Below are 56,846 nucleotides of genomic sequence, written 5' to 3'. Positions count from 1 at the left end.
AGGAATTTTTCGGTTTGCTTTGTATGAGTATTTAATATAAAAGGTGAGTAGGATGAGTACAAATATTTTAGTGGTGGATGATGAAAAGGAAATTGCAGACTTAGTAAAGTTATATCTTTCGAACGAAGGATACACAGTTACGGTAATACACTCAGGAAAAGAAGCACTGGAAAGTATAACGGTTAATCAATATGATCTCGCTATACTGGATATAATGCTTCCGGATGTTAATGGGTTTTCGATATGCCAAAAAATACGGGAGAATTATAATTATCCAGTTATCATGTTAACAGCTAAGGTGGAAGACATGGACAAGATTAATGGTCTTACGCTTGGTGCTGATGATTATATTACGAAGCCATTCAATCCGCTTGAAATGGTGGCACGGGCTAAGGCACAGTTGAGACGTTATAAGCGTTACAATGTCAATGATTCTATGGATGAAGTACATTTAGATCATATAAAAGAATATGATTTCGCTGGACTAACGATTAATAGTGACACGCGTAAATGTACGCTGTATGGAAAACAGATATCTTTGACTCCTATTGAGTTTTCGATTTTATGGTATTTGTGTGAAAATAGAGGGAAGGTCGTTTCCTCAGAAGATCTTTTTGAAGCTGTATGGGGCGAAAAATATATAGATAACAATAACACAGTGATGGCTCATATTAGAAGGCTACGAGAAAAAATGAACGAACCATCTAGGAATCCGAAGTTTATTAAAACGGTGTGGGGGGTTGGATACACGATTGAGTAAGGAAAAGAATAGTCCCTCAGGGCGAGAGTTAACAAAGGTAATTTTTACACGCATGTTTATCTCATTAGTCCTGTTTACGGTAATATTAGGCATTGTTTTTTTAACAGCTACTTACATCATAACTAGGTTTACATGGTATGAAGGTGACTTCCTATATGGAATACTTCATCAAATAGATATCAATAAAGTCCCCATTCTATTAACATGCTGGGTAATCGGGTTCATTCTCATTTTCCTTTTACACTGGAAAAAGACGCTTCGATATATCGATACCGTTGTTGAAGCGAGTAATGAGCTGGTGGAAACAAACGATAATCTGATTCATCTACCAGTAGAATTAAAACAGGTAGAAGATCAGATGAATCAGGTGAAACAAGAAGCTATTCGTAACGCCCGATTTGCAAAAGAAGCGGAACAGCGAAAAAGTGATTTGATTGTTTATCTTGCTCATGATCTAAAGACACCACTTACCTCAGTCATCGGTTATTTAACCTTGTTAAGGGATGAGAAGGAAATATCCGAGAAACTTCGCGAGAAATATTTGTCCATTTCTTTAGAAAAAGCGGAGCGTTTAGAGGATTTAATTAATGAATTTTTTGAGATTACTCGCTTTAACCTTAGTCAATTATCACTTGATCAATCTCGAGTGAATTTAACGAGGATGCTAGAACAAATCACATATGAATTTCAGCCAATGCTAGCTACCAAAAATCTTGAGTGCTCCTTGCAAATGGAGCCAAATATTGAAATTAAATGTGATGTAAATAAAATGGAACGGGTCTTCGATAATTTGATCCGCAATGCTATTAATTACAGCTTTGAAAATTGTACAGTTAAAATTGTTGCGGAGAAAAAGGATGACGGAGTAGTGGTTCATTTTGAAAATCGAGGGAACACCATTTCACAGGAAAAGCAAAGCCGCATTTTTGAACAGTTCTATCGACTTGATGTCTCCCGTGGTACGAATACTGGGGGTGCGGGCTTAGGGCTTGCTATTGCAAAGGAAATTGTTGAAAAACATCAAGGCTCTATAACGGTTTTTAGTGAAAACGAAACCATTAGATTTACGGTTTTTTTACCGGAAGCTTCGTAAGAATTTTGTAGGAATTTTTATAGAAAAAAGTATGATTTTTATCTAAATAAACGAAAGAACTACACTTACTGAATTGGTACGATTTAAGTACTAAGTCAGTAAGTGTTTTTTGTTTTTATATGGAATTACTTAAAAAGGGGTGTAAGTGGTAGAGCAAATCTATTAGTAGGATAACGTAGAAAAATATAAAACAAAAAACTTGAACGCTAATTAAAATTGAGAAAGCGAGAAGGTTAAAATATGGGAAATAAAATATATAATGTTACAGTAATCATTCTTTTCATACTGCTTTGTTCAGCTTGTAATAGCGAGGATAATAATCAAACGAACGATAAGATAACCAAAGACAACAACAGTTTAGATTCAACCTATAAAGTTGTGATTGACCCTGGGCATGGAGGTAAAGACGTTGGAGCTACAGGTGCAAGTGGTCAATATGAAAAAAGCTTTACATTAAGCTTATCTATGAAGGTAAAGGAACTATTGGAGCAAGAAACAGATATGGAAGTTTATATGACAAGATCAGATGATAGTTATATATCTCAAGAAAGTCGGTATAGGCCAACGTTTGCTAATGATTTAAATGCAGATGTATTTATATCTATTCACGGGAACACGTTTACGGATAGTAATGTTTCTGGTACAGAGACATTTTATTATCACAAGAACTCCCTTTCGTTTGCTAAGATCGTGCATGAGCATGTGGTTGCAGCTACTGGTTTTAAAAATCGTGGGGTCAAAAAGGAAGAATTCTTTGTTGTTAAGGATACGGAGATGCCAGCTGTTTTGCTAGAGATAGGATATTTAACGAATCCAAATGATGAGAGTGAAATGTTGAATGATACATTTCAAAATCGCGTTGCTTCTGCAATTGTAGAAGGAATTAAAGAATATCAGTTGGAATCTTAAGTGGATTGGAGCAAATTTTACAGGCACTAAAGCGGGGCAGAGATACGCTAGGATTTGGGCTATATTTAATTAGAAACTTCATTTAGAGGCAGATCAGGGGGGCTGGTATTAAGAATTTCTCATTTCACAATTTCCATTTCCCCCATAATGCCATATTAATGATCATCCTCTAGCTCCACAATTTTATTTGTTATCAAGTCCTGCTCTTTTTCCGCAACTTCACTGGAAATGATCTCTTCTCTTAACAAATGGTCAATTGCTTCGTGTTGCGCATATAATGAATGTTTCAATAGTGCCACTTTCTGTTTTTCTTTTAGTTCAGGATGGTTATGGAAAAGCTCCTTTATATCATTGTGCAATGTCGTACGCTGTTTTTCGTATTCATCGATAATCTCTTTTGATACCACTTCTGATACAAATAATTTCTTTCTAACATTTATGATTTCCTGAATACCTGTTTCAAATCGATGGGCACGTGCAATAAATACTTCATACGCTTGATTGCCATTTTCTATTTTATTCACGCCTAACCAAGAAATAAGTGGTTTGATGGATAAGCCTTGTACAACAAGGGAGAACAATACCACACTAAAAGCCAGGAGCAAGATTTCTTCCCGCCCTTCAAAATCTCTCGGAAGACTAAGTACTAGAGCGATGGATAATGATCCCTTCAGACCGCCCCAATTGAGTATATGCTTCCAGGAAAGTGGGATATTCTTGATGAAAAAAAGGCTACAATATACCGTAATGCTTCTGGCAATAAGTACGATTAAAATGGCGATAAAAATCAGTCCCCAGTTTTCTGCGACGTTGATTCTTGTAATTTCCAACCCCACCATTAAGAAGACGAGGGAATTTGCAAGCAGTGTTGCTACATCCCAAAAATTATTAATATTTAATTTGGTTGCAGGGCTCATTCCGATTTTTGAACCATAGTTTCCAAATATAAGTGCGGCAACAACAACGGCAATTACACCGGATGCTTCAACACTTTCAGCAAGTAAGAAGGAGCCGTAAAAGAGAATGATACTAAATATGATCTCCAATGGGTAATCATCAAAAAATCTTGTTAGATGTGAGAACCCATAGCCTAGTAAAGCACCGATTATCAGACCTAATGCTACTACTTTAATAAATTCCCATATGCCATAACCTGCTCCTAAAAGCCCAAGATCGATATAGGAGATTAAGGAAAAAGCCGATATGTTAAATAAGACAACTGCTAGTCCATCATTAAACAAGCTTTCTCCTTCAATGACAGTAGCAAGCCTTTTTTTAACACCTACGCTTTTAAAGATAGACAAAACACTAACCGGATCAGTTGCACTCATTATCGCTGCAAATACAAAGGCGGCAGGGAGTGAAAACTGTAAAAGCCAAGTAGAAGAAAAACCGATGATGATAAAAGATAAAAAAGTTCCGCCAAATGCCAGTGTAAGAATAGGTTTTTTATTATCATTTAAGTGTGAAAAGGGCAGCTTCAATGCTGCTTCTCCCAATAGAGCAGGCAAGAACAACGTAATAATGACAAAATTGAAAACTTCCCCTTCTGTAATAAAGTCCTTTAATGGTTCCAATACCGGAATGTTGACAAGACCAATGATTGCCCCAACAATGACTAAAGCAATGGGATAAGGCTGTTTGAACTTTTTTGCAATCGCCGTAATGCCAGCTGCAATCATAACTAAAATAAGTCCGAGTTCAAATATATGATGTAAATCTAAATCATGCACGATTCGTTCCTCCCTTATTGCTTTACGGTACTTTTCATCCTTGCTACATAAGAAATACATTATGATTCATGTGAATAAGGGAACTAAAAGAGACAGGCATTCCCAAATCATTCCTAGCAACTCTACCGCCTACTACAATGCTCGCCAATCCAAAACTATTCAACAAATATTCAGCTGAGTAAATTTCATCTGGATTAACTGCTCCAATTATTATGTCCGTTATCCGTGGTTTCCATAGATAAATAACTTAAAAAGTCCGATGTATAAATCGATTGCGCACTGCCTGTTAACCAGTGGGCAAATCCCACGTGAGATAGTTTGCGAAAGCGTGATTGAATCAAATTTCTTATCAATTATTGTTTCCAATCCATCATATATAATGAAGTGGTCTACTAAAAATTTCATTTTTTTAATCTTGTTAGCAACTATTATAGGGTCATGATGAAAATGATAATGATGAAGTCTATCAATACATTAGCTTATTCCAGCCTATCCAAGACAAATAAGTTCAGATAGGCTTTTCTTTATAAGAATTTCTTATTTATGCTTAAATGGAAATATATTTGTGGAATAGTATTTAAAGCACAACAACTATCAAAATAATAAAGTCGATGTCATCTATAATTTTATTCAGGAGTGAGGCAAATGAATGAATATATACAGTTAATGATTGATTGGATTGAGGGGAAATTTAAAGAAGAATTTTCGTTAGAGGATTTAGCTAGTTATATGGGGTACTCCCCTTATTATTGTTCTTTTAAATTCCATCAGGTAACAGGTGTTAGCATTAGACGCTATATTCTTCTAAGAAGGCTGTATTTATCTACGGAAGATTTAGCAAATAATCGGAAGATAATCGATATTGCATTTGATTATCATTATTCATCCCAAGAATCCTATAGCAGGGCTTTTAAAACAATTTTTGGTGTTAGTCCAAAAGAATTTCAACTCAATCAAATGCCTGTTCAATCATATGCTAAGCTCACTATTAATCAGGGTGAGGATGGTTGTAGAGTGAATATGTCTAGAGAAACTGAGGTTGAACAATTAAAAAATAGGAGGAGAGAATTATTTGACCAAAATGTACTGAACATATTGAACGGTCAAGTAATATATGAGGAATTTAAAAATAAAAAGCTAATGGGAGACTCTGATTACTCACCGTTCAATGAAGCAATGTGTGTAAATGCGACGACAACATCTGTTTTCGATCATGCGTTTATTCAAACAAGAGCAGCAGGACATGGTGATTCTGAAAAAAAATACAGAAACAAGGTAATAAAGCCCTTAAATAATCTGTTCGAGAAAAGCTATGACTATATTGTTTTATGGTTTGGGGAAGATATGTTTTGTCAAATGAATCTTCTAACGATCCTTGCCTATCTTGAACAGTCTCAGTATAGAGGTAAAATATTCTTAAATAGCTTTAGAGAGGATGAATTTAAAGTAAGCCAAACGGAGCTTACTTTAGGTAACTATTATTCCGTCTATGAAGAAGTATTGGTCAATCATTTAAAACCAACTAATGAAGTACCGCCAGTGATGTATCAAGCTATAGAGTTATTTTTAGAAATGCAGACAGAAAATAACAAGGTCAGAAGATATATTTTAAAAAATAAACATTTACCTTCGTCCGAATTGCTTAAGCGATTATTCGAGGTTTTTCCAACATTAGGATATGGGGATTCACAATATATGAGGTTGATTGATCAAATAAAGTGAATGAATAAATCAAAAGATATAATCTCAAGTTTGACAGTGAAAACCACAAGAGTCCTGATGATAAGGGTACTTGTGGTTTTTGGGGCGAAAAAATGCGTAACATTTTTATTTTTTCGTTTGTTTAATTATTTTTTTCATATACTTTTGTTCTACGATTCAGTATCTGTTCTAAAACCAAAAACGTAGTGCGGCTGATCGGTTAAAAATGTTCTTGTATACGTTCATTTGGATGTTCTGGGATAGAAACTTTTGTAAATAGATATGTTATCTATTTCCCCTTGTACACCTGCTTCATAGCAAAGATTCCGATATTATATCTTGATTAGGCAAGATACTCGTCCTTAAGAGCAACATTTGAGGTAAGGTTAAAGAAGGATCGCTTAAAGCCCCTGTAGTACCATAATCTTCAATTTGTCTATAAGTATTGATAGTCCTTTATTTTACCGACAAGAAAAACAAAAACCAGACAGCGTGATTTTGTTCATCTGATGCTGCACGACGAAACCTATCCTTGATTGTCCTATCCTGTGCTTTATCTGCGATATCTAAATAAAAATCGACAGCTTCTTGTTCATCTTTAAAGGCAAAGTCAATGCCTGCACTATAATTGTCTGGACATTCCTCAATGATTTGATAAGTTGGCTGCCTGTCGGCTAAATTCATAAAAATTCTAATAAATTCTTCAAAATGTCTTTTTTCATCTTTTTGTATTTCAATTATTTTGTCCCTAGTATCTTGTGTAGGCGCCATGCTAGCTAATTTCTCATAACAAGAAATTGCACTGTACTCAGCATTAATTGCTTTTTGGATATCATTTAGAAGTTGAGTATCAGGTGCCGACCGATAAAAATCATTATAATATGGAAAATAATATGGTTGATTTGAATACATAATTGTCCTCCTTTTTATAACTTATGACTTATTCTATGCATTGTATATAGGTCGGTGTGTATATTGAGGGGTTTTTGCTAAATGTATTGTTAATCTTTAGTGTTAGGATAAAAGAATTTATCGGACATAAGGAAAACTATATGTACCCTGCTTTACCATAAATAAGGTGATGAACCGTACCACAAGTAATTGAGGTTTCTCCTAAAATACGTGAAAAAATCTACCAAAATAGGAGAGGCTAATCCAAAGCAGATAAACCTGTTTTATTTTATTGTGGAAAAAAACAAAAATATACTTATACCGAAAGAATTAAAGCCTGAACAGCTGAAAAGATTGAGTCAGCTAAACGAACTTCTAGATAATGACCTAAATTGAAGGTTTAGCTTTCATTCTAACTTCCAGTCTCCGATATACTAACGCAAGCACCATACCCGGAATAGTACAAACAATCATTCCAATAAAAGCAAATCTTGGTTCGATTTCGTATAAATAACCACCAAAGATGGTGAATACAGCAGTACTCCAGCTTAGTGCCAATGCAGAATAAATACCTTGTGCTTTCGGTATCTGTGCATGTGGAATATTTTTGATTAAGTATTTCATAAAGGCATAATGTGCCATTGCGAACGAGAATGCATGTAAGGTTTGCGCGATACAGAAAATGATCACACTTGGAAAGGCAAACACTAATATCCAACGTACAGTTGAACCAATTGCTGCAAGTGTCAGTAAAGAGCCTACGGAAAATTTATTAAATCTTTTATCTGCAATGGAGAAGAAGATGATTTCTGCAATCACCGCAATGTTGATAATGAGACCAATCAAGTACATTGGTGCGTTGATTTCTTGTAGAAATATATAGCCGTAATTGTAATAAGTAGCATGTGCCGCTTGCAGTAAAATGACAATAAGGATTACCAGGCTAAAGTGTTTAATACGGAATAAATGTAACATGCCTCCCTTTTGTGTTTGGTCTACTTGTGGCTTTTCCGATAAAATAACAGGTGCACGCATAAAACCAAGACACACAAATCCAGCTATACCAAGTAACAGTGCCCATAAAATCACTTCATCACCAAGCATCCCAGTAAAAATGGTTAAAATCATACCGACGGAGACAAACCCAATGGATCCCCACTGACGACTTCTTCCATAATGTCTTAATTGTTTGCTTTGCACGAGGACACCGGCAGCACTATCTAACGCAGGCATCAGCGTTGGATAAAATATATGTAATACGATCGTTACTATTAGTAAACTAGCAAAAGAACTCGCCGGAATATAACAGATAATAGCAACCAGTGTACCAATTCCCGCTATATGTAATATCAGTTTACTGCTGAGCTTCCCTGATAAATAAGGAAATGCAAATAATGTAGAAAGTCCTCTTGCAATCAATCCAAAGCTCATTATCAAACTAGCTTCTGAAACTGAAATCCCTTTTGTATTAATCATCCAACCTGCCCAATAGGGTAGAAAAATGCCCCATGTCAAAAAGAAACTAAAAAACTTTATACTCATCCACCGTTGTGTGTTCATTCTATATCCCCCTCATTGATTGCATGGTATCATGGAAGTAGATGCGAATAATATGAGATATCTCATATTTTGAGGTGAATGATGGAAATTTATAAAGGTGAGAAGAAGCGACTATATTTGGAAAAGAACTCTATAGCACATTTATTTTCCTTCCCAGTCGAAGAGTTTATGGAAGTACATGAATATCAACGAGATGATTGGATTATACAGGAAGGAATGAGACCTGATTTTCTATTTTATGTTATGGAGGGGAAAGCGAAGATATATATAACACATCAAAATGGGAAAGTATCTTTAATTAATTTTATCAATGCCAATGACTATATTGGGGAAATGGAATTATTACATGATGTGTACTATACAAAAGGAATCCAAGCCTCAACGAAGACTATTTGTTTTGCGCTTCCTATCCATTACTATCGCAAACAATTGTTGGAAGATGCGAAATTTCTAAGAGAATTAACTAAGTTTTTAAGTGTGAAGGCAACACTTATGGCAGCGAAGTATACACAAAGTCTAGCATTCCCACTTGAAAACCGGCTAGCGGATTTTATTCTGCAAACTGGAGATAAAGGGATATATAAGGAGAAACACGTGACGGTTTGTGATTATTTAGGTGTATCCTATCGGCACTTATTGCATGTGCTTACACAATTTTGCGATAAAGGATACTTGCAAAAGGAAGGACGGAACTATCAAATTAACCAGTATGATTCCTTGTATGAACTTGCCGGGGTGTTGAGGAATTAGCAACCATTTAGATGAAAATTTGTTGTTCCGTAAGAATAAAGAGAGGATCCTGATTCACCACTTAAAAAGGTAGACCTCAACTTTCGCATAGCAAATGCGAACCAGTTGAGGTCAGGTAAAATCTTATTTTTTTCTAAGGCTTACATTTTAATCGTAACGTTTTTAGTTAGCGAGCGGATCAACCAAATCAACAGGATAACGAGTAAAAATATAACGGGCACTGCAATGTTTACTGGTAACTCGATGAATGAATAGTTTTCAAGTACTGGTAAATTCAGTGTGTTTCTCACTAGTACGTTCTCAAACGTTAAGATAACTATTGCAAGTAGAATAAATCCTAACCCGATAATAGTATGAAACCGGTAAAATGCTGCACCGATCAACCAACCAGCTAAATAATACATTAAAATATTTAAACTAAATATGCCAAGCGCTAAAATCACATTATTTTCAGGGTTAACGTAAGGAGTTAAAATAAGAAACTGAATAATGTCTCCTATTAGATTACTATCGCTTCCAAATGAGTCAAAGTTTGGTTCTTTAAAGGTCATACTTGCTACATTCTGTAAAATAAATTGTGTTAATACAGATATGACCAAGGCTATTATTGGAAGAATAATAGCTAAACCAATGGATGCCAAAGACGCTCCTTTAAAGTAATCCTTCCTTGTTACACCATTTCCTACATAATGCGGGAGAAAGGAAATGGATATGATCCCAATAATGAATGTAAAAAAGTTGGCTACGATAAAGAATGAACTATAGAAATTATCTGGGGCGTCTCCTTGATTGGCGCCGAGTATTAGCTTACCAATCTGTATGATCAACATGACACCGAAAACACCAAATGCCCAGACCATTTGAACCCAAAACATATCCTTCGTAACTTTAAGATAGATTGCATTATTCTTCATTTGTTTTCCTCCTCGGTTAAATGGATAAATAAATCATGAAGGGGGATGGGTGTTACTTCAAGACCCTTATCCAATGCAGCTTGTTTCTTATCGTCACGAAGTTCTCCGTAAATCATTACCGATTTCGTACCGCCTAACTGTTTGAAGTTAATTTGGTTCATGGACTGCACAAAATCATCTACGATTTCTGTATTTCCAGTAATAGTTGCTCCTTTTGACATAAGGGAATGGAATTCCTCTTGAAGAAGGATTTTGCCTTTGTTTAATAAAATGACCTCATCAAATAAATAATCCATTTCAGATACGAGATGGGTCGAGAGGATCATAATTCTCGGATGATCATGTTGATCTTGTAATAATTCTTTATAAAATATATCTCTCGACGGAGCATCCATACCTAGGTATACCTCATCAAATATCGTGACCGGTGTTCTACTCGCTAACCCGATGATGACATTAAGTGCAGATTGCATTCCTTTTGAAAAATGTTTGATCGGTTTCTTTTTGTTGAGTTTAAATTTCTCTATAAGATCTTCCGCATAGCTCATATCAAAATTGGGTCGATATCTCTGAACGTCTTTCAGTAAATTTATTACATGACTCGACTCTTCTTTATAGCTTTTATCATATAAAAAGGCTACTTGCTGCATGATGTTTGCATTCTCAAATGGATCTTCTCCATCGATGGTAACTGACCCCTTGGAGGGTTTATTAAATGAGGCAAGAATGGATAAAAGGGTTGTTTTACCAGCACCATTTCTACCTAGTAGTCCATATATTTTCTTTTCGTTTAGCTCACATGTTACATCTTCCAGAGCTGTATGGTTGCTATAGCTTAAACTAAGGTTTTCCACTTTAATGTTCATTGGTATCACCTCTTTTTACTTTTTTTATTAAACGAATAATGTCATTTTCCTCAATTTCTAGCTTGTCAGCTTCATGAACCAATTTGACAATATAATCCTCCATAAAGGATGCCTTTCGCTTCTCAATCAATTTTTCTCTCGCCCCAACAGCAACAAACATTCCAATTCCCCTCTTCTTGTAAAGAATACCTTCATCCACCAATGGGTTAATTCCTTTTGATACAGTGGCATGGTTAATTTTATAAAAATCAACCAACTGATTAGTAGATGGCGCCTGTTCCTCTTCTTTTAGCTGATGATTAATAATCTGATCTTCGATTATTTCGCGAACCTGGACATATATTGGTTTATCTTGGACAAACGGACCTCTCATTTTTATCTCCCACTATCCTTCGTTTTGTTATACACTCATACGGTTATATACTTATGTGTATAACCATAACAGCATATGTGTAATCAGTCAATATGGAAATGATGAAAATAATAAAAATAGGCCAATCCACCTTGCAGGAATGGGATTGATCCATATGGGTTGTCTTACGTTTCAAATTTTTTACTTCTATATGTAACGGCAATGGAAGTGTTGGATATTGGCAAAATTAGATGTCTTTACTGAAGAAACTCTCGAGGCGTGGTACAACTACTTCAAAACGGGTGACGCAAAATATTTCTACAATTTAATGGAGACACTAGAAAAACTTTAGTGATATGAAAAAGTGTTCAATCATCAGGCGCAATTCTTTTCTAAGAATTGTGTCCTTTTCAACATGATCAAATAATGAACGAAGCAGGGAATGTGTAAAGTGTTGTCGAAGTAGTTACTCAAGAAAAAATAAAAGCTTTATTATGGAAGGGTAGTACAAATGAAGGGAGAAAGGGTAATGAATAAAAATCCATTCAGCAACTTTAGCTCCAACTGGAAAAGCGACAATAACGCATATAAGGATCAAGGTGTTGAATAAAAAGAATACTACCTATTAAGCAATCGAGAAGAAATCTTTAGGAGACATTTGAAATAAACTTAGGAACATAGGAGGTGTGGGATATGAAGATACATCGAATAGATCATGTGGGTATAATCGTCAATGATCTTCCTGCGGCGAAAGCGTTTTTTCTTGAACTTGGGCTTGAAATGCTGGGGGAAGGAGAAGTGGAAGGAGAGTGGGTAGAGCGGATAATAGGGCTGCAAGACGTGAAAGAGGAAGTTGTAATGTTGCGAACGCCAGATGGTGAAGCGGATATAGAACTAGTAAAATTTCACAAGCCATCAGATGAGAATGGCATACAGCATCCTTTGGCAAATACTTTGGGTATCCGGCATATTGCATTCGCTGTTGAAGATATTGAAGCCCTTGTTTCCAAATTGAAAAATAAAGGCGCAGAGCTTATTGGTGAAATACAAAACTATGAAAACGCTTATAAGTTATGCTATATACGTGGCCCAGAGGGAATTATTTTAGAGTTGGCAGAGCAAATTAAATAAACATAGTAGGGTAACTTGTAATCAAAGTAGTTTAACAATACCAGTTAATACTAGTTAATAGATGTTCCAGAAATGGGTGCTATCCTTGGATAAGGGTAGTGCTTTTTCCTTTTAAGAGTCATTATGTGGAATAAATATTTTCACATGAAAAAAATATTTTAATTATGTTATTAAAGAATTTAACCGCAAAAAACAGGAAGAAATCTCACCTCTTCCTTGGTACGCTAAATATAGAAAAAGGGGTGAGAGGAGTATGGACAATAAATCTATTGGATTATTTCAAGGAATTGCGTTATATATTGCAGCTGTTCTGGGATCAGGCGTGCTGTTTGTGTCAGGGGTTACGGCATCAATTGCTGGTCCTGCTTCCATCATATCGTGGCTAATAGTGATTCTAATAAGTTTTCCACTTGCTTACACGTTTGCGAGTTTAGCTCGAAAATATCCTGATGCGGGTGGAACTGCAACCTTTGTTAGAATTTCTTTTGGATATCATCTTGGTAATATTGTCGGCTGGTTTTATTTTGTAACAGCAGCAGTCGGACAAACGATTGTATCCTTGACTGGTGCTTTTTATGTTAGTAAAGCATTTGGATTTTCACATGTTGAAACTACTCTAATTGCCATCCTCATTTTGGTGATCGCAGGAGTTTCAAATTTTTATGGTGTAACTGTCAGTGGTAACGTCGCGTTGATTTTAAGTACTTGTTTACTGGTTCTTTTATTGTTAACTATATTTGTATCGTTACCAAATATACAATGGAATAATTTCATCCCATTTGCTCCGAATGGATGGTTTTCTGTTGGAAGTGCTATAACTATTATATTTTGGTCTTTTTTCGGTTGGGAGGCGATTTGTAGTCTGGCGAATAACTTTAAAAGGCCGGAAAAAGATATTGTAAAAGGTACAATTGTTAGTGCAATTGTAATTGGCATATTATTCTTGGCGCTAAGCCTTGTCACTATTGGAACAGCAACCTATGGAAGTATAGAAAGTAACCTATCTCCTATTGGTGTTATAATGGAAGATACAATGGGAATAGGTGCTAAAGTTGTTACGGCTGTATTAGCGTTAATCATATGTACAGGAACAGTGAATGCATTTGTAGCTAGTCTCATTCAACTAGGGTATTCGTTAAGTAGAGATGGTGCTTTTCCAAAAGCTTTTTCAATAATGGATAAAACGACGCAAATTCCTAGACGGATGGTTTTATTTGTTATCTTTTTTGCGATAGCAGGTATTCTAGTAACTGTGGCCCTATCACTGACATTTAACGATATTTTGTTTATACCGACTTCCCTCGGAATATTAGTCTACATTTTTTCGATGGCGGCAGGTGTTAAATTGTTTAAGAAGAATAAGCTGGATTGGTGGGCATCGTTAGTATCTTTAATTTTATGTTTATTTGTGATTCCATTTTTTCAATTGTACATTTTAACCCCGTTAATTGTCGTGGCTATATATGTGATTTATATGTTTTTTGTTAAGAGGATTTTTTCCTATAAGGAAGTGGTGAAATCTAATGTTGGATCAAAATAAGATCTCGAAGGACACCATGTGGGAAGCAACAGTTACATGTAACCCTGAATATGATGGGAAGTTTTTTTATGCGATAAAGACAACAGGGATTTTTTGTCGGCCATCTTGTAAGTCAAAAACCCCAAAGTATAAAAATGTATCCTATTTTTTTGATGCTGCCAATGCCCAAAAAGCAGGATATCGCCCCTGTAAAAGATGCCGCCCCGATCTAAAAATAAAAAAATATGACCCTCTCGAATCGATAATAGAGGATACGAAGAGAATTATAGAAAATAATTACAGGAAAAACATTCATCTAATTGATATAGCATCAGATGTAGGTGTCAGCCCTTTTTATTTGAATCGACTCTTTAAGGACAGGACTGGGTATACGCCACGTATGTTTTTGGAAAAGGCTAGAATCGAGCAGGCGAAAGAGCTTCTTCTCACAACTACCTTGAATAGTACTGAAGTTGGTTATCAAGTAGGCTATATAAGCATTTCCAGCTTTTATAATGCGTTTAAACGCAGCACTGGACTTACACCGAGTCAATTTCAAGCTAATTATGTAGAAACAACAACTGAATAAGAAAATTGAATTCTTATTCCTTCCACAGGTGGGCGCTTTTGTTGAATAAGAAAATTATTAAAATACCCCAAAACATACAATTTTTTATTCTAATCGTATGTGTTGGGGTTATTTGTATGCATGATGTGTGGTTACATTATGGCCTAAACTGATGTCAGTCGTTTTCTTGCCGATCTCCGCTTTGGATTGATCGGAATATGTTTCATGGCATTTGCCAGTCCGTACTGTGGCATGTTTCCGTAGATGGATTCATAACGCCCTTTCTGAACCTCGTAGGTTTCATGGTAGATACCAACCGCATCGCTATTGCCGATCTTTTGGTTGAAGTTCTTCCAGGCCTTTAAATGCTTTTCACCCTTGGCATAGGCAAGTAAATCCTCGGTAGAGCGCCAGTATTGAATCATGACCGTTGTCCGGAGTCCGATAAAGCTCTCCATCGACAAAAATCCAAGTTCTTCTTTCTTGGTATAAAGCTCTTTTATCATGGGCGGCATGGCGTTAAATACGGGCAGCCATTTGTGAATGGCTCGCCGCTTGTTGATTCGCATCCCAATGATAAATACTACCAGGTCTTCCTCATTTTCCGTTGTAAACCTTCCGTTAAAGATCGCTTTGCTCATTTTAGCTTCCTCCTTTTAGATGGCTTCCATCGTTGCCTGGCACCAGTCAATCGCAGCCAATGTGGTTCGTTTTCCATAATCTAGTGTAAATAACCAGTATCGCGCGTCGGGATCATTATCATGATGTGTCCTAATTGATTGTTCGATGGCAGTGTATGTTTGCAGGCGTTCCTCCAGCTTTTGTTTGTAGTCTTCAAGCTGAAGGTAGGTTTGTTCCTCCGATTGATATCTGCCAAAAAATAGCTTCAGTAGCACTTCATTTCGTTCCACCGGAATCTGTTCAATAGGTTGGTTAAGCCAGCTTTTCAAGGTTTCGGCTCCCTTATCGGTGAGTTCATATTCCTTTCTGTCCGGCTTTCCATCCTGCGAGGTAGTCTTAACAGTGGCCAGTTCATTTTCGACGAGCAGTTTCAACGTAGGATAGATCTGACCATAACTGATTTTCCAAAAGTGGTTAAGGCTTCGATCCATCAGCTGCTTAATGGTATAACCTGATTTGCAGCCGGTCGTTAGAATTCCAAGTATCGCGTAGGTTGTATTATTGTACTTTGTCATGTGGACCACCCTATCTTTATGCTATATATCATTTAGATATATAATACAGGAAAGAATTGCAGAATGGAAGAGGGAATGTTGAAAAAATCTGAAAAATTATTGTAAAATATTTTCGGAAATGAGAGGAAGGGTTAAGGCAGTGCCTAAAATTGCAAAATCAGTGTACAGTCCTTAGGATGACGGTAGGAGGGATAATATGAAGATAGAGGCGATACGTTTCACTTTCTTAACTACTCAGACGTGTAAATATCTTTGGACTATCTCGGCATGGCGTTAGTATGAAGGATACAGCGAAGGTTACTTGACGATTCAAAGAATTGTAGTTTTCGCTGAAGGATATGGACAATCTAGGGTTAGGGGACGACAGAATTGTCCCCTAGAATGACACAAGAAAGTGGTTTCTAACTATAGTCCGGGAGAGTCAGAAGTGTTTAATGATTATATAATTAGGTATAAAGTTTAATTCCAATTGTAGGGGGGATGAATGATGTACACCATCGGTCAAGTAGCAAGTTTTTTAGGTGTTTCCAGAGATACATTAAAGTATTATGAGGAGAAGGAATTGGTCAAACCAAAGTATGATGATCAAAATGGTTATAGAAAATATAATCAATTTGATATTCATGATGTTGTAACAATAAATTTTTATAGAGAACTAGATATTGAGATTAAGAAAATCCAGGAGATCAGAAAAAGTAAGAATATAGATGATTTGGAATATGTATTAGAGGAGAAAGAAGAGAAAATACTTGAGGAACTTGAATACAAAAAACTGCTTTTGAAGCAGATAAGATCGGTGAAAGAGGACTGTTCCAAAATTAAAGAACACTTAGGGAAGTTTACGGTTAAAGAGATGAAGCCATTAGAAGTAAAAGGCGAAATAACTGATTATACGGCGTACAATGAATATGAAATTTTAAGAAATAGCACAGAAAATTTAAAGAAGGCTGTTACTCTAACGAGTGCAAGACGTGTCATACGTTTTGATAGAGAAGGGATTAAAGATGATAAATTTATAATTGTTACAAAAGTAGAAGATACTGACAAAAATCTTAAAGGTGAGGTCCATGCTTACCCAAAGTGTATTTATACAGTTGTAGAAAATGGTAGAGCGGTAGATGGCGGGAAGAGTATTGATCATGAAGTAGGAGAAAGGCTGTTAAAAATAGCACAAGAAAAAGGATATGAATTAGTAGGTATAGCTTACATAAACATATTATTGACAATGTATGAAGATGGTCTTGAGCGTGTTTTTTTAGAAATGTATTCCCCCATAAAATAAATTGAAAAAGTATTGAGCTGGGGGTAAGCCACAGGTTTAAAATAAACTCATTAGTAAATGAAACTTTTTCCATTACGAATGATTTATTTTAGAGGAGTGGTAAATTATGAAAGAGAATAAAACATTAAAGAGATCGTTGTTATACTTTGTTACTGTAAGTTATGTAATATTTTTTGTGTTTTTTATGGTGATCGGTTTAGGTATGCTGTTAGGTGTTCCAGAGAGTATAACGAACATTTTACAAATTATCTCTGCATGGTCATCAACCTTTGCTTTTGTAATTTTATATAAAAAGATCTATCCGGGGTTAAAGCTAAAGGATTTTGTAATAAAGCAATTTGCTCCGAGACTTAGGTATTCTGTTCTTAGCACCGTAGTAATCATTCAAATTATAATCATCGCTGTGACTATATTTCTGCTCTCAATGACAAACGATGCTCCAAAATTAGCATTATCATTTACAGGTCTGGGGCTATTGATCATTGCTTTTATAGATAATTTAGTAAGGGGACCTTTAGGTGAAGAGTTAGGTTGGAGAGGATTTGCATTGAATCAACTTCAAAAGCAGTTCTCTCCATTAAGATCAGCTCTAATCGTAGGTGTCTTATGGGGGTTTTGGCACACTCCACTATGGTTTGCCTCGGGTTATACTGGTGTGAATTTAATCAAGTATATTGTGTTTTTTATGGTTGGAATTTTATCTTATTCAATTATTGTGACCATGTTCTACAATCTAAATAAGAACCTAGTGATACCGATTGTAAGTCACCAAGTATTTAATTTTTCTCTTGTGATGATTAAAGGAGATTTGTTAGACATAGTTGTCTATGTTATGTTTTCTTATTTTGTTGTCGCAATGATATTAGTTGTTATAAACCCTAAGAAAATTCTATACCAAAAAAGCATATGGAATTCAAGTGGTATTAAGAAATAATTAATTGTATAGGGGTTTAGCGGAATTTTATATCAATCAGAAAATTTTTCACCTCATGAAATTAAAATGCTTTTCCCCTTTGTAATATTCTCAGAGCTGTCTTTATACATCATTGAACTTCATCGATTGAAAGTTAATTGTTATGTAAAACTAAAATCGATGCTTAAGGATGAAATAATTTTTTCTGAAGAGTATCGAATGCTCGGTTAATATCCTCTAAATCTTCGTTAGAAGCAGTTTGTATTCGATCTAGAAAACGGGTTTCGATTGTAGCAAATGCTTCGTTCATTACAGCTTTCCCTTCCTCCGATAGATAAATATATTGTTTTCGACGGTCTTTACGATCACTTATCTTTTCAATTAATTTTTTCTCACTTAGCTTGCTAAGCTCGCGACTAGTATTTGACATAGACATATTTTGACAATCGTTAATTTCACTAGGAGTCACGGGTTGACTAACAGTAATAAATTCAAGAATGTTATATTGAACTTGCGATATTGAATTAGGCTTTGCGTTTTTCGTTAATTCATTTTTCACACGATGAACAGAAGTTGTAAATGATACGAGTTTGTAAAAAAGTTCTTTTTTGTCCATATTCTCACCTCTTAAAGAAAAGATATCAAAGTATTTATCAAAATACAATTATCATTTGATAATTAATTATCGAGGTGGTACAATTTAGTTATCAAATGATAATTAAGGGGTGCTTGATTTATGAAAATGTTAATCATTTATACTTATCCCAATCATAATAGTTTAAATTATGCATTTTTACAAAACGTTATCAAAGGCAGTAAACAAAATTCCAATATTAAAGAGTTACAGATTTTAGATTTATATGATGAGGGATTTAACCCACTTCTAGTGTTTAACGAGCAAAAACGAAGACGTGATATGCATACTGATCCTGATATTGAAAAGTATAGACAACAAATTACATGGGCAGATAAAATAGTATTTATCTACCCCATTTGGTGGGGAAGACCTCCCGCGATGCTTTTGGGATATATCGATCAATTATTTGCTTCCAATTTCGCCTATAAGGATAAGAAGGGACTCTTTCCGGATGGGCTATTGAAAGGAAAGTCTGTTGTATGTGTATCTACTATGAAGGGTCCTACTCACTATCCACTTATTTGGTTAAATAATGCACATAAAACTCTTATGAAAAGAGCCTTATTTAATTTTGTGGGAATTAAGAAAGTGAAATTCTTTGAATTTGGGAATATGGAAAGTCCAAGGGGAAAACAAATGAAAAAACTAGATAAGATTTATAATTATTTTAAAAGATTAGTCCTCTAAGATAACGCGATACCTCCATTTAGATATGTCACAGTGAATCGTTCCAAAATACGCATATAGTCTTTATGTTTTACAGTAGAAACGAAAGCTCTATGGCGAGGGTTGGTGATAGAAGATTTCCCGGATTTTGAGAGTCGCATCCCCAAATATCACCTTGCCTCCTTCCTAGGACTTAGCCCAGTATCATTAAGTAGGGTTAAAATTCACCTAAACTGGTAACAGAATAAGAATCGATAAAAAATATCATTAGAACTTTTTGAACAAGGGTGATCGTATCAATTATAAAATATGATCAACTCTTTTTTTGTCGTGCTAAATATTTTTTAAATTTTCTATTGAACCACACGTTACGTGTTGTTTTATACTTAAGGAAATACAAAAGGGGTGAAGAAATGTACACGATAGGGAAATTATCTAAAAACACTGGGGTAACAGTGAGGACGTTAGATTATTATGATGAAATTGATTTGATCAAACCCTCATCAAAAACAAGTGGTGGTCACCGTTTATACAATGAAGACGATTTAATGCGGTTAGAACGTGTTTTAGCATTAAAATATATGGGATTCACACTGGAACAAATTAAAGATATATTGAAAAATTCAACTTCGACCTGGCAGCAATCGATCCAACAACAGTTAGAAATGGTAAAGCGGGAACAGGAACGATTAAAGATGTTAGAACAAGCTCTTCTAGGTGTATCGTATTCCATTGAATTTGAAGGAGAAATTAATTGGCCAATCATTTTTAGCATTATCCAATTGTATCAACAAGATCCTGGGGATGTCTTACAACAATATGAAGATTACCTAAACAGCGAAGAAATGGAAAAAATTATGGACATGAATCCACAACAAATGAGTGAGGAAGACATCAAGGGATGGATGAGGGTTATTAGTGATATCAAGAATAACCTCGAAATTGATCCAAGTTCAGTAAAGGCGCAACAATTAGTTGAAAGGTGGTTAAGCCAAGTGAAAAATATGTTTGGAGATGATGAAGAATTACTTGGAGATATGTGGGAAGCGCTACAAAATTTAAAGGATGGTATTGCTTTTTACCCTATGGATAAAGATGTCATCCATTTCATTGAACGTGTATTTATGGCAAAGGAGGAGTTGAAATAATGGTTCTCCATGTAAAAGACGTTACGAAGGTTTTCTCTGGTAGAGGTAAGTCTAAGAAAATTGCCAATGACAATGTTACATTTACGATAGATGAAGGAGAAATATTTGGGCTACTTGGACAGAACGGTGCTGGGAAAACGACTTTAGTCAATCAGATATTAGGACTATTAACACCTGATCGTGGTGACATCCACTTACTAGGCGAATCGGTAATTCAGTCACCTACTCGTGCGCGATCTATTTGTTCCGTACAGCCACAATCCCAAGTACCTTTGGGTTTTCTTACACCTAAGCAAGCCGTTACCCTTATTGGTAAAATGCGTGCGGGGAAAAATTATAATCCGAAGCGGCTAGAAATGCTTTTTGAGGCGTTGGATATGGGCGAGTGGGCAAATACGGAAGGTGAGAAGCTTTCAGGAGGTGCGAAACGATTGACAGCTTTTTGTATGGCGGTGATTGCTCCGGGTAAATTAGTTATTCTTGATGAACCTACAAATGATGTTGATCCAGTTCGTAGGCGCTATCTATGGCAGGTGATCCGTGATTTAACAAATGACGGTACGTCCGTTATTTTAGTAACGCATAATGTGGTAGAAGCTGAAAAGGCGGTTGATCGTGTAGCTATCATAAATCGAGGGCAATTTATAGCCCAAGGGACCCCTTCAGAAATAAAAAGCTCAGTAAGTGATCAGATGCGTATGGAGCTTAGTTTGGCAAAAGAGTTAGTAGATATAGAGATTCCTAACTGGGCACTTTCCTCTCATCAGAACGGATCCCGTTTCGTTTTCTCCATGGATCCTTCGAAGGTACCATCTACAATAGAGTGGGCAAAAGATCAAATGGATAGAGGTCTTATTATAGACTATTCCTTGTCTCCAACTACCATTGAGGATGCTTATATTGAATTAACGTCTAAAAGGGTGGTGGCATCGTAATGAGTATATTAAGCCATTACAAGTATGTTTTTCAATTGCAATTTCTTAGAAACTCAGGCTTTTTAATATTTATGGCGTTGATTCAAATATTGATATCAGTAGGAATTGTTATCGGATTTACCTATTTGATTCCCAATCCAGATACGAATACGATTCTTTTTTTAGCAACAGGAGCGCCTACTATTATTTTGATTTTTACAGGATTGGTTATCTTGCCTCAACAAATCGGTACTGCAAAATCAGATGGATATATGGAATTCATGCGAACATGGCCAGTTAAGCGTTCCGTTATTCTTGGAGCCGATACAACCCTATGGTTATTAATTACCGTCCCAGGTATTGTCGTTTCCTCTATTGTTGCACATCTTATGTTTAGTCCCGGATACGATATCTCTTGGACTGTAGTACCAGCTCTATTCATGATTGCATTAACATCTATAGGTGTTGGATACGGATTTTCCTATCTATTATCACCAACAGCATCACTTGGCATTTCTCAAGTAATTGTATTTGGAGCACTTATGTTTTCACCAATAAACTTCCCAATGGATCGACTTCCAGAATGGCTTCAAGCACTTCATGAAGTATTGCCCATTTATTCGATGGCTGAGGTTATGCGTGCCTCCTTAGCAGCGTCTACTTTCGATGCTAGTCTAGATAATTATATTAATCTATTAATATGGTGCATATTGGGCTATGGTGGTGCTATTTTTATCTTGAATAAGAAGTGAAATGTATTGTAAAACACGAATTCACATGGTGTTGTAAACCGCATCATGAATAGTGGTAGAACAGAAGGTTTAATAAGTTAAAAGGAGATTAGGACTTTCTAATCTCCTTTTAAACTTCCACCATCTTTACTGTAATTAGTTTAAAATCTTCTTCACTTATTTCTAAATGTCCGTATCGAAAAGGATAACCCCAACTCTTCTTATTTTTAATGAAAGAGAGGTGTGGGATGAGTGGATGAATGGGTGTTTGAGTACAACTTATAAAATCTATATTTCTTCTGAAAGGTAAGAAACCATTTCCCATATCAAACTGAAAAATATTATCATCGAGAACTTTCCCTAAAGCAGTAAACTTTCGAAGCGGAGTAGTTTCCGAATAACCTTCCTTTGAAGAATAATAAATGATCCAATCACCAGTATTCATCTTTTTTAACGGCCCCTCTTTTCCATGACAAAGTTGAGCAAATCCACCATGGACTCCCTTCATTACATGGTCACGAGAAGCAACACCAATCCAATATCTTGTACATTTTTGCATTGAATCAACACCCACAATTATTAGTTACATTATCATTATAGGTTGATTTTGAAACAGGAAAGTTCATTTCTTTCCATGCCGTAATACCCCCGGTTAACTCTTTTACATTATAACCATTCTCCAATAAAAATTTTGCTACTTTGGCAGCAGTATTGCACCAGACATCCCAGCAATAAACAATAATTTCTTTATCTTTTGGTATCTCATCTAAATGATTTTTTAATTCTTGTTCTGGTATAACATTAGCATCCTTAATTATAATATTTCTTAAATTTTTAGGACCGTTTCTTACATCCAATAAGAAATATTTCTCAGGATTCATTTTCATAGATCTTAAATAATCCATGGGACTTATTGTTGCATTTAGACGTGCATTAAAATATTCAAGTGCATTCATATCATTACCTCCTGGTATCTAAAGTGAACTCCAAATTTTTATAAGTATGTCCTTCAGTATATGCTTTTCTTGTTTGTTTAAAGGGGATAAAACTTCTGATTCTGTATTTGTTAATAACCCCCAGCAAGTTTCCAATACATTATTACCTTTTTCGGTGATCATAAGGCTGTAGGCTCTTCGGTCGTTTGGATTTTTAGTTCTCTCAACAAAGCCTAATGTTTCTAAATGATCGACATGACTCACCATAGTTGTCCGATCTATTTGCAGCCTTTCAGAGATGTCTTTTTGTGATGAGTAAGGATTTTCCATAATAAATAAAAGTACTCCATATTGTCTAGCATCGATATTAAATGGGGTTAGTGTTTCTGCAAACTTATTTTCCATTTGTTGTAGAACTTTTCCAAACAAGAATCCATAAGATTGACTTAATTTGTTCAATAAAACTCACCTCCTCAATTATCAGCTTAATATATAATCAGTTTAACTGATTAATATCCGGAAGGCAAGTATCTAAGTACTAAAAAGGTGTCAGTTCCCAATTAATAAAAGTTTTAATGATGTGGAAGTCGGCTAATAGAAGTTCGTTATGTAATAAAATAAAGCTATTCATCAATTACTACTCATGAAATTTCTTCATTTTTAGGAGGCGTAACATTGAAAATAAAAACATCATCTTATCACGATAAAGAAGTAAAGAAACTAGTGAAAGAACATCAACAAAATCAAAAGTTAAATTCATCAGAATTAGGTAACTTATATGCTAATTATTTGGTTTGTTTTATTGTATCTTTGAACATCACCTTCAAGTATGAAAGATGACAAAATAAAAGAGTATCTCGAATTTGCATTAAAAACCTCAAAAAAACATTTAAACATGTTGAAGAGATTTACACAAAAGACAATATCCCTATTCTTCACGGATTTACAGGGATGATGTCGATTTGATAGCTCCCGACTGTTTTCCGACAGACTTATGATGTATTACAAATCACCTTTTAGTTCAACTACGATTGGTTATATGGTCAAATGAAATACTTTTTTTATTGATTCCAAACCCTATACTGTCCATAAAACACTCCTTCTAACTTAGTATTTCTTGTGCATCTAACCTTCCCATTGGACTGTTGCCCTCTTTATTTTATTATTGCTCTATTTAAAAAGAGCCTAAATAGTAACCCCCAAGAAAAACTGTCACAATTAATATAAAGTGAATAATTGCCCAACCTAGTTTACCAAACTTTAAAAACTCAATATTAATAGGTTTTCTAAAATTATTAGGTATTATACTTCCTCCAATCCATTCAAAGAGCAAGAAAAATATCCACCACCAAGTATAAGAATCCCAAAAATCCCATTTAAAATTATATTCGATTATCCTTGTATTTGTTAATGCCCACGTTTCCCAAAACATACCTACATGAACGATTGTAGAATAAAAGGGGATTTTCCATCCCCAGTGGTCAGGGCTATAACGTACTGCTAACAGAACCATTATTGGAAAAGTTAATGTAATTGTAGTTAAGGGCATAACTAGTATTTTCGGGAATAACACATATGGAAATGAATAGAAATTCAACTTAACAAAGATGTAGCAAAGTATGTTACCAACTAAAGCAGATAAGATAAATAAGATACCATATTTTTTCCAATTTAATCTCAAAAAGTAAATGAGAAAAATCAAACCAATCAAAAATCCGAAAATGTAAATAATTGACTCAACATTAAAACCAATATTTATATAGTTCTTGAACATTCTATCACCTTTTCTTTATGTATAATTAATACTGATATTATCTGTAATATTATTTACTTTTATTATAGAGTCAGGATACCCCGAAAAATGGGATAGATACATAGAACTAGAGGTATTCTGATGCATTAGGAGGTCATGTTATAAATCAAATTAAGGTACCTTAGAAAGTGGCGAAACCTTCTTTCGTGAGTCTTTAGAAGACAGTCGTGAAATTATAAAATGTCCATTATTTTAATTTTTAAATAAGTAAATTGCTTGACTTTTGCTTTGAAACTTTATACAACGCTAGTGCAAAAGAATAATATTTGTGGATAATGCACTTAAAGTAAAGGATGCAATCTTCAAATTACGTATGGATAATATTACATCTAATATTTATGATGTATCGTCACAAATTAACCTGAAGACTTATAACTATAAGGAGGAAGTATCTCGTATGTTTTATCACGTTAAAGAACTTCAATATGATGCAAAGCCAAGTCAACCAGATCCTGTATATGCAAAAAAGTTACAAGAAATATTAGGCGGGCAATATGGCGAAATGTCTGTCATGATGCAATATCTTTTTCAAGGATGGAATTGTCGTGCAGAAGGAAAGTATCGTGATATGATACTTGACATTGCAACAGAAGAAATTGCTCATGTGGAAATGATTGCAACCATGATTGCTCAATTGTTGGATGGTGCACCTGTCCATGACCAGGAACAAGGAGCTAAAGACCCAGCGGTTGAAGCTGTTCTAGGTGGAATGAATCCTCAGCATGCAATTGTAAATGGACTAGGAGCACAACCTAACGACAGTGTAGGATACCCTTGGACTGCACGCTATACTATTGCTAGTGGAAATTTACTTGCAGATTTCAGAGCAAATCTCAATGCCGAGTCTCAAGGGAGACTTCAAGTATGCAGGCTATATGAAATGACAACAGACCCTGGAGTAAGAGACATGCTTTCTTTCTTAATTGCTCGAGATACCATGCATCAAAATCAGTGGATGGCAGCTATAGAAGAGTTAGAGCAAACTCAAGGAGCAATTGTACCAAGTACGTTTAACCAAGAATTTGAAAAACAAGAAGTTTCTTATTCTTTCATGAATTTTTCTGAGGGAGAGGAAAGCAAAACAGGAAGATGGGCAAATGGACCAACTCTAGATGGCCAGGCTAACTTTGAATATATTCAAAATCCAAAAGCAATGGGACAAAAGCCACAATTGCAGCCAGGACCTAAATTTATTCATGGAACCCCGCCATTAGATTTGAGAATAGAACGCGGATCAGGAAAGATGGATCCTGCTCACAACAACAATCAACCACTTCAATAAAAATCATAAGTTGAATTAAAAAGAAAAGTTTATTTAGTGCGACTTAAAAAATGTTAAACCGTTTTACCCCTTTAGAAATAACTTGTCTAAAGGGGAGTTTTGATATTTAACATATTAGCTTCTTCTTCATGAAAACCAGATAAAAATCTAGAACCTTAAAGCACCGGTTACATTGGAAATAGAAACTAAAGAAGGTGATAGGAAGCCAATAAGATAAAGCTATGTTTAATGTAGAGGCTATCACTAAAACCTATATGATCTAGTACTCTATTATTGTAGTTTATTTTGCTGTTTTATATCATACTTTATCATTTAATGAATACATAAAATGTTATAATTATAGTAAGTAGTTTTATAAGAAGATAGATACGATGTAAATTAAAATCGACATTTTATATATTCAATCAGAGGACAGAAAAACAAAAACAGATGTTAGATTGTTAATGAAAGTTAGGATGTATGAAGTTTGTTTAGCTAATAAACAAAAAAATTAATGAAAATTATTTCATTGTGCTGAATAGGATTAAGAGAGTGATAATGCAAATAAGGTTAAACAATAATTGAGGTGAATAAAGAAATGAAAAGTGTCTTGATGAAGTATATGACTAAATACACATCACTTAATGAAGAGGAACAACGTAGGATTATAGACGAATTAACGATTAAGGAATATAAAAAAGGAACAATCCTCCATAGACAAGGAGATGTCCCTAAGAAATGTTATTTTGTATTGAAGGGATGCATAAGGCAGTATGCTATTGACGAAATGGGAAAAGAGGTTACTTCTAACTTCTATACAGAAGAGCAGGCCATAACAATTTTTAATCATGATAAGCTAGATAAATTATCATCGTACACCTACACATGTCTTGAAGACTCGATTTTGGTTGTAGGTGACCTTGATACGGAAGAAAAAATGTACAATCAATATAATCAGTTGGAAGCAATGACACGCAAAATGATGGAGGAAATCTTTGGTCAAGTACAAGACGACTTCGCAGCATTTATCGGGTCTACACCAGAAGAACGTTATAAATCACTAAAAATGAAAAGACCTCATTTAATCAATCGGGTTCCTCAGCATCAACTCGCAAGTTATCTTGGGATGACTCCAGAGTCTTTAAGCAGAATTAAAAAGCGAGTACACAAAGAAATTAATTAAGCAGATATTTCGTCACTTAGTGATTTTCCTCCTTTGAATAATAACCATATCCCAAAGCCTAATTCTCCAACAATCATAGGCAAAGTAAATACATTCTCTAATATTGTAATGATTCTTTCATATTGTGGTAGAAATGTAATACATAGATGAATGACAATATATCCAAAAGAAGCAACTAATAACAAGATACTTATAATTTTAGGCAAATTGGAAGATGTGAAAGCTATATAACCTACAATCAGTAAATGCCCACCAAAAATAATCAAGCCCATATTCCAAATTGCGTTAAAAGCGTTTAATAATAGCATCACAATTAGTGCAAGTTGCTCATTACTCAATAACGATATATAGTCTGTGCTTTTCGTAAGTAACAACACAACGATTAAATTTAGTATGGCAATTGCTAAAATACTTGTATAGATAAGACGGAACCAAGCACCGAGCAACGAAAGATATTTGTTAAAAGGCTTTAGAAAAATATAGAACCCCCAAGCAACCACTATATCTGTTAGTAAGATAATGAGCCATCCAAAGATTCCGACTTTGAAAAGAGTTTGTGATGTCATCATGTTGTTAAGTGTAGCGTTTGCATCACCCTCCACCAAGATACTTTCATGGACAAAACCAGCAGAGAAAGACGCAGCAATTGCCATGATGAGTAGTGATATACCTGTGATCACTGCGATTTTTCTCTGATCCGTTAATTTATTATTAGGAACTAACATATTTATAATCCTCCCTTAATTATTTGAATTTATTTGATTATACAAGGAGCGATGTATCCGTTCATTGACTTAAATCAATGAGCTAGGAAAAAAACAGTGATATAACAAATACATAAGGTCTAGTTTTGTACACTGGTTGTTGTAAATGGTTTCTGAAAACGTTGGAATTCTGTTGGAACCAATTTTTTTGTTAAACCTGAATTACTCGGGTGTACTAGAGAATGAGTTCTACAAATAAATGTTAGTTATTTGAGGAGGAATTTGTGTGCGAGCAATAACGTATGGAAGATACGGAACACCAGATGTTTTTGAATTGAAAGAGGTGGATAAACCGATACCTAAGGATAATCAAGTACTAGTAAAAGTACATGCTTCATCTATCAATTATGGCAACTTAGTACTATTGAAAGGAAAACCTTTCTTAGCCCGGTTTGCTTTTGGTCTATTAAAGCCTAAACATTCCATACCAGGTGGTGATGTTGCAGGAAAAGTGGAAGCTGTCGGTCGGAATGTGACGCAATTTCAACCAGGTGATGAGGTATATGGTGATCTAGCCAGTAGTGGTTGGGGAGCTTTTGCGGAGTATGTTTCTGTTCCTGAAACCGCATTGGCGCAAAAGCCGACTAATATTTCGTACGAAGAAGCTGCTAGTGTACCGATGGCAGGGGTCACTGCCTTACAGGGTATACGAGATAAAGGAGAAATTCAATCGGGACAACAGGTCTTGATTCATGGAGCATCTGGAGGAGTGGGGACTTTTGCAGTACAAATTGCCAAATCCTTTGGTGCTGAGGTGACTGGTGTTTGTAGTACTAGAAATATAGACATTCTACGTTCCATTGGAGCAGATTATATTATTGATTATACGAATGAGAAATTTACTGAAAACCCCAAAAAATATGATCTTATACTAGCTATAAATGGATATCAACCAATTTTAGCGTATAAGCGTGCCCTGAAGCCCAAAGGAAAGTATGTCATGATTGGGGGCTCCGGCAGTCAAATGACGGAGGCTATGATATTTGGGCCTTTGCTCTCCATGACTGGCAACAAGAAAATAGTTAATCTATTACAACGGCCCAACCAAGAAGATTTAGTATTCATGAAAGAACTTATTGAAGCAGGAAAAGTGAAGCCTGTTATTGATAGAAGATATAAGTTGGATGAAGTTCCTGAGAGTTTCAACTATTTTGGAGAAGGTCACTCTCAAGGGAAAATAGTAATTACTGTTTAGATAGGTTTATTTGAATTTTATAATAAGATATATTTCCCTGGACTATTAAATATATTATCCGATACTTCTATTATTTAATACTATGGGAAACTGTATCAATTTGATTTAGGTAGGGATAGTCGATTATTTAATGAAATGTTAAAATAAGGTAGAAGGGATACTGTTTACTAATGGTATCCATATTTTTTTGTCTTTATTACAGAGTTGATTAATTCTTAGGGAATATTATGGAGAACAGTAAATTCTGTTTTTTTGGAAAGAGGGTGTCTTATGGAGGTATTACAATTTATTATAATTATCTTAGTTGCTTCCATACTTCAAACAAGTACAGGGTTTGGTTTTTCCATTTTGGCTACTCCTTTTCTTCTTTTACTTTTTGAACCAACTGAGGCAATTCAAATAAATTTAGTTTTATCTCTTGTTATATCTATTGCATTAATAATGAAAATTAGAAATGATATTGATTTTGGAATCCTTAAAAGACTTGTAATAGGAAGTGCGACGGGTTTACCAATAGGTATTGCTGTCTTCTTGTTAATGGATATAAATAGATTAAAGTTTGGAGTAAGTCTTATTGTATTAATCTTAACAATCATGCTTATTCTTAAGTTTCGAATTAGCCAAAATCAGAAGAGAGACTTGTTTGTAGGTGGACTGTCAGGTTCACTCACAACAAGTATAGGTATGCCCGGTCCACCATTATTATTATACTTTTCTGGAACAGATACTCAAAAAGCAAAATTAAGAGGTACTACACTTGCTTTTTATTTGTGGATTTACTTTATTAGTTTAATTGTCCAGGTGATTTTTGCAGGAACGAATCAGACTATATGGATTTCAAGTGGATTGGCTTTACCGATAGTATTGTTAGGTTTATTTTTGGGACAGTTGTTATTTAAGTGGATTAACCAAAATGTTTTTCGTATTTTTACATATGTGATTTTATTATTTACAGGATTCCTTTTGCTAGTAGAGAGTTTGAGATGATGCATTAATGTGACGGAATTACAGGTCAATTATCGCTGTGTAACTGCCTAAAATGTTAAGAAGTGCAACACTAATGCAACGCTCTTTTAAAAAGATGCTCAACATACTAATCCTTTGATGGGGGTAGGGAAATCCTATCCCCTATTTAATTTTCCACAAAATAATGTAATGAAAGACCTGAGGGACAGGTTCACCGGTCCAATCAGTGATCTATAAACATTTGGACCGTGGTGCCTGTCCCTGTAGTTCGTTAGAAACAGAAACTAAAGAAGGTATAAGTAAGACTGAATATACACTTACTGAACATGATGAAGGTACTGTGTTTACAGTAGAGGTATCACTAATACCTTCTAATTGGTATTATAAGTTGATGAATAATATGTTTAAATGGTCATTTAAGTATGTTTATGATGATCAGTTTAACAATTTTATAGAATATGTATATAACCATGAATACAAAATTGATGAAGATCAAAGTAAGACATCTCATTGAGGTGTTTTTTTTATATACAAGGCTGGGATATAACTAGTCAAGAATAACCGAAAAATAGTTCCGGTTAACGTGCTTTGATAATCGGATGATGTGCTTTTCTCAAGTCCCTATCCTTATTCATTTCACGCAAATTAGCCTTCAGATGGTACCACATCAATTTTACGCTTTCCGTAGAAGGGTTATATTTGGAAAGGATGGAAAACCTGGCTTTTGAAGCGTTAGTGGAACGATTTTAATCCAATAAACTTATAAATCACCTGGTAATTTAATCTCAAGTATTAGTAGCGAAGATTGAATAAAGGTTATCAATTACATATACACACATGTGTATATTAAGGTTATGTTGATAATTTTTAATAATTAGAAAATTAAATTGAAGAGAGATAGCTAAAATGATATTATGAAAGAATATAAAAGAAGGAGTTTAGTAATGAAAAAAGTATATGCATTAATTGGTGGCTTTTTGATATTCATTGTCGCAGTTTATTTATTTTCGGGCAATCAAGGAAACGGAAACCGAGAAGTATACGCTGAAAAAGAAAAGCCAAAGGAAAGTGAAGACATTATTGACGAGATTATAACAGAAAAAGAGAAAGATACAGAGAAATTGACTGGCGAATATATAAAAATTATTAGACAAATTCAAGATTATAAATTTCCAACAAATGGAGTTGTAAAAGAGGATAAGACTACAGTTTACTATGATAATGGGTACGACTTGTTCAAAAACGGAATGGGATTTGCTGTAGCATATGATCCTAACATTGGTCCTGCTGAGCCAACCAAAGAACAATATATACCGGTAATCGTTGGATTAATTCACTCGACATATAACGAAGAAATTCATGATTGGGAAGATGTTAATGCTATAAGCCGATATATAGAAGAAGCACTCGAACAACTGGATCAAGCAAAAGTCTATGCTGAGGAATACCCGCCTTTTTCAGATTGGTTAGATGAAACAATCGGTTACTTGAATAAAGCTAAAGGGATAGTACCTAATATCGAAGCAAAAGTACCGTTTAGGAAAGCATTAACTAATATAGAAAATTTTGTTGAGGCGAAAGAAATAGCTGAAGAATAAAAAACTTCAAAGAATTTTTATCAGTCACAGAGAAAACCACCAGCTCACACTGGTGGTTTTGATTCTAAAGTTCAATAATAAGCACTCTGGATGCTCGTAAAAGGATATAATAGGAAGGAGGTTCGTTTTCAGTTGCTAAGTTATCTATGAATAATACCTCAATTGCGGCTTTGTTATATAAACTGCATACTTATTAGCATTAATAATTTTTGTTTTACCATTAACCCTTTAGAAGCATCCCTTCATGAACAACTTCAATTTTTATACCCTCCATATCTTTCATAATATCCCTCCTAGTTAACTATAATAATATGCACTTAATATTTATCAATTGTTACACCTATTACAGAAGCCCTTATAATATCTAATTCCTGAAACCTCTCTAATTCTTTTGGTGTTCCGCTAATTATCGCACCAATAATTTTTGAATCTATAAATGAATTTTCAAAGTAAGGACTCCGTTCCGAAACCGGGAATCCTTTAGCATTTTGTGCATTAATAACTTTATTTGTATCTTTTTCTAGGTTTGGAGATTGATCCTGTTTTTGTAATGGTGAATGTTCCCATAACCAATCTACATTTTCATATCCTAATACCTCGCCTAGTTGACCCAATTCCATTGGTTCATAAAAAGAAAGCGCAACCTCTATTAATTTATTTTCACTCTCTAATCCAGTTGCTATATCTAGCTCCTGAGGTAGATAACTATATTCAGTACTTGGATCATAGAAATCAATGAATCGTTCATTATTCAGTTGATTATATCGGATTACTCTATTTGCTTCTTCATTAAAATGATTTAACTCAACCCTTCCGCTTCCGAGATCCGTAGTTTCTACGTTTCCAAATATCGGATACTTTTTAGTTACAATGTCCCAAACGATTTTTCTATCGCCAATTTTTTTGTAAAAGGTTGTTTTACTTGTTGAACTAAATAAGTCATGTTCATACATAGTGCTGTATTCAAGAATACCTGCCCCTATATTTGATTCGATGTATAACTCGGTTAACTTTCTATCTTCCTTTTGGATTTTTTTATCGATAAGATACCTACTTCCACTAAAAATTACTATCATACTAACAGTTATAGTAATGAGAGAAATAAGTATGTATAAAATAAATTGTTTTCTTCTTGTTTTATTGATCGATTTTTGGAATGCAGAACTGCTTACGAAGTCTTTGTCTGAGTTTTGTTCAGGACCGTTTTTATCAGTCATAATTAGCCTCCTCATACAACTTTATATATTTTTTTCTAGCCCGGAATAAATTCATCTTAACGGAGCTCTGGCTTATTCCCAATAGTTTAGATATTTCAATATATGATAAATCTGACTCGTACTTTAAAAGAAGGAGTTCCGAAAAAAGTGGCTTCATCTTAGATAGCAACTTGTAAAATTCCTCTGTGCGCTCTTGTGCTAGTATAATAAGTTCTGGCAAATCCATAGATTTATCCTCAATCATCTTTTCCTCGTAATTAAAAATGTATCTTTTATTTTTTCGACATTGATCATAGTAATAATTTAGGGCTACTCGAATTAACCAACTACGAACTTTAGAAGATTGTATAGAATCGGTAAAACTTAGATATTTGTATGCTGTTTCTTGAACTACATCTTCAGCGTCTCTGTACGGTACACCTTTCTTAATTAAGAATCGGAAGACTATATTAAGTTCCCTGTTCAGTTCCTCGTTTTTTATTTTCTCTTTCATTGTCCCTCCCCCTGTGTTAAAAAGACGTTTAAATCCAAAAAAAGTTTACAAATATAGAATGAATCATTTAATATTTCTTCCATACTGAATTTAAAACAATCATTTTTTAACTAAATCTTAAGAACTCATCAATTATATTGCAGAAACCATTATCTATTAAATTACTTATAAAAGAAACCGTTAAATAAATCTTTTTCCAAGGTTCTTATTCCCACATGTATAGATTAACAATGAATTGCTATATCATTAAACTTTCTGCCGATCTACCATCTTTTAGTTCATCATCAAATACATGCGTATACATCATAGTAGTTTCTATTGACTCATGGCCAAGTTTTTTCCTTTAGATCACAAGTGATAAGTTTTGGTATTCAACGAAACCAGGATAAAATAACTTGAAGGGTAGGAACTATAAATTTCCACAAAATAATGTAACATTTTATTTAATTTAGACACTTACATAATGAAGGCCTACGAAAGGAGTTAAATAATTGGATGAGTTTAAACAGTTATACATCAAATACGAAAAACAGATTTATAAATATTTATTCTATTTATCTGGAGACAAATTCATTGCTGAGGAATTGACACAAGAAACATTTTTTCAAGCCTTTAAAACCATTCATCGTTTTAAGGGACGTAGTAAAATTTCTACTTGGCTATTTCAAATTGCCAAATTTACTTATTATAGTTATTTGAAGAAAAATAAGAAAGTTGAATGGGTAACTGATACAGATACATTTGAAAATGAAATTTTAAATAAGGAAACTCCAGAGGTTATTTACGAAAAAAAAGAAGAATCGATTTATGTGTTACATGCTTTAAAAAAGCTAAAACAACCACAACAAGAAATAATTATTTTGCGTTTCTATAACGAATTGAGTTTTAAAGAAATTGGAGAAATATTTAATCAGTCTGATACATGGGCCAGGGTTAATTTTTATAGAGCGAAAAATAAACTGTCTTCAATTATTTATGGAGGTGAAGAGGCATGAGGAAAAATTGTGATATGATAAGAGACTTAATCCCTATGTATGTAGAAAATCTTACTAGTGAAGATAGTAATCAATATATTAAGGAGCATCTTAATTCTTGTGAAGACTGCATGAATTATCTTAATAATGTTGAAAGAGATTTACCTAATAATGATCTACTAGATGTTGATACGGATATAAATGACCAGAAGCTAATGAAAGGGATCAAACGCAGAATAAATAAAATGAAGTTCATGGCTATTTTAATTGGTGTTCTTGTTGGGGTCGGTGTATCCTTGATGTTCTTTAATATTGCTTTAGTGTCAGTGGTCTTATTGATTGGTTTGCTGGTTTTCTTAGTAAAAACTAGGAAAGAAGTAAATTTTGAAAAAAGAGGACTTAACATAGTAATCTTTGTTTTGAGTTTCATTTCTTTAGTCATCTCTTTAAAGGTGTTTTGGAACATCGCGATATATGTTGATGATTTTGGTGCCTCTCCAGTGGCTGTATATGGTGGTGACTTCTGGCTTTATATGGCATGGTTGCGTTTAGCACTACTTGCAATTATTACTTTCATCTCTGGAATGAAGCTATTTAGTAAATAAGATAAAGGAACGTTGGACTTCATCGTGAAACGGGTACAACGTTTTCTAACGGAAGCTCTATGACAGACAATACATTTTTTTGATCATATTTTCTCAGCTTTCGTGGATAACGATTTCCAAAATAGCAGGTTAAATTGCCATATGAACTATCCACATACTAAACAATGCAAATAGCAAAAAAGCTTGAGGAAATTTTCAATCCTCAAGTTTTTTGATTTTATTGTAGCATGTTAGTTATTTAATTTAACCCCCGTTAATGGAATCGCTAATTAAATAAGCTCCAATAAATTTTCGATTTCTCGTTACAATAAAAACCTTCTAATTGACACGAATTAACCAATTGGTCTACTGTAAGCTTGTCTGTGCACAACAATATAATAAATTCTACAAAAATAACGTTATCCTTTCTTGAATTGACGCCCCTAGCGCAATAAGTAAACTATGCCATTAGATAATCAAAAATAATGCCAAAAAGTATTATCCCAACACCTATTGTAAAATGAACCTTTTTTTCATTCACATCTGTTTTCTCTAAAATAGTAAAAATGATGCCAATTAAACCAATAAAAACAGCACTCCTAATAAAGGAAGAAGTATTCACGAGAAAGAGGTTTGGAATCTTTTGGATAATCCCCGATATAACTCCTATAATCCCTAGTATCAAAGGTATTCTTAATTTCCAATACATTTAGGTCAAGCCGCCTTTCTTTACCGCATTAAGTTAACTACGAAAGTCCAATTCTCTTGTTTCACATTACTGCCCTTTAGCTGAAAATCATAACTAAATTTTAACATTAACTTCCATTGGGTCCACACGAATTGTTATAAAAATTATTTTATTCAGCTATTTGGAAATGATGTTGATAAAATAATTTAGGAGTGAACGAATTGTTTTTATCCGAAGCAGCAAAATCTTATAAGGCAGATAGAAAGATTTAAGGATATTCTGCTCAAACATTAAATGCCTATAACCTACAATCAAAGTTGCTAATTAATCACTTTGGATACATAAAAATAAAAGAAATTACGCCCCAACAATTAAAGAATTTAATAGCAGAATAGAGTAATAACTTAAAGCCCTTCAGTTTATCTCATCGTATTAGATTTATTCACTCCCTATTTAGGTGGGTAAATGAAGAATATGCGTTGCTCCTCTTAACCTATTGCCCTCGTTAGTGGAAGAACGGTTATTATTTTATTCCTACTACCTTCCCACCAATTTCATCAGTATCGATAGGTCCAAAAATTGTGCTATCGATACTTCGTGGACCATTATCTCCTAAAACGAATAATTGGTTATTAGAGAGTTTAAATTCTTCCATATTTCTTGAGAAATATTCCTCATAAAATTCTGTATTATAAGCATTATCTTTTGTTCCCGTAACGTCTAAGAACTTTTTTGCAACATCTAGGAATTCTTCCTTGGTTAAACCTGACCTTAAAGACTTGCCATAAAACGTATCTAATTTCTTATTATCAATGAACACTTGACCATCTTTTATTTTAATTGATTCACCTGGTAGTGCTATTATTCTTGCGATGTTATATTCGGAAGGCGTTGCGTTTGAGTATTCTTCATTTAGTTCAGGAGTTTTATAGTAAACAACTTCTCCCCTTTGAAAAGAATTCTCTTTGTAAAAGCCTTCATTGATTACGATAGTTCCCTCATATTCATGATTACCTCTATCCATACTGTCCGATAGGTGTTCAACCACTAGATAAGAAGATACATCATCAATTTGTTTCGGTTCTTCTGGTGTACTGTTATCAGTTATGGATTGACATCCGAACAATACAAACAAAAAGGGAAAACAAACCAGCCATTTTTTCAATATCACATACCTCCTAAACATATTAAATTTTACATTATTCACCAATCCTGCTTGTTATTTGAAGAACTTAATATTCGAAATCTTTAACTATACTTTAACATAAAATGGTATCAAACCTTGATTTTTTTAATGTGATTCATCATTTGACATACCAATAAGAAACTAAAATAGCACCCCTAATCAAACGGCGACAATATCTATTGTCCAGACGCTATTAAGGATGCTAATTCATATGCCATTTACAATGTTCTCCGCGAAAACTGAACTACTTTATTTTCAATGTTGTCCTTTTATCGTGACTTTATTTTGAATTTTCTAATGTTACACTTAGGGCATTATGTTATATTGTCTAGGAAGATCATGAATCCCGATACATAGCTAAAAAAAGAGAAATACTTCTTGTGTAGAGGCGAATGAAAATGAATATCCAGATTTAATTTTAGGTTAATATTGTAAACCTTTCTACACTTCATACGTCTTATATACATAAGGGGAGGGGCCATGGAAGACAAAACAAAAAATGATGAATTAAATAGTGAACTAAATATTGTTTATCGTTACTTAGTGAAAAAAGGTGTTCCGCACATTGATGCAGAAGATGCAGTGCAAGAAACAGCATATAAATATCTTAGATTTTCTGACTCTATACGTTCCTCTAAAGTACGAAGTTGGCTAATCCGAGTAGCATTAAACCATTATTATGATCAATGTCGGAAAAATAAAAAATACCTATTTAATAATGAAGAAAGAATTATTAAAGAGAAAACAGATGAGCATCCGGAACTTATTATGATTAAAAAAGAAAGTGCCATGGAAATACATAAATTACTCTCCAGGCTGAAGCCGCTTTATTCAGAACTACTTCTTTTAAAATATGAGTCTGATTTATCATATGTTGAAATATCCCAACTACTCGGTATAAACACAAATTCTGTAAAAACAAATTTATTTCGAGCGAGAAAAAAATTGATGAAATTATATAAGGAGGACCATGATGGACGAGAATAAACAACCAGGACAAAGCCAAGAGAAAGATTTTGTCAGTGGAGCTGAATTTCAAAAGACTGTTAGAAAAACTAAATTGAAACAACTTGGTCTCTATATACTTATTTCCATCTTATCCATTGGTATTTTAATTGCAATTATAAGTATTGGTGGACAATTTATTATTAATAAGAAGATAGAAGAAGAGCTATCAAAAACCCCCATCCCTTTCTTAAGTGACGAACCGGTAAAAGGAGCAGGTATAGAAAGTGATGAAGTATTCACTGCTCCTGGTTTTCTAAGTGTAGAAAGTAAAATCACTTATTATAAGAAGGTGGGGGATCGAAGGATTGTGTGGGATATTAAGAGAAAGAAATATCCCATTGTTGGTGATGCCAAAGTAATAAGTAATGAGTTTCCTAGGGTTGAAACGTATCTCGTAGGAGGTGAAGAAAGAACTGTTCGATATAATCACCTAAACAATGAAAGACAAATTGACTTCTATTATCCTGTGATAGGTTATAATATCTTGCCTCAAGAACTAGAGATTGCTACAGGTTTAGATGAAAATACTTTAATTGAGGTTGCCTTATCGTTTCATGAAGCACTGTCACCAAAGGAATTAGGTGAACGATTAGGCTATAAGAATGTGGGTTGGTTATGGATTGATCAGACTAGTGAAGAAGAAATTCAAGAATTGAAGAAACACGAGTATGATTTTGATAAGGTTTTGTATGGAGAAAAGGCCTATGGTATCTCAATTTCTGGGGAAACTCCATACCCTGAATTCGTGTCAAATGAATATAAAATAAGTGGTGCTGTTATTAGTGGGACACCTCAAGAACTAGAAAGATTTCAGGACATAGAAGAAATCAGGACATCTGTGATAGGATTAACGATTGATAAATATTAAATTGGAAAGTAGAAATCGTAACGTTGGAATTATAAAGGGGGAAATATTATCAATTACGTTTATCATATGGTTCCCAAAACAATGGTAGGTGAAAAGCTATTCCCACTAAACCAGTTAAAGACAACACAAGCAATTTTATATTTCGAGTATGTAAAGAAATATAATGACCATCCTGCACGGAGAAAATTACTTGAAAGAAAAATACCAAAACTGAATTGTTTGTGGAATGATGTTATTCATTTTTTACCACTGCACCCAACTTTGGTTTACAACGCATTAAAAGAAGTCGGTGTTAACATCAATGGAGATAAGAAATTTTACAAGATACCAATCACAAATCTGCAAGATAATAAAAATGTAATTTATATATACAATAAAGAGAATTATCAGGGTCCCGATGCAGAAATAGTAAATGAAACTATTCATTTGCTTGATATAAACAAATATGAAGAGATAGCTACGATTCCATCTGATACTATCTCTTATTATGAGGAGGAACATATAAATGGAAAACGATTTGGAATGTTTCAGTTTATCCCCCACATTTTTAGTTTAGGTAAGGTGAATATCTCGAATGCTGAGGTAGTCTCTTGGGGAGACAAAACTAATTAAAGAGTGCAGAAATAAAACGGCGATCTTTAAATGTATGTCTTATTTTTGTGAAAAAAACTATACATATGGAATATTATATTAGTATCGAATTTATGGAGGTAATAATATACAAAAGGATTGTGAAGAAGGATTAAAAGTAAAGAAAACGAATTTAATAGTAAAAATGACATAAATAAGGAGGGGGTTCTACGTGGATTTTAAAGTGGTTTGGGATAATGAGGAACTATATGGTTGTGAGTATCTTAAAATAGGGGAAACTGTTGAAAATTCACTCCTTGCTCAAGGTACAGTTATTTATGTAGATAAAGAGAAGGCAGAAGCTTATAATACGAGTTATACGATTGAATTAGATAAACAATGGCGCACTAGGAAGTTTAGTATTATGGTTGATAGCTTATCTACTCTGGAATTACATTCTGATGGAAAAGGAAACTGGTATAATACTAAAGGAGATTCAATTGATAAACTTAAAGGGGCAATTGATATAGATATATCGTCTACCCCTTTTTCAAACTCTTTACCTATTAATAGGATTAATTGGAGTATTAATCAAATAGAACATTTTCATATGGTGTACATATCAGTCCCATCTTTAGAAACGAAAAAGGTTCCTCAATCTTATCAGTACATTCGTAATGAAGGTGAGTTCAGATATTTCAACTACCGCTGCTATAATTATGAAACAATCATTTGTGTAGACTCAAATGGTTTAGTTGTTGATTATCCAAATGTTTTTAGCAGGAGATTTTAAGCTCAGGATATTCACTATATTATTACTTTGACAAATGAGTACTTTAATAGAAGAAGTAATTATAAGAACAATGAAAAGAAGCTTGGACCATCACCAAGCTTCTTTTCACGATGTACATGTGATTTAACATTTGCCACCCCAAAGCAAAGGAATCCGTTAGCAAATGACCCTTTTTAAAAGGCTCTACATACTATTCCTTTCCTTACGTAAAAGATATAAAAAGTATGGAGCACCGATAACTGCTATGACAATTCCGACTGGTATCTCTTTTGGAGGAATTAATCCTCTGCCAATAGAGTCTGCGACTAATACTAACAAAGAACCGATCAGAGCAGACACAGGAAGTGAATATTTATGCTTAATACCGACTAATTTTCTTGCCATATGTGGAGCGATTAAACCTACAAAGCCAATCGATCCGACCGCTGCGACACATGCGGCAGCTAAAGCAACTGCAATGGTTAACATAAGTAATCTGACACGTGTAACACGTTCACCCAATCCTTGCGCTATATCATCTCCAAGGTTTAATATATCTAGTTTTATAGCTAAGATAATCGATAACGGCAATAAAACAATGATCCACGGAAGTGTTCCGAAGATATGCTCCCAACTACTAGACCATAAACTTCCCGTTAGCCAGATTAAAGCAGCGTTTATTTCAAGAGGATACTTAATCATGAAGTATTGTATTCCAGCATGGCATAATGCACCTAATGCAACCCCACCTAAAGCCAAAGTAGTTGGTTGAACGCCTTGTTTATATACGAGAACAAAAAGAATTAACGCAACTAACATTGCGCCAGCAAATGCTGCAATAGGAAGAACAATGCTTGGTGCTTTTGGAAATAATATGATAACAATGATAGCGGCAAGTCCGGCACCCTTCGTAATTCCGATTACATCAGGAGATGCCAAAGGATTTCGAACAAGTCCTTGTAAGATAGTACCTGATACAGCTAACCCAGATCCGATTAGTATCGCTAATACAATTCTTGGTATTCGAAAGCTTTCTATAATAAATGTATCCATTTCCGCGCCTGTTCCCATTAGAACAGCAAGTACATCCCACGGTTTTATAAATACTGCTCCAATACCCGTACTTATAATAGATACTAAAATGATAAGAATAGGTAAAAAAACTAATAGTCTTTTCGGAGTCAGTATTTTCCCTCTTGAGGTCACTGGATTTTTCTTATTTTTTGTCATGATAGTTTCTTCCTCCTTTTTATGAGATAGAAGAAGAAAGGAGCACCTAATATCGCTGTTACAATTCCAACAGGAGACTCATAAGGGAAAGCAATAAACCGAGCAATGATGTCTGCATAAACGAGTAAAATTGCCCCAAATAAAGCGGAAAAAGGCAACACCAAACGATAATCTACACCTACAAGATATCTAGTGATATGAGGAATTATTAGTCCTACAAAACCAATTGGTCCTGCAATAGAAACGGATGCCCCTGCTAAGATGACAACTAAGACACCTGAAAATAGTCGGATTAGTCCAATATGCTGTCCTAGCCCCCGGGCCACATTATCTCCAAGACTTAGTACACTGATCGATTTTGCAAGAATCAAAGAACCAAGTAATCCTAAAATTGTCCATGGTACTATAGTTTTAACGTCCTGCCAGCTTTTACTATCAAGAGCTCCAGCTAACCAGAAAAGAACTCCTTCTGTTGTATGCTCATTAAATATAATAAGTCCTTCCGTTAAGGCGGATAAAAAGAAGTGAATAGTAATTCCAGCTAATGCTAATTTTACAGGTGTCATGCCGCCAGATGAACCTAAATAATAAACTAACAATCCACCAATTGCAGCTCCCAAAAATGCAAAGTATACAACGGAACTTGGAGACATTCCACTAAAGAACACCGCACACAAGACGACAAAAAAGGAAGCACCAGAGTTGATCCCAAATATTTGAGGAGAAGCAAGGGGATTCCTAGTAATCGCTTGCATAATTGCACCTGCAACGGCTAGGTTCGCACCAATTAAACATGCGATGACTGCTCTTGGTAAGCGGATTGTCTGAACAAATAAGTGCTCTTTTGACAACTCACTAATAAAGAAAGACTCTATTATATGGGAAAAATGCACTTCTGCCATCCCAATAGAAATACTAAGCATAACTCCTATCGTAAGAATGATAATGCCTATGATAAAAAGAAGTCCTAAAAAGATAGGGCGTTTCTTAGCGCTTTTAAAATTTTTCTGTACAGAGACATTCATAATTAGAATCACTTCCTTGATTACCCATAAGAAATATCGATTTCACTTTATAATGAAAAAAGCAGCTAAGTTTAACTTACTGCTTTTTCATGTCATGTTAACCTAAGAAAAGCTATTAATCTTATTTTTACTTATATAGATGATTTATAGTTTCTTCTACTATTAGCTCAGCAGCGATCAATCCACGGAAACGTGACCACTCGTTTTGATCCACGTCATAAACATGACCATTTTTAACCGCACTGATTTCTTGCCATAATGGATTATCTTTCCACTCACTAACAATTGTTTCACCACCAGATGTCATAAAGAATAATACATCGGGGTTATGTTCTACAAGTGTTTCTAGATCAATTTTATTGGTAGCATCTTCAATCCCTGAGCCTTGAACGGCGTTTGTGAATCCTAATGTTTCTAGTAGGGATCCGGTATAAGAAGTAGAGGAGTGAGCATGAAATCCACTGTCTGTTACGACTGCTGGTAAAATGGTACGGCTTTCATTTTCTGGTACTTTAGACTTTAGCTCATTCATAGTATTTTCGTGTTCTGCTAAACGTTGCTCAGCCTTCTCTGTTTCACCTAGAGCTTCTGCGATAACAGAAAACGAAGCAACATTTTCTTCGTAATTTGAACTTAGACTAGATAATACAATAGTTGGTGCAATTTCACTTAATTTGTCATAGACATCTTTATGTCTATTTATATCAGCAATGATTAAGTCTGGTTGTAAACTACTAATAATTTCGACACTTGGTTCTTTTCTTGTCCCTACGGAAGTATATTCTCCAATTTGTTCAGCAATTGGACCGATAATACGCTCTGAATCGCCATCATCTGCAATACCAATCGGTGTAATGCCTAGAGAAGCTAAAGAATCAACGAAGGAGTATTCTAACACAACGATACGTTCAGGCTTACCGCTAATTGGTGTTTCCCCCATTTCATGAGAGATGACTCTTTCTTCACCGGATTCTTCCGTTGAGTCATTACCGTTACTGTCACTTGAACCACAAGCAGAAATGATAAAAGCCAACATTGCTACTACTATTATAGACCAAAGAGAAGATGTTTTTTTCATGGACAAATACCTCTTTCCTTATGTATTTTTTTGATATTGATATTCATTCTCAATTATAAGTCGTATATTATATTACGTGGATAATTAAGAACTGTCAATGTATTTTTAAGGGATGTATCAAAGAATGGATTTATCTAGCTTAAAAGGTGTGGAAAATGTTAGCTAAAGCGTGCACATTAGAATACTTACCTGGTCTAGCAGGTAGAAAGATTTCGTTTAAAAGTCGAGGAGCTGCTTTGTTTACTTGTATTGTTTAATTTGTAATTGTGTTAATGTTAATAAAAAGATTAATAAAGGAGTTTAATATAATGATTGAGTTTTGGATAAAACTATTACCACTATTATCATTGATTGTACTTATATTACTTATATCCGATCATTTCCTCAGAAAGTGGCTAGAAATAAATAAGGATAATAAAAAAAGTTATGCAAACCGAATCCACTCATCAGGAATTTTATTAATAGTATTAATTTTTATCTTTATAATCAGCATCTATCATCATTTATCTACAGTCAACACTGGGAATTTACTTATAGTATTTATCATTGTCGCTAGTGGTTTCGATGCGTTCATGCAATGGAAATATCTCCATAATTCAAAAGAATATATCATAACGTTGACAAAAGGGATTCTTTTAATCATTATAGTCTTATTAACTATGCATTTTAACCTTCTTAAGCTCATATTTGAAAATTAGAATTTTTGGAAATAAAAGGAAGGTTTAGTTCAGGCGATAATCAACTTTTATAATAAACTGGTAGCCTAACAAATAAGAACTGCGCTAAAGTGTTGGAAACTATTCAACAAATAAGTGTAGTATTATTATTGCTCTAAACTTATACGAAATAACATAGACAAGATAAAGCTAAAAGGTGTAGCGAAATTATTTTAACTAATGATGTGTGAATGCGGTGTAATTTTAGATATTGGATAAACTGGTTCAAAATGGAATGAAATACACATAAAAGAACAACGAAATCTATAGTCACTGACCTTGAACATTAATCCCCTTGTAAGTATCTGACTACCTCCTGTATTTTATATATTCCTATGACCTTGTGGAAGAACTTCTCACTTTCTTATAAGCTATAAATAGTATAAAATTATCAGAGAAGTAGTAGATATTTTAATCTATAAATAACTATAATAGACTATGATATAATTATAATAGAGATAGAAAAGGTGTGTTCCTAGGTGGCGCCTTATTTTTGTGGTGCGCAGGAGTGTCTACCTTTTGCAAATATAGGGGATAAGGAAGGGTATAATGATCAACAGAGAATCTAAAACAGACGTTATCTTAATTGGTGCCGGAGTTATGAGCGCGACTTTGGGATCATTATTGAAAGAGTTAGCACCGGAATGGGATATCAAAGTGTTTGAGAAACTTGCAAACCCAGGAGAGGAAAGTTCTAACGAGTGGAATAATGCGGGTACGGGGCATTCTGCATTATGTGAGCTTAACTACACAAGCGAAAAACCGGACGGATCCATAGATATTAGCAAAGCTATAAATGTTAATGAACAGTTTCAAGTTTCTAAGCAGTTTTGGTCTTATCTTGTAAACAGCAATCTAATTCGTAATCCACGGGACTTTATCATGCCAATACCTCATATGAGCCTAGTACAAGGAGAAGCAAATGTAACGTTTTTGAAAAAACGTTTTGAAGCGCTATCAAACAACCCTCTCTTTCAAGGTATGGAATTTTCCGATGACATTGAAAAGCTGAAGAAATGGATTCCAGTTATCATGGAAGAGCGCAAATCAAATGAGCCAGTAGCGGCTACAAAAATTGATTCTGGAACGGACGTTAACTTTGGTGCTTTAACACGCATGTTGTTTGACCACTTAAAAAGTAATGACGTCGAAATAAACTACAAACACAGTGTAAAGGATATTAATCGTACGAGTGATGGATTATGGGAAGTGAAAGTACGGAATCTCGATAGTGGTAGTGTTGAAAGGCATACTGCAAAATTCGTCTTTATCGGAGGCGGGGGAGGAAGTATACATTTACTGCAAAAATCCGGTATTCCTGAACGGAAACATATTGGGGGATTCCCGGTAAGCGGTTTATTTATGGTGTGTAACAATCCAGAAGTTGTAGCACAGCATCATGCAAAAGTATACGGAAAAGCGAAGGTGGGTGCTCCACCAATGTCTGTTCCGCATCTTGATACGAGATATATCGGAAATAAAAAATCGTTGTTATTTGGACCATTTGCCGGCTTTACACCGAAGTTCTTGAAAACGGGTTCTATGTTTGATTTATTAACTTCTGTAAAACCATATAATGTCATAACGATGCTAGCAGCAGGCGTAAAAAACGTTTCATTGACAAAATATCTGATTCAGCAGGTTATATCGTCGAAGGAACAGCGCATGGAAGAATTGCGAGAGTTTATTCCGAACGCTAAAAGCGAGGACTGGGATTTAGTAGTTGCAGGTCAACGCGTGCAAGTTATTAAAGATACCGAGTCAGGCGGAAAAGGAACACTACAATTTGGTACGGAGGTTGTAAGTGCTGAGGATGGATCGATCGCTGCATTACTCGGTGCTTCTCCGGGAGCTTCTACAGCTGTTCATGTTATGCTTGAGGTATTAGATAAATGCTTCCCGCAACATATGAAAGAGTGGGAACCAAAAATAAAAGAAATGATTCCTTCTTATGGCTTGTCACTAACAGAAAACCCAGAGCTTTTTGAGGAGACTCATACTCTAACTACGCAGACACTGGGACTTAGCGGGGAAAAGTCGAACTATCGTTAAATGATAGACCGTATAATCAAGTGTTAAAGGCTTAATTCAGACCGAATTAAGCCTTTATTTAATTACCTTTAATCACAGTCAAATACAGAAATAAGCGTTATAAGAGCAATTTCTTCCTAATGACTAATTCTGCTATAGAAAGAGTGAGAATCCAACATAACCAAACAGCTATCGTGTAGGAATTCCCATAGGAGAAATGTAGTGCGTTATGCATAATGGCTACTATGATATAAATAGTCATATTTGCAAAGGATAGAAAGAAGCTTCGCGTCATCCATTGACTATGTATCATCACTTTTCGTCTTTTGATATACAAATATCCGAGTAAAGTTGTTCCAAGCCATAATATGTTTAATGTAAGGAAACCTAAAGTGCTTAGCCACCCCCCAGTTGCAGACAGCGAAACATAGACTCCAGGAATAAAGTTTAAGACAATGGACAGAACATATAGGCGGCCATTCCAACGGTGAAATTTTATAGATTTTGCCCGTATAGATTTTATAATACCTAAAGGTCCAGTAATTAGAGATATAATGGCTAGCATAATATGAACACGAATCATGAGCATCCAAAGAGATTCGTTAGCAAGCAACTGATCCTTTTTCGATATAAACGATGCAAATGTAGGATCTACCATAAAATTCTTTGAAAATGTATGTAACACCCACATCAATGAGATGAATACAACAATTATTCCAATGTTTTTTTTCATATTTTGAACCTCCATAGTAATCGTATGGTTCATGTTAAAGTTCTACAAAACTATCGTTATTTTACTAAACGATGTCCTGTTAGTTTAGATGCAGGTAACATTCGTGCTTTTGCCTCACCGAATATTGTGTCATTGTCGATATTAGCCTTAAATTGTAACGAAAGGCGCATTGGTTTGGTAACTTTCATAGACCACTTTAATTGGTTCCCTTTGTGTGTAAGGTTTTCTAAAGCCACTATATCATTACCTTGTTTACCAGTCCCTGCCAATTTCCCATCTTTCGTAGCGAAATCGAATAAAACGGATAGTTTACCAATTGGAGTAGAAATGATCGTATCCCATGTCCCGTGGATATTGACTTTTTTATTTGTTTGCATGACAGAATCCTCCATAGTTGTTTCGTCGGAATAGTGCAGTTGAGTTTCTTTTGGTATATTTCCAACAGGTTTCCAAACAGTTCCCCTTCTTTCGTAAGCAAATAATTGCTCAACAGCCTGTGCTATACGGGGACCTATCTCACGTTCAACTAGATAAAGGGCTACATCAAGTCCTGAAGTAACTCCACCACCGGTGACGAGATCACCATCATCCACGACACGCGCCTGGACTGGTATTGCATTTGTAGCCTGTAATAGTCCCATCCCCATATGATGTGTTACAGCATGGCGGCTATCTAATAAGCCGTCCATTGCTAAGATAAGAGATCCACCACAAACGGTAGACATTAGGATATCGGGCTTTTTCATTGCTTCGGTTAATAAACGACTTAAATCTGTTTCTGTGGCTTTTTTCAATTTCATTGGGATGGAATCAGCTCCATCATCACCAACTGTCCCTGATGCTCCTGGAAGAAGGATGATTCCTTTATGTGATACATCAAGCTTGTCACTTGCTTGCAAAGTTAGTTGGTTAACGCCACTTGTTACTACTCGCTTACCTTCAGCAGTTACAAGATTTACGGATATTTCCTCATCCGAGTACATTGCAGCAGCGGTAAATACTTCATAAGGAGCAATGACATCTAATAAATCAAACCCATCAAACAATACGATTTGTACATTCATACATATAGCCTCCAGTAATTAAAAATTAGTCTTGCATATAAAGCTGTTAGTTCCACATATGAAGCATAACAACTACGTGTCTCAAAAAAAGCTATAAAAGCATCACAAAACTATCACAACTTGCTTTACAGGCTTGTTACTTTATCGAAAAATGATAAACTTTTATTGAATAGAGGTGGAACATTCATGAAAGAAGTACATACGGTCCTAGTGGTGGATGATGATAGAAGTATAGTTGAATTATTAAGGGACTTTTTGGAGAATGAAGGGTTTCATGTAGTAACAGCGAGCGATGCTTCCCAAGCATTGACAGTTTTCGAACGGCGTAGGATTGATTGCATCATACTTGATATTATGATGCCAGGACAGAATGGATTTGAGTTGTGCAGGCAACTTCGTGAACAGAGTAATGTACCAATATTGTTTCTAAGCGCAAGGAGTGATGATGTAGATAAAATTCGAGGTCTAGCACTCGGGGGCGATGATTATATTGTGAAAACTGCTTCACCAGGAGAAGTTGTTGCGAGGGTGAAAGCTGTATTACGTCGCATCGATACACAGCAGGATATTCAAAAGAAAGTTTTGGATTATGGACGTCTGACACTGGATTTGTCTACAAGAGAAATTTTTATTGAAGGTAAACCGATCTCACTCACACCTAAAGAATATGAACTGCTTCGGCAGTTTGCTGAGCACCCTAAATATGTATTCACATACGACCAGTTATTGGAAAAGTTCTGGGATGGAGTTGGTGATAAGCATACCATACGGGTCCACCTTAGTAGGCTTCGTGAAAAAATTGAAATGGATCCTAATAATCCACAATACTTAATCAACGTATGGGGCATAGGTTACCGTTTTAAAGGAGATTAAAATGAAAACTATTCGTATTCGTAAGTTTACCTTACTCAGCCTGGTTTTCATTTTTCTGTTGCCTTGGTTATTTTTACTGGCTGCACACTATGTGGAAACAAGGACATTTCATTTCGACACAACTAATGCTCAACAAGATGATATCGATGAAACGATTCATCTGATAGAGGCCAACACAGAACGTTGGACGGAATCTGATTGGCAAAGCCAATTAAGAAGTCATTTACAGAATAAGAAATTGGATGTATCAATTCTTTCTGAATACGGCAAAGAGATTTTTCAAACGGAATCTGTTCGAGATCGGACATTTATACAAACAGAGCAGTTTTCTATCCTGCAGAATGGAAACGTAATCGGCAAGGTTATTATTTATCAGTCAAACTCAAGAATGGTTCAGATGATTGCAGCGTTTATTGGCTTAGTGTTAGCTTTTGTTATTGTTGGTCTTGGAATGCGACGATTCATTCTGAAGCCTCTTGAAGAAATGAGTCATCGTGCGCGAAAGATTGCAGAAGGTGATTTTAATGTCCATTTACCAGCTACTAGAATAAAAGAGATTGCAGAGGTTAGTGATGGTTTTCATGTTATGGTTGCTGGTCTAACAGAATCTTCTCAGAAGCAAGAGGAACTTGAAAAGGAACGACGATACTTGATTACTGCTGTAGCACATGATTTACGTACACCGTTATTTGCCTTAAGAGGGTACTTGGATGGGTTAGAACAAGGTATTGCTCAATCACCAGAACAAATTTCAAAATATGTGGCTGTTTGCAAGGAAAAGTCAGCACAATTGGACCGTTTGGTAGAGGATCTATTTACGTTTACAAAGATGGAATATATTGAGTTGCAACTTAACGAAAATACGGTTGACTTTGTACAAGTTCTAAAGCAGTCAATCAATAGTTTGAGTCCGCAAGCAAAACAAAAGAACATTTCGATAGTAGAAAGTAACGTTGCAAATGAGTGTTTGGTCATTGGTGATGCATACTTGCTAGAAAGAGCGATAAATAACTTATTAGATAATGCAGTTAGACATACATCCGTTAACGGAAAGATAATAATAGAGTGCTATAAGGAAAGCAATAAAGTAATCTTTTCGATTCAAGATACTGGTAAAGGATTTACTTCTGAGGAACAAAGACATGTTTTTGATCCACTGTATCGAGGTGAGGAATCAAGAAGTCGTTCGACTGGAGGAGCTGGATTAGGTTTAACCATTTCACATCGAATCGTTCGAAAACACCGAGGGGACCTTGAGGTAGGAAATCATTCGGAGGGTGGTGCTCGTGTAACAGGCTGGATACCCTTGGCGAATAATTCTTCCATCTAGTACTAGAAAACAACCTATTACAGATGCACATGAAAAACGCTGAAACAAGTAAATGTCTACAACACTCACTTGTTTCAGCTGCATTTTTCTAAGCTTATTTTTCACCTAAATAAATCAAAATTGCGTCTCGTAAAAACTCTGTTCCACCTTTGACAACCTTATCATAATAAGCAGCGAAACGCTCATCCGCAACGTACATTTCAGCTAGACCTGCATGAGCTTCCTTGGAGTAGGTCGGCCAAGAGTACATAAGCCAAGCTTTATGCTTTGCAGCTAGTTCCTGTGCCAGATCGGATGCAGGATCCCCAGTTTCATATGCCTTTTCAAGTAGCACAAATATTTCTTCTCCCAATTTAGTCATAGCCTGGTAGTCCTCTTGAGACATTCCCCTCATTTTAGCGTTGCTTGCATCAACAGTATCATCGCCATACTTCTCACGAATTTCTTCCCCGTATTTTTGTTCGTTTTCCGAAATCATTTTTTCCTTAAACACATCAAATTTTTCTTGATCCGTCATTTGAATCTCTCCTTTCATATGTTGAAGTGTCTTATCAATCGTCGTAATCATGTTATCGATTTTCAGGCGTTTCTCAAGCAACATTTTTCGATGTAACCCTAACGCCTCGTGTCGGTCAAACGATGGACTATTGATCACTTCTTTAATTTTTTTTAAAGGGAAGTCAAGTTCCCGAAAGAATAAGATTTGTTGTAAAACCTCTAGATCGTCATCTGAATAAAGACGATAGCCGGATTCCGTTGACTCTTCTGGAGACAATAATCCGATCTCATCATAATGGTGAAGGGTACGTACGCTAATGCCAACTAAATCGGCAACTTCTTTAACCTTTCTTTTCATCACATTGACCTCCTTTCCATACTCACTATAAACTATTACGTAACGTTAGAGTCAACAGGGAGAAAAAAGTTTTTGAGAAGGGTAGAGTAGTCTACATACACTTTGCTAAACAGGATCTATAGATGGAAGGTCGTTTAGTCGTGTTCAATTTGAATTCCCATGTTTCTCGCTGTACCTGAGATAACTTTCATAGCACTTTCCACACTAGTCGTATTTAAGTCTGGAAGTTTAATTTCAGCGATTTTCCTAAGCTGTTCTTGTGTAATAGTCCCAACGGTTTCAATACTTGGCCTGGCAGCTCCTTTTTGAATTCCTGCATACTGTTTTAGTAAAAATGACGAAGGTGGAGTTTTCAATTTCACATCAAATGTCCGGTCTTCATATACCGTTATCTCCGCGGGGATAATTTGTCCTAATTGTCCCTTTGTCATGTCGTTATATTTATTACAAAATTGCAGAAGGTTAATACCGGTTGGGGCCAAGTCTTTTCCAACTTTTGCGGGATTTGCTTTCCCGGCTTCAATTGCTAATTTTATTTTCCTTTTTATTTTTTCCATGTTTATTCCCCCTTTCGTTTTGATTGCTCCACCTTATAAGGGAGTATATTGTCTAACGTAACGTGAGAGTCAAGGGATAATTTGGCATGTGAAAATAGAAATCATTAAAGCAATGTATCTGATTTCTGTAGACAGCCACTTTAACTATAAATACTACTGGGGAATCGGAGGCAGTTTGTTATCTACGGTTTATAAAAATTTTAGAGTTTGTTTAGAAGGTATTAATAAATTTCATGTAACTTTAGAGTGTGAAGAAAACCTTTTAGGAAGGTAGACTAATAATTCGGGGTGTGAAAGTATTGAAATGTATAAAAAGTTGGTGGATATTATTTATTATATCTTTGGCAGTAACAATTCCTTTTGTAGCCCCATATTTATCACTAGATCCCGCTAACAGCCGTGTACCCATTTCAACAGGATCCATACAATTTTCTCTTTTAGTTGCTCATATTGTATCAGCATGTATTGCATTATTAACGGGTTTTGGTCAATTTATAGATCGCTTACGAATAAAGGCACCCAAAGTCCATCGTTATATTGGAAGGATATATGTGATAAGTGTCTTTATAAGTGGGATACTTGCATTAGTGTATATAAGCTATATCGAAAACTTTTCGAAGGCCATTTCTTTTCTCGTATTAGCTGTATTATGGCTTTTTACCTGTTGGAAAGGGTATCGTAGTGCAATACGAAAAAAATATGATGACCACCGAAAATGGATGATTCGTAGTTTTGGCATCACGTTAGTAGCTGTAAGCGGAAGGTTAGTAGTGCCAATATTGCTATTAATCTACTACACGGCAAATGGATTTTCCCTACCTGATGGGAGAGAGCAAATGATTGAAGAAGCGCTAAATGTTAACATTTGGGTAGGGATGATTATTAATTTTATAATTATAGAATGGGTAATGCGTAAAAAATAGGAGAAAGAGATCACCAAAAGTGTGAACTGTGTTATAGAAGTATCTCATTCCAATTGAAAGAGATACTTCTATATATTAATGCCATTGATAATAAAATCCTTGAAAAGCTTCGTATATTATTAGTTAATCCATTTCACAACATCATCAAAAGGTCGTCGTGTTTTTGGCCGAGGATCTTGCATACGATAACCGAAGGCAGCCATAACAGAAATGCTAAAATGGCCATTCTCTAATAATCCCTCATCATCTAACAGTTGATTCATTTTTTCAATATGAAATCCTTCGATAGGACAGGAGTCAATTCCGATTTGGGCAGCAGTAGTCATCATATTTGCTAGAGCTATGTATGTTTGTTTTGATGCCCAATCATATAAGGGACGATCTCCATCGAGTAAGTTAAAATCCTCCCGTTGGAATTCTTCCACACGTTCTAAAAACTTCTCTAACAATTCTTCTGGAAATTGGGATACATTTCGTAAATGATCCTTTAAATATTCCGAATGATATACCGTGTCAAGTTTCGTTCGAGCCAAAAAAATCACAAAATGACTAGCATCAGGAAGTTTGCTAAAAGCTCCCCATGATGTTTGTTTTATTTTTTCACGAAGCTCTGGATTTTGAACGACAACAAAGCGCCATGGTTCGAATCCGAATGAGCTTGGCGATAACCTACCTGTTTCCAAAATAAAGTGAAAGTCTTCATCAGAAATCTGTTTATCTGGGTCAAATTCTTTCGTGGCATGTCTAAAATGGAATGCATCCATAATTTCTTGTTTCAACATATCTTTATCACGCATAAGTGTCACTCCTTTTTCTATATGTTACATAATATTAGTACGGTTTATTTTAATCAATCTATCAGCTTGATAAGGTATGCATTTCCCCATATCATCTACATGTACATATATTTTTACACATATGCATTTTAGGCCCAAGATAAGCGATTTTTCAAACGCAATACGTTTTTAAAGTATATTTATTTTAGAATATGTACCTTTGTATTAGATTTTATGCTAGTTTAATTAAGAGAGTTTGTTTTTATCGATTTCGTAAAGGCTCTCATATTTCTTTACACAAAAGAATGGAGGCTATGGATTTTATGGATACGTTGCCGAGTTGTCCAAAGTGTAGTTCAGCATATACTTATGAAGATGGAAGTCTTATCGTTTGCCCAGAATGTGGTCATGAGTTTACTTTAGAGGCAGATACAGAAAATAGCGAACAAAGTAAGGTTATTAAAGACGCAAATGGGAATGAATTAACTGATGGTGATACTGTTACGGTACTTAAAGACCTGAAAGTAAAAGGAAGTTCATCAGTTATAAAAATGGGTACAAAGGTAAAAGGGATTCGATTAGTTGAAGGAGATCATGATATTGATTGCAAGATTCTTGGATTAGGTGCCATGAAATTAAAATCTGAATTTGTTAAGAAAGTATAATGAGAAGAGGAAGAGAACGTCTGAAATAATAAAACTCAAGAGTCTGTCATTGAAAAAATAAAACAAAGCAGACTCTCAAAATATTTTTCCAATGTAAATTTTTATATTGCTTTCTTTCAATTATGGAACAGCCCTCTTCCTCTTAGATTTGCGGAAACAGGCTCTTTTCCTATTTCACGTGCCCATATAGATAACTGACCAATATGGTGTGTTTCATGAACAATGACATGACGTATGATCTCTCCGTGTGGACATTCCATTACTCGGCGCCTGATAGGTTCGTCTCTAGAGCTAATCGGTTCAACATTGAAATCAGTTTCCGAAAGTGTCTGAGAATCCATTTCATTTGTCCAAGATGTCACAAACGGCTTCACTTTTTCATGGTATTGACTTGAAATATTTTTTACTTTTTGTAAGCTAGCATATTCCTCAAACGATGGTTCCTCAGGTACTGGTTCACCTCGCAAACCTAAGATCCACATATATTCCACATCTACAATGTGAAACAGGGTATGTAGGATACTGCCGAACCCACCGACTCGCTTCTTTAGTAGTTCTTTCTCTGGTATGTCTTCGCACCATGTGAACCAATCATCACGAACTTGCCAGTTATATTCAAATAGTTTCATCATAGCTAAAACCTCCAAATGTTTAGTATATAAACTCTTCTAAACTTTTCGACAGAAGTCCCAAAAACCCTTTATTTTTTAGCTAGGTTTTAGAGAGATCTAATGCCCTTAAATTAAACCAACACCATTTTGTGCACCTCACAAGTAATCCGTTAATAAATTTAGTACCTTTTTCATTTCAAAATTGCTTTACAGTCTTATGATATTTTTTGTTTATAATACAATATATAATGGCTTTTAAATGCTGAATAAATTAGGATGTTAGATGATAGCAACTTCCGGTTGCATTGTATTGCAACTACAATTATCTTTACTTTTCATACCAGGTTTAATAATAATGAATTATACATTCCAGAAAGGTGACTACAGAAATGATTTTTGGAGAAAAGTTAAAAAATGAGCGAAAAAATAAAGGTTGGTCTCAAGAAGAATTAGCAGACAAACTTTTTGTAAGTCGACAGTCCGTTTCAAAATGGGAAAACGGTCAGAATTACCCAAGCATTGAAATTATTATAAAGGTAAGTGATCTTTTTGGTGTGACAATTGATGAATTATTAAGGAGTGATGAGGAATTGACAGAGAAAGTGATTAACGATAGCAAGCAATTAGCGTATCCCAGGTTAAAATTTATGTTTGATGTTATATTTTTAATAGGTATTGCACTCTTGATTATCAAACTAGGTGCTTTGGCTCTAAATAAAATTACTGCTTTAGATTTTACTTTTTATAGTGGGTCGTTTTTTTGGAGCTTTGGACCTTTAATTTTAATGGTTGGTGCAGGAATCGGTTCAGGTATAGTTAAAGATAAATATAAAGAAGATTAAATTATTGCAAGGGGTTCCGTATTTTGTATTATTTGCCTACTTAACAGTCTTTGTTGTAATTGGAGCGATTGTTCTATTCCTTATTTATGTATTCATTATTAATCTCTTTATTAAACTAGTATTCTGAAGTATTCTCTAACCATATATTCTATATGAAGTGGGAGTATTCTAAATTACAGGAGGTTAGGTCTTGTGAATCATTTACGGAAAAAATCTTTTCGAATTTGCTACTTTGTTATAACAGGTTTGACTGTTTGGTATTTAACAGTTCCATTTGCTAGTGGTCTTAGAGAAGAACCATCAGAAGGCTTTGTCTATCCTCAGTTTTTTTTGTTTTTGGTTATTTGGGTAATAGGCCTGTTAATTCACTTTAGGTACTTTTGGACTGGAATAATTGTTTCAGTAATCCCTATTGTATGTTTTTATCCTATTTTTAAATTAATTATGGCTTTTCTTTAAAGAAAATAGCATTATGTATTCTATTCATAGATCTTCATGTAATAATTGTTCGTAGAGAACCTCTAGTGAATAGAAAGCGACTTTAGGGGCTCGGAAGCAACTGAAAAAATTCCTCAAGAAGAGATTTAACGACAATTAAATGAGGAGGTAAATTTTGAAAAAAGTTATTATTATTTCCCTTATTTTAATCATAGGGATTATAGGAATTATTTTCATGTATCCTAAGAAAAAATTATTTGAAGAGGCTATTTTATTGAATGTAGAAGAAATTACTTCGATTGAGATTGCGCATAATGATACAGAAGTTACGATAAGTGATCCAGATGAAATAGAAAAAATTATGGATAATTTTTCTGAATTAGAATTAAAGGAAACCAATTCTTTAGACGGTTTCGAAAAAACATATTGGATCACCATAAAGGAAAATAATTCGAAGGCATACGGATTAACTGTGCATGATAATAAGCAATTACACACCTTTAGTTACGAAGATAATCAGCAACAAGAATTTACTATTATAAATAAGAAGGATTTTGATCTTAGCAAACTAAACGAGTATGTAAATTAAAAAGAATGTTCGTGTTAAATAATAGAAAAAATGGATGTCTTTAAACCCTTATAAAAGGAGGATTTAAAGACATTTGTGACCGTCAAGTAAAATGTTACAGTTTTTGCTGATTAATTTGTTACACTTTCCTGCCCGAAGATGTTCTTTCGATGCTTCATTCGATAACTGTCACCGTTTAAATGTATTATTTCAACTCGGTG

The 56,846-nt window shown here is 34.8% G+C and carries 62 protein-coding genes and 1 pseudogene; 35 read left to right on the top strand and 28 right to left on the bottom strand.

From position 1 onward, the window contains the following. Positions 1–52 precede the first annotated feature (52 nt). The 3 genes from vanR (at position 53) to ACFSTA_RS20265 (ending at position 2,762) form a co-directional block, all read left to right on the top strand. A complete protein-coding gene (gene vanR / locus ACFSTA_RS20275) occupies positions 53–760 on the top strand; it encodes a VanR-ABDEGLN family response regulator transcription factor (protein WP_377558651.1) in 708 nt (235 codons plus the stop codon). Beyond that, on the top strand, positions 753–1,853 hold the full coding sequence (locus ACFSTA_RS20270) for a sensor histidine kinase (protein WP_377558650.1): 1,101 nt from the start codon (positions 753–755) through the stop codon (positions 1,851–1,853). The genes vanR and ACFSTA_RS20270 overlap by 8 nt, the downstream gene beginning before the upstream one ends. A 240-nt stretch (positions 1,854–2,093) precedes the next feature. Beyond that, positions 2,094–2,762, top strand: coding sequence for an N-acetylmuramoyl-L-alanine amidase family protein (locus ACFSTA_RS20265; RefSeq protein WP_377558649.1), 669 nt, complete (start codon positions 2,094–2,096; stop codon positions 2,760–2,762). Between the two features lie 155 nt (positions 2,763–2,917). Here ACFSTA_RS20265 and ACFSTA_RS20260 read toward each other — a convergent pair whose 3' ends face one another. Then, positions 2,918–4,495 carry a Na+/H+ antiporter gene (locus tag ACFSTA_RS20260; RefSeq protein WP_377558648.1) on the bottom strand — a complete coding sequence of 526 codons (1,578 nt, stop codon included), beginning with the start codon at positions 4,493–4,495 and terminating at the stop codon, positions 2,918–2,920. 645 nt (positions 4,496–5,140) lie between these two features. Here ACFSTA_RS20260 and ACFSTA_RS20255 point away from each other — a divergent pair. Beyond that, the gene (locus ACFSTA_RS20255) at positions 5,141–6,217 is read left to right on the top strand and encodes a helix-turn-helix transcriptional regulator (RefSeq protein ID WP_377558647.1); all 1,077 of its coding nucleotides are present in this window, start codon (positions 5,141–5,143) and stop codon (positions 6,215–6,217) included. 435 nt (positions 6,218–6,652) lie between these two features. On the opposite strand, the gene ACFSTA_RS20250 is transcribed toward ACFSTA_RS20255, so the two are convergent. After that, complete coding sequence (locus ACFSTA_RS20250) at positions 6,653–7,108, bottom strand: ferritin-like domain-containing protein (RefSeq protein WP_377558646.1); 456 nt, start codon at positions 7,106–7,108, stop codon at positions 6,653–6,655. Between the two features lie 366 nt (positions 7,109–7,474). Beyond that, positions 7,475–8,647, bottom strand: a complete 1,173-nt coding sequence (locus ACFSTA_RS20245; RefSeq protein WP_377558645.1) for an MFS transporter — start codon at positions 8,645–8,647, stop codon at positions 7,475–7,477. Positions 8,648–8,728: 81 nt separating this feature from the next. Between ACFSTA_RS20245 and yeiL the strand changes: the two genes are divergently transcribed. Then, positions 8,729–9,397 (top strand): transcriptional regulator YeiL, encoded by a 669-nt coding sequence (gene yeiL, locus ACFSTA_RS20240; RefSeq protein WP_377558644.1) that lies wholly within the window; start codon positions 8,729–8,731, stop codon positions 9,395–9,397. A gap of 140 nt (positions 9,398–9,537) precedes the next feature. Here the strand turns inward: yeiL and ACFSTA_RS20235 are convergent, their stop codons facing one another. From ACFSTA_RS20235 to ACFSTA_RS20225, 3 genes are read right to left on the bottom strand one after another with little or no spacing between them, the layout of a single operon-like run. Then, complete coding sequence (locus tag ACFSTA_RS20235) at positions 9,538–10,311, bottom strand: hypothetical protein (protein ID WP_377558643.1); 774 nt, start codon at positions 10,309–10,311, stop codon at positions 9,538–9,540. After that, on the bottom strand, positions 10,308–11,177 hold the full coding sequence (locus ACFSTA_RS20230; RefSeq protein WP_377558642.1) for an ATP-binding cassette domain-containing protein: 870 nt from the start codon (positions 11,175–11,177) through the stop codon (positions 10,308–10,310). The genes ACFSTA_RS20235 and ACFSTA_RS20230 overlap by 4 nt, the downstream gene beginning before the upstream one ends. Next, the gene (locus ACFSTA_RS20225; protein WP_377558641.1) at positions 11,167–11,550 is read right to left on the bottom strand and encodes a GntR family transcriptional regulator; all 384 of its coding nucleotides are present in this window, start codon (positions 11,548–11,550) and stop codon (positions 11,167–11,169) included. The genes ACFSTA_RS20230 and ACFSTA_RS20225 overlap by 11 nt, the downstream gene beginning before the upstream one ends. 672 nt (positions 11,551–12,222) lie before the next feature. Here ACFSTA_RS20225 and ACFSTA_RS20220 point away from each other — a divergent pair. The 3 genes from ACFSTA_RS20220 (at position 12,223) to ACFSTA_RS20210 (ending at position 14,768) form a co-directional block, all read left to right on the top strand. Further along, on the top strand, positions 12,223–12,660 hold the full coding sequence (locus ACFSTA_RS20220; RefSeq protein WP_377558640.1) for a VOC family protein: 438 nt from the start codon (positions 12,223–12,225) through the stop codon (positions 12,658–12,660). A 253-nt stretch (positions 12,661–12,913) separates the two neighbouring features. Next, positions 12,914–14,200: an APC family permease gene (locus ACFSTA_RS20215; RefSeq protein ID WP_377558639.1), complete on the top strand. Its 1,287-nt coding sequence runs from the start codon at positions 12,914–12,916 to the stop codon at positions 14,198–14,200. Further along, positions 14,184–14,768 (top strand): bifunctional transcriptional activator/DNA repair enzyme AdaA, encoded by a 585-nt coding sequence (locus ACFSTA_RS20210; protein WP_377558638.1) that lies wholly within the window; start codon positions 14,184–14,186, stop codon positions 14,766–14,768. The genes ACFSTA_RS20215 and ACFSTA_RS20210 overlap by 17 nt, the downstream gene beginning before the upstream one ends. 143 nt (positions 14,769–14,911) lie before the next feature. Here ACFSTA_RS20210 and ACFSTA_RS20205 read toward each other — a convergent pair whose 3' ends face one another. Next, a complete protein-coding gene (locus ACFSTA_RS20205) occupies positions 14,912–15,388 on the bottom strand; it encodes a DUF4188 domain-containing protein (RefSeq protein ID WP_377558637.1) in 477 nt (158 codons plus the stop codon). 15 nt (positions 15,389–15,403) lie between these two features. Further along, a complete protein-coding gene (locus ACFSTA_RS20200; RefSeq protein WP_377558636.1) occupies positions 15,404–15,943 on the bottom strand; it encodes a PadR family transcriptional regulator in 540 nt (179 codons plus the stop codon). 487 nt (positions 15,944–16,430) lie between these two features. On the opposite strand from ACFSTA_RS20200, the gene ACFSTA_RS20195 reads away from it, so the two are divergent. Beyond that, on the top strand, positions 16,431–17,225 hold the full coding sequence (locus tag ACFSTA_RS20195; protein ID WP_377558635.1) for a MerR family transcriptional regulator: 795 nt from the start codon (positions 16,431–16,433) through the stop codon (positions 17,223–17,225). A 106-nt stretch (positions 17,226–17,331) separates the two neighbouring features. Continuing rightward, positions 17,332–18,159 carry a CPBP family intramembrane glutamic endopeptidase gene (locus ACFSTA_RS20190; protein ID WP_377558634.1) on the top strand — a complete coding sequence of 276 codons (828 nt, stop codon included), beginning with the start codon at positions 17,332–17,334 and terminating at the stop codon, positions 18,157–18,159. 163 nt (positions 18,160–18,322) lie between these two features. Here ACFSTA_RS20190 and ACFSTA_RS20185 read toward each other — a convergent pair whose 3' ends face one another. Further along, a complete protein-coding gene (locus tag ACFSTA_RS20185; protein WP_377558633.1) occupies positions 18,323–18,754 on the bottom strand; it encodes a MarR family winged helix-turn-helix transcriptional regulator in 432 nt (143 codons plus the stop codon). 120 nt (positions 18,755–18,874) lie between these two features. Here ACFSTA_RS20185 and ACFSTA_RS20180 point away from each other — a divergent pair, with 120 nt between their 5' ends. From ACFSTA_RS20180 to ACFSTA_RS20165, 4 genes are all read left to right on the top strand, one after another. Further along, positions 18,875–19,462, top strand: coding sequence for an NAD(P)H-dependent oxidoreductase (locus ACFSTA_RS20180; RefSeq protein ID WP_377558632.1), 588 nt, complete (start codon positions 18,875–18,877; stop codon positions 19,460–19,462). Positions 19,463–19,854: 392 nt separating this feature from the next. Further along, the gene (locus tag ACFSTA_RS20175) at positions 19,855–20,589 is read left to right on the top strand and encodes a MerR family transcriptional regulator (RefSeq protein ID WP_377558631.1); all 735 of its coding nucleotides are present in this window, start codon (positions 19,855–19,857) and stop codon (positions 20,587–20,589) included. Beyond that, positions 20,589–21,524: an ABC transporter ATP-binding protein gene (locus ACFSTA_RS20170; protein WP_377558630.1), complete on the top strand. Its 936-nt coding sequence runs from the start codon at positions 20,589–20,591 to the stop codon at positions 21,522–21,524. Before ACFSTA_RS20175 ends, ACFSTA_RS20170 begins: the two co-directional genes overlap by 1 nt. Continuing rightward, positions 21,524–22,255 carry an ABC transporter permease gene (locus ACFSTA_RS20165; RefSeq protein WP_377558629.1) on the top strand — a complete coding sequence of 244 codons (732 nt, stop codon included), beginning with the start codon at positions 21,524–21,526 and terminating at the stop codon, positions 22,253–22,255. The genes ACFSTA_RS20170 and ACFSTA_RS20165 overlap by 1 nt, the downstream gene beginning before the upstream one ends. A 109-nt stretch (positions 22,256–22,364) precedes the next feature. On the opposite strand, the gene ACFSTA_RS20160 is transcribed toward ACFSTA_RS20165, so the two are convergent. From ACFSTA_RS20160 to ACFSTA_RS20150, 3 genes are read right to left on the bottom strand one after another with little or no spacing between them, the layout of a single operon-like run. Then, complete coding sequence (locus ACFSTA_RS20160) at positions 22,365–22,793, bottom strand: EVE domain-containing protein (protein ID WP_377558628.1); 429 nt, start codon at positions 22,791–22,793, stop codon at positions 22,365–22,367. Between the two features lie 4 nt (positions 22,794–22,797). Beyond that, positions 22,798–23,190 (bottom strand): rhodanese-like domain-containing protein, encoded by a 393-nt coding sequence (locus ACFSTA_RS20155; protein ID WP_377558627.1) that lies wholly within the window; start codon positions 23,188–23,190, stop codon positions 22,798–22,800. An 18-nt stretch (positions 23,191–23,208) separates the two neighbouring features. Beyond that, positions 23,209–23,628, bottom strand: a complete 420-nt coding sequence (locus ACFSTA_RS20150) for a MarR family winged helix-turn-helix transcriptional regulator (RefSeq protein ID WP_377558626.1) — start codon at positions 23,626–23,628, stop codon at positions 23,209–23,211. A 216-nt stretch (positions 23,629–23,844) separates the two neighbouring features. Between ACFSTA_RS20150 and ACFSTA_RS20145 the strand changes: the two genes are divergently transcribed. Beyond that, complete coding sequence (locus tag ACFSTA_RS20145) at positions 23,845–24,009, top strand: hypothetical protein (RefSeq protein WP_377558625.1); 165 nt, start codon at positions 23,845–23,847, stop codon at positions 24,007–24,009. A 334-nt stretch (positions 24,010–24,343) separates the two neighbouring features. On the opposite strand, the gene ACFSTA_RS20140 is transcribed toward ACFSTA_RS20145, so the two are convergent. Then, positions 24,344–24,943, bottom strand: a complete 600-nt coding sequence (locus ACFSTA_RS20140; RefSeq protein ID WP_377558624.1) for a CBO0543 family protein — start codon at positions 24,941–24,943, stop codon at positions 24,344–24,346. A gap of 436 nt (positions 24,944–25,379) precedes the next feature. Here ACFSTA_RS20140 and ACFSTA_RS20135 point away from each other — a divergent pair, with 436 nt between their 5' ends. Both ACFSTA_RS20135 and ACFSTA_RS20130 read left to right on the top strand, forming a co-directional pair. Then, complete coding sequence (locus ACFSTA_RS20135; protein ID WP_377558670.1) at positions 25,380–26,264, top strand: manganese catalase family protein; 885 nt, start codon at positions 25,380–25,382, stop codon at positions 26,262–26,264. Positions 26,265–26,841: 577 nt separating this feature from the next. After that, positions 26,842–27,426, top strand: a complete 585-nt coding sequence (locus ACFSTA_RS20130; protein WP_377558623.1) for a Crp/Fnr family transcriptional regulator — start codon at positions 26,842–26,844, stop codon at positions 27,424–27,426. Here ACFSTA_RS20130 and ACFSTA_RS20125 read toward each other — a convergent pair. Next, positions 27,423–28,151 (bottom strand): DUF4386 domain-containing protein, encoded by a 729-nt coding sequence (locus ACFSTA_RS20125; protein WP_377558622.1) that lies wholly within the window; start codon positions 28,149–28,151, stop codon positions 27,423–27,425. The genes ACFSTA_RS20130 and ACFSTA_RS20125 overlap by 4 nt on opposite strands. A 265-nt stretch (positions 28,152–28,416) precedes the next feature. Between ACFSTA_RS20125 and ACFSTA_RS20120 the strand changes: the two genes are divergently transcribed. The 4 genes from ACFSTA_RS20120 (at position 28,417) to ACFSTA_RS20105 (ending at position 31,949) form a co-directional block, all read left to right on the top strand. Further along, the gene (locus ACFSTA_RS20120; RefSeq protein WP_377558621.1) at positions 28,417–29,385 is read left to right on the top strand and encodes an NAD(P)-dependent alcohol dehydrogenase; all 969 of its coding nucleotides are present in this window, start codon (positions 28,417–28,419) and stop codon (positions 29,383–29,385) included. A 270-nt stretch (positions 29,386–29,655) separates the two neighbouring features. Beyond that, the gene (locus ACFSTA_RS20115) at positions 29,656–30,372 is read left to right on the top strand and encodes a sulfite exporter TauE/SafE family protein (protein WP_377558620.1); all 717 of its coding nucleotides are present in this window, start codon (positions 29,656–29,658) and stop codon (positions 30,370–30,372) included. Between the two features lie 205 nt (positions 30,373–30,577). Continuing rightward, positions 30,578–30,865, top strand: coding sequence for a hypothetical protein (locus ACFSTA_RS20110; protein ID WP_377558619.1), 288 nt, complete (start codon positions 30,578–30,580; stop codon positions 30,863–30,865). A gap of 430 nt (positions 30,866–31,295) precedes the next feature. Next, positions 31,296–31,949 (top strand): hypothetical protein, encoded by a 654-nt coding sequence (locus ACFSTA_RS20105; protein ID WP_377558618.1) that lies wholly within the window; start codon positions 31,296–31,298, stop codon positions 31,947–31,949. A 317-nt stretch (positions 31,950–32,266) separates the two neighbouring features. On the opposite strand, the gene ACFSTA_RS20100 is transcribed toward ACFSTA_RS20105, so the two are convergent. Continuing rightward, positions 32,267–33,166 (bottom strand): hypothetical protein, encoded by a 900-nt coding sequence (locus ACFSTA_RS20100; RefSeq protein WP_377558617.1) that lies wholly within the window; start codon positions 33,164–33,166, stop codon positions 32,267–32,269. Beyond that, complete coding sequence (locus ACFSTA_RS20095) at positions 33,159–33,659, bottom strand: RNA polymerase sigma factor (RefSeq protein ID WP_377558616.1); 501 nt, start codon at positions 33,657–33,659, stop codon at positions 33,159–33,161. Before ACFSTA_RS20095 ends, ACFSTA_RS20100 begins: the two co-directional genes overlap by 8 nt. A 491-nt stretch (positions 33,660–34,150) precedes the next feature. Here ACFSTA_RS20095 and ACFSTA_RS20090 point away from each other — a divergent pair, with 491 nt between their 5' ends. Further along, complete coding sequence (locus tag ACFSTA_RS20090; RefSeq protein WP_377558615.1) at positions 34,151–34,654, top strand: RNA polymerase sigma factor; 504 nt, start codon at positions 34,151–34,153, stop codon at positions 34,652–34,654. After that, positions 34,651–35,238, top strand: a complete 588-nt coding sequence (locus ACFSTA_RS20085; protein WP_377558614.1) for a zf-HC2 domain-containing protein — start codon at positions 34,651–34,653, stop codon at positions 35,236–35,238. The genes ACFSTA_RS20090 and ACFSTA_RS20085 overlap by 4 nt, the downstream gene beginning before the upstream one ends. A gap of 439 nt (positions 35,239–35,677) precedes the next feature. On the opposite strand, the gene ACFSTA_RS20080 is transcribed toward ACFSTA_RS20085, so the two are convergent. Together ACFSTA_RS20080 and lepB are read right to left on the bottom strand one after the other, a co-directional pair. Further along, the gene (locus tag ACFSTA_RS20080; RefSeq protein WP_377558613.1) at positions 35,678–35,926 is read right to left on the bottom strand and encodes a hypothetical protein; all 249 of its coding nucleotides are present in this window, start codon (positions 35,924–35,926) and stop codon (positions 35,678–35,680) included. A 502-nt stretch (positions 35,927–36,428) separates the two neighbouring features. Next, complete coding sequence (gene lepB, locus ACFSTA_RS20075) at positions 36,429–37,070, bottom strand: signal peptidase I (protein WP_377558612.1); 642 nt, start codon at positions 37,068–37,070, stop codon at positions 36,429–36,431. 501 nt (positions 37,071–37,571) lie between these two features. Between lepB and ACFSTA_RS20070 the strand changes: the two genes are divergently transcribed. The 4 genes from ACFSTA_RS20070 (at position 37,572) to ACFSTA_RS20055 (ending at position 40,330) form a co-directional block, all read left to right on the top strand. Continuing rightward, complete coding sequence (locus ACFSTA_RS20070; RefSeq protein ID WP_377558611.1) at positions 37,572–38,078, top strand: RNA polymerase sigma factor; 507 nt, start codon at positions 37,572–37,574, stop codon at positions 38,076–38,078. Then, a complete protein-coding gene (locus ACFSTA_RS20065) occupies positions 38,065–38,967 on the top strand; it encodes a hypothetical protein (protein ID WP_377558610.1) in 903 nt (300 codons plus the stop codon). The genes ACFSTA_RS20070 and ACFSTA_RS20065 overlap by 14 nt, the downstream gene beginning before the upstream one ends. Before the next feature lie 48 nt (positions 38,968–39,015). Then, entirely contained in the window at positions 39,016–39,579 is a 564-nt protein-coding gene (locus ACFSTA_RS20060; protein ID WP_377558669.1) for a group-specific protein, read from the top strand. A 190-nt stretch (positions 39,580–39,769) separates the two neighbouring features. After that, a complete protein-coding gene (locus ACFSTA_RS20055; RefSeq protein ID WP_377558609.1) occupies positions 39,770–40,330 on the top strand; it encodes a putative glycolipid-binding domain-containing protein in 561 nt (186 codons plus the stop codon). Between the two features lie 183 nt (positions 40,331–40,513). Here the strand turns inward: ACFSTA_RS20055 and ACFSTA_RS20050 are convergent, their stop codons facing one another. The 3 genes from ACFSTA_RS20050 to ACFSTA_RS20040 form a co-directional block, all read right to left on the bottom strand. Continuing rightward, on the bottom strand, positions 40,514–41,539 hold the full coding sequence (locus tag ACFSTA_RS20050; protein ID WP_377558608.1) for a FecCD family ABC transporter permease: 1,026 nt from the start codon (positions 41,537–41,539) through the stop codon (positions 40,514–40,516). Continuing rightward, entirely contained in the window at positions 41,536–42,564 is a 1,029-nt protein-coding gene (locus ACFSTA_RS20045; protein ID WP_377558607.1) for a FecCD family ABC transporter permease, read from the bottom strand. Before ACFSTA_RS20045 ends, ACFSTA_RS20050 begins: the two co-directional genes overlap by 4 nt. 127 nt (positions 42,565–42,691) lie before the next feature. Further along, positions 42,692–43,642 carry an ABC transporter substrate-binding protein gene (locus ACFSTA_RS20040; protein WP_377558606.1) on the bottom strand — a complete coding sequence of 317 codons (951 nt, stop codon included), beginning with the start codon at positions 43,640–43,642 and terminating at the stop codon, positions 42,692–42,694. A 308-nt stretch (positions 43,643–43,950) separates the two neighbouring features. Here ACFSTA_RS20040 and ACFSTA_RS20035 point away from each other — a divergent pair, with 308 nt between their 5' ends. Beyond that, on the top strand, positions 43,951–44,340 hold the full coding sequence (locus ACFSTA_RS20035) for a DUF4181 domain-containing protein (protein WP_377558605.1): 390 nt from the start codon (positions 43,951–43,953) through the stop codon (positions 44,338–44,340). Between the two features lie 567 nt (positions 44,341–44,907). Beyond that, positions 44,908–46,410, top strand: a complete 1,503-nt coding sequence (locus tag ACFSTA_RS20030) for a malate:quinone oxidoreductase (RefSeq protein WP_377558604.1) — start codon at positions 44,908–44,910, stop codon at positions 46,408–46,410. Positions 46,411–46,507: 97 nt separating this feature from the next. On the opposite strand, the gene ACFSTA_RS20025 is transcribed toward ACFSTA_RS20030, so the two are convergent. Further along, entirely contained in the window at positions 46,508–47,122 is a 615-nt protein-coding gene (locus ACFSTA_RS20025) for a DUF2306 domain-containing protein (RefSeq protein WP_377558603.1), read from the bottom strand. A 56-nt stretch (positions 47,123–47,178) separates the two neighbouring features. Continuing rightward, a complete protein-coding gene (locus ACFSTA_RS20020) occupies positions 47,179–48,186 on the bottom strand; it encodes a DJ-1/PfpI family protein (RefSeq protein ID WP_377558602.1) in 1,008 nt (335 codons plus the stop codon). Positions 48,187–48,372: 186 nt separating this feature from the next. On the opposite strand from ACFSTA_RS20020, the gene ACFSTA_RS20015 reads away from it, so the two are divergent. Beyond that, positions 48,373–49,059 (top strand): response regulator transcription factor, encoded by a 687-nt coding sequence (locus ACFSTA_RS20015; RefSeq protein WP_377558601.1) that lies wholly within the window; start codon positions 48,373–48,375, stop codon positions 49,057–49,059. Position 49,060: 1 nt separating this feature from the next. Next, positions 49,061–50,389, top strand: a complete 1,329-nt coding sequence (locus tag ACFSTA_RS20010) for a sensor histidine kinase (protein WP_377558600.1) — start codon at positions 49,061–49,063, stop codon at positions 50,387–50,389. A gap of 94 nt (positions 50,390–50,483) precedes the next feature. On the opposite strand, the gene ACFSTA_RS20005 is transcribed toward ACFSTA_RS20010, so the two are convergent. Continuing rightward, complete coding sequence (locus ACFSTA_RS20005; protein WP_377558599.1) at positions 50,484–51,245, bottom strand: MerR family transcriptional regulator; 762 nt, start codon at positions 51,243–51,245, stop codon at positions 50,484–50,486. Positions 51,246–51,379: 134 nt separating this feature from the next. Next, positions 51,380–51,802, bottom strand: coding sequence for a 50S ribosomal protein L11 (gene rplK, locus ACFSTA_RS20000; RefSeq protein ID WP_377558598.1), 423 nt, complete (start codon positions 51,800–51,802; stop codon positions 51,380–51,382). 299 nt (positions 51,803–52,101) lie between these two features. Here rplK and ACFSTA_RS19995 point away from each other — a divergent pair, with 299 nt between their 5' ends. After that, a complete protein-coding gene (locus ACFSTA_RS19995) occupies positions 52,102–52,725 on the top strand; it encodes a DUF2306 domain-containing protein (RefSeq protein ID WP_377558597.1) in 624 nt (207 codons plus the stop codon). 119 nt (positions 52,726–52,844) lie between these two features. Here the strand turns inward: ACFSTA_RS19995 and ACFSTA_RS19990 are convergent, their stop codons facing one another. Continuing rightward, positions 52,845–53,522: an NAD(P)H-dependent oxidoreductase gene (locus ACFSTA_RS19990; RefSeq protein ID WP_377558596.1), complete on the bottom strand. Its 678-nt coding sequence runs from the start codon at positions 53,520–53,522 to the stop codon at positions 52,845–52,847. Between the two features lie 302 nt (positions 53,523–53,824). On the opposite strand from ACFSTA_RS19990, the gene ACFSTA_RS19985 reads away from it, so the two are divergent. Further along, complete coding sequence (locus ACFSTA_RS19985; protein WP_377558595.1) at positions 53,825–54,166, top strand: zinc ribbon domain-containing protein YjdM; 342 nt, start codon at positions 53,825–53,827, stop codon at positions 54,164–54,166. A 116-nt stretch (positions 54,167–54,282) separates the two neighbouring features. Here ACFSTA_RS19985 and ACFSTA_RS19980 read toward each other — a convergent pair whose 3' ends face one another. Further along, positions 54,283–54,798 carry a DinB family protein gene (locus tag ACFSTA_RS19980; protein ID WP_377558594.1) on the bottom strand — a complete coding sequence of 172 codons (516 nt, stop codon included), beginning with the start codon at positions 54,796–54,798 and terminating at the stop codon, positions 54,283–54,285. Positions 54,799–55,166: 368 nt separating this feature from the next. Here ACFSTA_RS19980 and ACFSTA_RS19975 point away from each other — a divergent pair, with 368 nt between their 5' ends. Next, on the top strand, positions 55,167–55,619 hold the full coding sequence (locus ACFSTA_RS19975) for a helix-turn-helix domain-containing protein (protein WP_377558593.1): 453 nt from the start codon (positions 55,167–55,169) through the stop codon (positions 55,617–55,619). Positions 55,620–56,232: 613 nt separating this feature from the next. Continuing rightward, positions 56,233–56,646 (top strand): hypothetical protein, encoded by a 414-nt coding sequence (locus tag ACFSTA_RS19970; RefSeq protein ID WP_377558592.1) that lies wholly within the window; start codon positions 56,233–56,235, stop codon positions 56,644–56,646. 110 nt (positions 56,647–56,756) lie between these two features. Here the strand turns inward: ACFSTA_RS19970 and ACFSTA_RS20850 are convergent. Further along, a pseudogene (locus tag ACFSTA_RS20850) lies at positions 56,757–56,846 on the bottom strand (ATP-binding protein); the annotation flags it as partial.

This window comes from Ornithinibacillus salinisoli (assembly GCF_042684965.1).
GTDB lineage: Bacteria > Bacillota > Bacilli > Bacillales > Amphibacillaceae > Ornithinibacillus > Ornithinibacillus salinisoli.
Note: the sequence above shows the minus strand (reverse complement) of the source record. Positions and strands in the feature narration are given on the sequence as shown.

What these genes read in the sequence shown, in the direction of transcription:
- ACFSTA_RS20080 (WP_377558613.1), bottom strand. Translation starts at nt 35,926, where the DNA reads ATGTATTGGAAATTAAGAATACCTTTGATACTAGGGATTATAGGAGTT.
- ACFSTA_RS20265 (WP_377558649.1), top strand. Translation starts at nt 2,094, where the DNA reads ATGGGAAATAAAATATATAATGTTACAGTAATCATTCTTTTCATACTG.
- ACFSTA_RS20040 (WP_377558606.1), bottom strand. Translation starts at nt 43,642, where the DNA reads ATGAAAAAAACATCTTCTCTTTGGTCTATAATAGTAGTAGCAATGTTG.
- ACFSTA_RS20130 (WP_377558623.1), top strand. Translation starts at nt 26,842, where the DNA reads ATGAAAAGTGTCTTGATGAAGTATATGACTAAATACACATCACTTAAT.
- ACFSTA_RS20045 (WP_377558607.1), bottom strand. Translation starts at nt 42,564, where the DNA reads ATGAATGTCTCTGTACAGAAAAATTTTAAAAGCGCTAAGAAACGCCCT.
- vanR (WP_377558651.1), top strand. Translation starts at nt 53, where the DNA reads ATGAGTACAAATATTTTAGTGGTGGATGATGAAAAGGAAATTGCAGAC.
- ACFSTA_RS20035 (WP_377558605.1), top strand. Translation starts at nt 43,951, where the DNA reads ATGATTGAGTTTTGGATAAAACTATTACCACTATTATCATTGATTGTA.
- ACFSTA_RS20100 (WP_377558617.1), bottom strand. Translation starts at nt 33,166, where the DNA reads ATGACTGATAAAAACGGTCCTGAACAAAACTCAGACAAAGACTTCGTA.
- ACFSTA_RS20140 (WP_377558624.1), bottom strand. Translation starts at nt 24,943, where the DNA reads ATGTTCAAGAACTATATAAATATTGGTTTTAATGTTGAGTCAATTATT.
- ACFSTA_RS20235 (WP_377558643.1), bottom strand. Translation starts at nt 10,311, where the DNA reads ATGAAGAATAATGCAATCTATCTTAAAGTTACGAAGGATATGTTTTGG.
- yeiL (WP_377558644.1), top strand. Translation starts at nt 8,729, where the DNA reads ATGGAAATTTATAAAGGTGAGAAGAAGCGACTATATTTGGAAAAGAAC.
- ACFSTA_RS20225 (WP_377558641.1), bottom strand. Translation starts at nt 11,550, where the DNA reads ATGAGAGGTCCGTTTGTCCAAGATAAACCAATATATGTCCAGGTTCGC.
- ACFSTA_RS20005 (WP_377558599.1), bottom strand. Translation starts at nt 51,245, where the DNA reads ATGAAAAGAAAGGTTAAAGAAGTTGCCGATTTAGTTGGCATTAGCGTA.
- ACFSTA_RS20020 (WP_377558602.1), bottom strand. Translation starts at nt 48,186, where the DNA reads ATGAATGTACAAATCGTATTGTTTGATGGGTTTGATTTATTAGATGTC.
- ACFSTA_RS20220 (WP_377558640.1), top strand. Translation starts at nt 12,223, where the DNA reads ATGAAGATACATCGAATAGATCATGTGGGTATAATCGTCAATGATCTT.
- ACFSTA_RS20215 (WP_377558639.1), top strand. Translation starts at nt 12,914, where the DNA reads ATGGACAATAAATCTATTGGATTATTTCAAGGAATTGCGTTATATATT.
- ACFSTA_RS19990 (WP_377558596.1), bottom strand. Translation starts at nt 53,522, where the DNA reads ATGCGTGATAAAGATATGTTGAAACAAGAAATTATGGATGCATTCCAT.
- ACFSTA_RS20195 (WP_377558635.1), top strand. Translation starts at nt 16,431, where the DNA reads ATGTACACCATCGGTCAAGTAGCAAGTTTTTTAGGTGTTTCCAGAGAT.
- ACFSTA_RS20160 (WP_377558628.1), bottom strand. Translation starts at nt 22,793, where the DNA reads ATGCAAAAATGTACAAGATATTGGATTGGTGTTGCTTCTCGTGACCAT.
- ACFSTA_RS20230 (WP_377558642.1), bottom strand. Translation starts at nt 11,177, where the DNA reads ATGAACATTAAAGTGGAAAACCTTAGTTTAAGCTATAGCAACCATACA.
- ACFSTA_RS20175 (WP_377558631.1), top strand. Translation starts at nt 19,855, where the DNA reads ATGTACACGATAGGGAAATTATCTAAAAACACTGGGGTAACAGTGAGG.
- ACFSTA_RS20205 (WP_377558637.1), bottom strand. Translation starts at nt 15,388, where the DNA reads ATGAGCAAAGCGATCTTTAACGGAAGGTTTACAACGGAAAATGAGGAA.
- ACFSTA_RS20025 (WP_377558603.1), bottom strand. Translation starts at nt 47,122, where the DNA reads ATGAAAAAAAACATTGGAATAATTGTTGTATTCATCTCATTGATGTGG.
- ACFSTA_RS20095 (WP_377558616.1), bottom strand. Translation starts at nt 33,659, where the DNA reads ATGAAAGAGAAAATAAAAAACGAGGAACTGAACAGGGAACTTAATATA.
- ACFSTA_RS20255 (WP_377558647.1), top strand. Translation starts at nt 5,141, where the DNA reads ATGAATGAATATATACAGTTAATGATTGATTGGATTGAGGGGAAATTT.
- ACFSTA_RS20135 (WP_377558670.1), top strand. Translation starts at nt 25,380, where the DNA reads ATGTTTTATCACGTTAAAGAACTTCAATATGATGCAAAGCCAAGTCAA.
- ACFSTA_RS20105 (WP_377558618.1), top strand. Translation starts at nt 31,296, where the DNA reads ATGAAAAAAGTATATGCATTAATTGGTGGCTTTTTGATATTCATTGTC.
- ACFSTA_RS20180 (WP_377558632.1), top strand. Translation starts at nt 18,875, where the DNA reads ATGAAAATGTTAATCATTTATACTTATCCCAATCATAATAGTTTAAAT.
- ACFSTA_RS20245 (WP_377558645.1), bottom strand. Translation starts at nt 8,647, where the DNA reads ATGAACACACAACGGTGGATGAGTATAAAGTTTTTTAGTTTCTTTTTG.
- ACFSTA_RS20125 (WP_377558622.1), bottom strand. Translation starts at nt 28,151, where the DNA reads ATGTTAGTTCCTAATAATAAATTAACGGATCAGAGAAAAATCGCAGTG.
- ACFSTA_RS19985 (WP_377558595.1), top strand. Translation starts at nt 53,825, where the DNA reads ATGGATACGTTGCCGAGTTGTCCAAAGTGTAGTTCAGCATATACTTAT.
- ACFSTA_RS20050 (WP_377558608.1), bottom strand. Translation starts at nt 41,539, where the DNA reads ATGACAAAAAATAAGAAAAATCCAGTGACCTCAAGAGGGAAAATACTG.
- ACFSTA_RS20015 (WP_377558601.1), top strand. Translation starts at nt 48,373, where the DNA reads ATGAAAGAAGTACATACGGTCCTAGTGGTGGATGATGATAGAAGTATA.
- ACFSTA_RS20165 (WP_377558629.1), top strand. Translation starts at nt 21,524, where the DNA reads ATGAGTATATTAAGCCATTACAAGTATGTTTTTCAATTGCAATTTCTT.
- ACFSTA_RS20115 (WP_377558620.1), top strand. Translation starts at nt 29,656, where the DNA reads ATGGAGGTATTACAATTTATTATAATTATCTTAGTTGCTTCCATACTT.
- ACFSTA_RS20170 (WP_377558630.1), top strand. Translation starts at nt 20,589, where the DNA reads ATGGTTCTCCATGTAAAAGACGTTACGAAGGTTTTCTCTGGTAGAGGT.
- ACFSTA_RS20190 (WP_377558634.1), top strand. Translation starts at nt 17,332, where the DNA reads ATGAAAGAGAATAAAACATTAAAGAGATCGTTGTTATACTTTGTTACT.
- ACFSTA_RS20210 (WP_377558638.1), top strand. Translation starts at nt 14,184, where the DNA reads ATGTTGGATCAAAATAAGATCTCGAAGGACACCATGTGGGAAGCAACA.
- ACFSTA_RS20065 (WP_377558610.1), top strand. Translation starts at nt 38,065, where the DNA reads ATGGACGAGAATAAACAACCAGGACAAAGCCAAGAGAAAGATTTTGTC.
- rplK (WP_377558598.1), bottom strand. Translation starts at nt 51,802, where the DNA reads ATGGAAAAAATAAAAAGGAAAATAAAATTAGCAATTGAAGCCGGGAAA.
- ACFSTA_RS19975 (WP_377558593.1), top strand. Translation starts at nt 55,167, where the DNA reads ATGATTTTTGGAGAAAAGTTAAAAAATGAGCGAAAAAATAAAGGTTGG.
- ACFSTA_RS20085 (WP_377558614.1), top strand. Translation starts at nt 34,651, where the DNA reads ATGAGGAAAAATTGTGATATGATAAGAGACTTAATCCCTATGTATGTA.
- ACFSTA_RS20070 (WP_377558611.1), top strand. Translation starts at nt 37,572, where the DNA reads ATGGAAGACAAAACAAAAAATGATGAATTAAATAGTGAACTAAATATT.
- ACFSTA_RS20010 (WP_377558600.1), top strand. Translation starts at nt 49,061, where the DNA reads ATGAAAACTATTCGTATTCGTAAGTTTACCTTACTCAGCCTGGTTTTC.
- ACFSTA_RS19980 (WP_377558594.1), bottom strand. Translation starts at nt 54,798, where the DNA reads ATGATGAAACTATTTGAATATAACTGGCAAGTTCGTGATGATTGGTTC.
- ACFSTA_RS20030 (WP_377558604.1), top strand. Translation starts at nt 44,908, where the DNA reads ATGATCAACAGAGAATCTAAAACAGACGTTATCTTAATTGGTGCCGGA.
- ACFSTA_RS20185 (WP_377558633.1), bottom strand. Translation starts at nt 18,754, where the DNA reads ATGGACAAAAAAGAACTTTTTTACAAACTCGTATCATTTACAACTTCT.
- ACFSTA_RS20155 (WP_377558627.1), bottom strand. Translation starts at nt 23,190, where the DNA reads ATGAATGCACTTGAATATTTTAATGCACGTCTAAATGCAACAATAAGT.
- ACFSTA_RS20200 (WP_377558636.1), bottom strand. Translation starts at nt 15,943, where the DNA reads ATGACAAAGTACAATAATACAACCTACGCGATACTTGGAATTCTAACG.
- ACFSTA_RS20250 (WP_377558646.1), bottom strand. Translation starts at nt 7,108, where the DNA reads ATGTATTCAAATCAACCATATTATTTTCCATATTATAATGATTTTTAT.